General features: G+C 38.9%; 42 protein-coding genes and 1 riboswitch. Of the genes, 36 read left to right on the top strand and 6 right to left on the bottom strand.

Going from position 1 to position 44,116, the window contains the following annotated elements; translation table 11 throughout:
• The first annotated feature begins 71 nt into the window (after positions 1-71).
• From V7112_RS16735 to V7112_RS16680, 12 genes are all read left to right on the top strand, one after another.
• Complete coding sequence (locus tag V7112_RS16735) at positions 72-788, top strand: GntR family transcriptional regulator (protein ID WP_335421854.1); 717 nt, start codon at positions 72-74, stop codon at positions 786-788.
• Positions 789-998: 210 nt separating this feature from the next.
• Entirely contained in the window at positions 999-2,090 is a 1,092-nt protein-coding gene (locus V7112_RS16730; RefSeq protein WP_335421851.1) for an ABC transporter substrate-binding protein, read from the top strand.
• A 14-nt stretch (positions 2,091-2,104) separates the two neighbouring features.
• Positions 2,105-3,163, top strand: a complete 1,059-nt coding sequence (locus V7112_RS16725; RefSeq protein WP_335421849.1) for an ABC transporter ATP-binding protein — start codon at positions 2,105-2,107, stop codon at positions 3,161-3,163.
• Between the two features lie 13 nt (positions 3,164-3,176).
• Entirely contained in the window at positions 3,177-4,097 is a 921-nt protein-coding gene (locus tag V7112_RS16720) for an ABC transporter permease (RefSeq protein WP_335421848.1), read from the top strand.
• Positions 4,094-4,894 (top strand): ABC transporter permease, encoded by an 801-nt coding sequence (locus V7112_RS16715; protein WP_335421846.1) that lies wholly within the window; start codon positions 4,094-4,096, stop codon positions 4,892-4,894. The genes V7112_RS16720 and V7112_RS16715 overlap by 4 nt, the downstream gene beginning before the upstream one ends.
• Positions 4,895-4,964: 70 nt before the next feature.
• Positions 4,965-6,167, top strand: a complete 1,203-nt coding sequence (locus V7112_RS16710) for a PLP-dependent aminotransferase family protein (protein ID WP_335421843.1) — start codon at positions 4,965-4,967, stop codon at positions 6,165-6,167.
• Positions 6,164-7,291, top strand: coding sequence for an NAD(P)/FAD-dependent oxidoreductase (locus tag V7112_RS16705; RefSeq protein WP_335421842.1), 1,128 nt, complete (start codon positions 6,164-6,166; stop codon positions 7,289-7,291). The genes V7112_RS16710 and V7112_RS16705 overlap by 4 nt, the downstream gene beginning before the upstream one ends.
• A gap of 492 nt (positions 7,292-7,783) precedes the next feature.
• Positions 7,784-8,689 (top strand): pyrroloquinoline quinone biosynthesis protein PqqB, encoded by a 906-nt coding sequence (gene pqqB, locus V7112_RS16700; RefSeq protein ID WP_335421891.1) that lies wholly within the window; start codon positions 7,784-7,786, stop codon positions 8,687-8,689.
• Between the two features lie 2 nt (positions 8,690-8,691).
• Complete coding sequence (gene pqqC, locus V7112_RS16695; RefSeq protein ID WP_335421840.1) at positions 8,692-9,417, top strand: pyrroloquinoline-quinone synthase PqqC; 726 nt, start codon at positions 8,692-8,694, stop codon at positions 9,415-9,417.
• Between the two features lie 23 nt (positions 9,418-9,440).
• On the top strand, positions 9,441-9,746 hold the full coding sequence (pqqD, locus tag V7112_RS16690; RefSeq protein WP_335421838.1) for a pyrroloquinoline quinone biosynthesis peptide chaperone PqqD: 306 nt from the start codon (positions 9,441-9,443) through the stop codon (positions 9,744-9,746).
• The gene (gene pqqE, locus V7112_RS16685) at positions 9,724-10,845 is read left to right on the top strand and encodes a pyrroloquinoline quinone biosynthesis protein PqqE (protein WP_335421836.1); all 1,122 of its coding nucleotides are present in this window, start codon (positions 9,724-9,726) and stop codon (positions 10,843-10,845) included. The genes pqqD and pqqE overlap by 23 nt, the downstream gene beginning before the upstream one ends.
• 532 nt (positions 10,846-11,377) lie before the next feature.
• Complete coding sequence (locus V7112_RS16680) at positions 11,378-12,634, top strand: MFS transporter (RefSeq protein ID WP_335421834.1); 1,257 nt, start codon at positions 11,378-11,380, stop codon at positions 12,632-12,634.
• Between the two features lie 36 nt (positions 12,635-12,670).
• Here V7112_RS16680 and V7112_RS16675 read toward each other — a convergent pair whose 3' ends face one another.
• Together V7112_RS16675 and V7112_RS16670 are read right to left on the bottom strand one after the other, a co-directional pair.
• Positions 12,671-13,762 (bottom strand): DUF1648 domain-containing protein, encoded by a 1,092-nt coding sequence (locus tag V7112_RS16675; protein ID WP_335421832.1) that lies wholly within the window; start codon positions 13,760-13,762, stop codon positions 12,671-12,673.
• Positions 13,763-13,764: 2 nt separating this feature from the next.
• A complete protein-coding gene (locus V7112_RS16670) occupies positions 13,765-14,157 on the bottom strand; it encodes a GntR family transcriptional regulator (protein WP_335421830.1) in 393 nt (130 codons plus the stop codon).
• A gap of 145 nt (positions 14,158-14,302) precedes the next feature.
• On the opposite strand from V7112_RS16670, the gene V7112_RS16665 reads away from it, so the two are divergent.
• Positions 14,303-15,595: an NCS2 family permease gene (locus tag V7112_RS16665; protein ID WP_335421828.1), complete on the top strand. Its 1,293-nt coding sequence runs from the start codon at positions 14,303-14,305 to the stop codon at positions 15,593-15,595.
• 154 nt (positions 15,596-15,749) lie between these two features.
• Positions 15,750-17,021, top strand: coding sequence for a mechanosensitive ion channel family protein (locus V7112_RS16660; RefSeq protein ID WP_335421827.1), 1,272 nt, complete (start codon positions 15,750-15,752; stop codon positions 17,019-17,021).
• Between the two features lie 49 nt (positions 17,022-17,070).
• Here V7112_RS16660 and V7112_RS16655 read toward each other — a convergent pair whose 3' ends face one another.
• Positions 17,071-17,577, bottom strand: a complete 507-nt coding sequence (locus V7112_RS16655; protein ID WP_335421825.1) for a DUF3189 family protein — start codon at positions 17,575-17,577, stop codon at positions 17,071-17,073.
• A 324-nt stretch (positions 17,578-17,901) separates the two neighbouring features.
• Here V7112_RS16655 and V7112_RS16650 point away from each other — a divergent pair, with 324 nt between their 5' ends.
• The 5 genes from V7112_RS16650 (at position 17,902) to V7112_RS16630 (ending at position 23,671) form a co-directional block, all read left to right on the top strand.
• The gene (locus tag V7112_RS16650) at positions 17,902-18,936 is read left to right on the top strand and encodes a type I phosphomannose isomerase catalytic subunit (RefSeq protein ID WP_335421823.1); all 1,035 of its coding nucleotides are present in this window, start codon (positions 17,902-17,904) and stop codon (positions 18,934-18,936) included.
• A gap of 23 nt (positions 18,937-18,959) precedes the next feature.
• Positions 18,960-20,486 (top strand): sodium:solute symporter family protein, encoded by a 1,527-nt coding sequence (locus V7112_RS16645; protein WP_335421821.1) that lies wholly within the window; start codon positions 18,960-18,962, stop codon positions 20,484-20,486.
• A gap of 99 nt (positions 20,487-20,585) precedes the next feature.
• Positions 20,586-21,464 carry a DMT family transporter gene (locus tag V7112_RS16640; RefSeq protein ID WP_335421819.1) on the top strand — a complete coding sequence of 293 codons (879 nt, stop codon included), beginning with the start codon at positions 20,586-20,588 and terminating at the stop codon, positions 21,462-21,464.
• 79 nt (positions 21,465-21,543) lie between these two features.
• Positions 21,544-21,644, top strand: a riboswitch (SAM riboswitch).
• 89 nt (positions 21,645-21,733) lie between these two features.
• Positions 21,734-22,486, top strand: a complete 753-nt coding sequence (locus tag V7112_RS16635; RefSeq protein ID WP_335421818.1) for a cyclase family protein — start codon at positions 21,734-21,736, stop codon at positions 22,484-22,486.
• A gap of 78 nt (positions 22,487-22,564) precedes the next feature.
• Complete coding sequence (locus V7112_RS16630) at positions 22,565-23,671, top strand: 5-methyltetrahydropteroyltriglutamate--homocysteine S-methyltransferase (RefSeq protein WP_335421816.1); 1,107 nt, start codon at positions 22,565-22,567, stop codon at positions 23,669-23,671.
• 53 nt (positions 23,672-23,724) lie between these two features.
• Here the strand turns inward: V7112_RS16630 and clpP are convergent, their stop codons facing one another.
• Both clpP and V7112_RS16620 read right to left on the bottom strand, forming a co-directional pair.
• Positions 23,725-24,327 (bottom strand): ATP-dependent Clp endopeptidase proteolytic subunit ClpP, encoded by a 603-nt coding sequence (clpP, locus tag V7112_RS16625; protein WP_335421814.1) that lies wholly within the window; start codon positions 24,325-24,327, stop codon positions 23,725-23,727.
• Positions 24,328-24,331: 4 nt separating this feature from the next.
• A complete protein-coding gene (locus tag V7112_RS16620) occupies positions 24,332-25,042 on the bottom strand; it encodes a sigma-70 family RNA polymerase sigma factor (protein WP_335421812.1) in 711 nt (236 codons plus the stop codon).
• 456 nt (positions 25,043-25,498) lie between these two features.
• Here V7112_RS16620 and V7112_RS16615 point away from each other — a divergent pair, with 456 nt between their 5' ends.
• The 12 genes from V7112_RS16615 (at position 25,499) to V7112_RS16560 (ending at position 38,994) form a co-directional block, all read left to right on the top strand.
• Positions 25,499-26,356 (top strand): 3-hydroxyacyl-CoA dehydrogenase family protein, encoded by an 858-nt coding sequence (locus V7112_RS16615; protein ID WP_335421810.1) that lies wholly within the window; start codon positions 25,499-25,501, stop codon positions 26,354-26,356.
• Positions 26,357-26,392: 36 nt separating this feature from the next.
• On the top strand, positions 26,393-27,169 hold the full coding sequence (locus V7112_RS16610) for an enoyl-CoA hydratase/isomerase family protein (protein ID WP_335421808.1): 777 nt from the start codon (positions 26,393-26,395) through the stop codon (positions 27,167-27,169).
• An 11-nt stretch (positions 27,170-27,180) separates the two neighbouring features.
• Positions 27,181-28,359: an acetyl-CoA C-acetyltransferase gene (locus V7112_RS16605; RefSeq protein ID WP_335421806.1), complete on the top strand. Its 1,179-nt coding sequence runs from the start codon at positions 27,181-27,183 to the stop codon at positions 28,357-28,359.
• Positions 28,360-28,457: 98 nt separating this feature from the next.
• On the top strand, positions 28,458-30,041 hold the full coding sequence (locus V7112_RS16600; protein ID WP_335421804.1) for an AMP-binding protein: 1,584 nt from the start codon (positions 28,458-28,460) through the stop codon (positions 30,039-30,041).
• On the top strand, positions 30,038-31,225 hold the full coding sequence (locus tag V7112_RS16595; protein WP_335421802.1) for an ABC transporter substrate-binding protein: 1,188 nt from the start codon (positions 30,038-30,040) through the stop codon (positions 31,223-31,225). The genes V7112_RS16600 and V7112_RS16595 overlap by 4 nt, the downstream gene beginning before the upstream one ends.
• A gap of 71 nt (positions 31,226-31,296) precedes the next feature.
• A complete protein-coding gene (locus tag V7112_RS16590; protein ID WP_335421800.1) occupies positions 31,297-32,169 on the top strand; it encodes a branched-chain amino acid ABC transporter permease in 873 nt (290 codons plus the stop codon).
• Between the two features lie 18 nt (positions 32,170-32,187).
• Positions 32,188-33,216, top strand: coding sequence for a branched-chain amino acid ABC transporter permease (locus tag V7112_RS16585; protein WP_335421798.1), 1,029 nt, complete (start codon positions 32,188-32,190; stop codon positions 33,214-33,216).
• On the top strand, positions 33,191-33,961 hold the full coding sequence (locus V7112_RS16580) for an ABC transporter ATP-binding protein (protein ID WP_335421796.1): 771 nt from the start codon (positions 33,191-33,193) through the stop codon (positions 33,959-33,961). The genes V7112_RS16585 and V7112_RS16580 overlap by 26 nt, the downstream gene beginning before the upstream one ends.
• Positions 33,958-34,689: an ABC transporter ATP-binding protein gene (locus tag V7112_RS16575; protein ID WP_335421795.1), complete on the top strand. Its 732-nt coding sequence runs from the start codon at positions 33,958-33,960 to the stop codon at positions 34,687-34,689. Before V7112_RS16580 ends, V7112_RS16575 begins: the two co-directional genes overlap by 4 nt.
• 13 nt (positions 34,690-34,702) lie before the next feature.
• Complete coding sequence (locus V7112_RS16570) at positions 34,703-35,827, top strand: acyl-CoA dehydrogenase family protein (protein ID WP_335421793.1); 1,125 nt, start codon at positions 34,703-34,705, stop codon at positions 35,825-35,827.
• A gap of 82 nt (positions 35,828-35,909) precedes the next feature.
• Positions 35,910-38,114, top strand: a complete 2,205-nt coding sequence (locus tag V7112_RS16565) for a helix-turn-helix domain-containing protein (RefSeq protein WP_335421791.1) — start codon at positions 35,910-35,912, stop codon at positions 38,112-38,114.
• Positions 38,115-38,244: 130 nt separating this feature from the next.
• Complete coding sequence (locus tag V7112_RS16560) at positions 38,245-38,994, top strand: pirin family protein (protein WP_335421788.1); 750 nt, start codon at positions 38,245-38,247, stop codon at positions 38,992-38,994.
• A gap of 37 nt (positions 38,995-39,031) precedes the next feature.
• Here V7112_RS16560 and V7112_RS16555 read toward each other — a convergent pair whose 3' ends face one another.
• Positions 39,032-39,949: a DsbA family protein gene (locus tag V7112_RS16555; RefSeq protein ID WP_335421787.1), complete on the bottom strand. Its 918-nt coding sequence runs from the start codon at positions 39,947-39,949 to the stop codon at positions 39,032-39,034.
• A gap of 154 nt (positions 39,950-40,103) precedes the next feature.
• Between V7112_RS16555 and V7112_RS16550 the strand changes: the two genes are divergently transcribed.
• From V7112_RS16550 to V7112_RS16530, 5 genes are all read left to right on the top strand, one after another.
• Positions 40,104-40,679 (top strand): TetR/AcrR family transcriptional regulator, encoded by a 576-nt coding sequence (locus tag V7112_RS16550; RefSeq protein ID WP_335421786.1) that lies wholly within the window; start codon positions 40,104-40,106, stop codon positions 40,677-40,679.
• Positions 40,680-40,747: 68 nt separating this feature from the next.
• Positions 40,748-40,972 (top strand): DUF378 domain-containing protein, encoded by a 225-nt coding sequence (locus V7112_RS16545; RefSeq protein ID WP_335421785.1) that lies wholly within the window; start codon positions 40,748-40,750, stop codon positions 40,970-40,972.
• Between the two features lie 190 nt (positions 40,973-41,162).
• Entirely contained in the window at positions 41,163-42,218 is a 1,056-nt protein-coding gene (locus V7112_RS16540) for a C45 family peptidase (protein WP_335421784.1), read from the top strand.
• Positions 42,219-42,384: 166 nt separating this feature from the next.
• Positions 42,385-42,933 carry an NADPH-dependent FMN reductase gene (locus tag V7112_RS16535; RefSeq protein WP_335421783.1) on the top strand — a complete coding sequence of 183 codons (549 nt, stop codon included), beginning with the start codon at positions 42,385-42,387 and terminating at the stop codon, positions 42,931-42,933.
• 146 nt (positions 42,934-43,079) lie between these two features.
• A complete protein-coding gene (locus V7112_RS16530) occupies positions 43,080-44,075 on the top strand; it encodes an MsnO8 family LLM class oxidoreductase (RefSeq protein WP_335421782.1) in 996 nt (331 codons plus the stop codon).
• The last annotated feature ends 41 nt before the right edge of the window (positions 44,076-44,116 follow it).

The following is a 44,116-nucleotide window of genomic DNA, read 5'->3' as shown; positions in this document are numbered from 1 at the left end:
GTAATAATATTAGAAATATATCAATAATATTAAAATATAAACTTATAATATTATAAATTAGGTGAGATGTTATGAAGATTGATAAAAATAGCCATGTACCTTTATATCGTCAAGTAGAAGAGGTATTAGAAGAAAAAATCACTTCCAAGCAGTGGGAATACGGCTATCAGCTACCAACCGAACAGGAATTAGCTGACCACTTTGGGGTAAGCACAATTACCGTTAAACGAGCCGTTCTTGAGTTGGTCAACAAGGGGTACCTTTACCGTAGAAGTGGGAAGGGGACTTTTGTAGCTGGAACCACCAGTGAAAAAGATATTAATAAATTGTTGGCATTAACGGGTATAGAAGAGGAGCATCCTCATGAATTAATTAGTTTTTCAATAGAAAGTGCGGAGGAAGAAGTGGCGGGCAAATTTAAGTTGAAGCCTGATGAGAAAGTTTTTAAAATCAAGCGTTTAAAAATTGAAAAGGGCATCCCAGTGGCTGTTGAGTATTCATTTCTGCCCTTTGATAAATTCCCTGATCTGACAGCTAACGATATAAATAATGAGTTAATCTACAATATCTTAAAGAATAAATTTCAGGTTTCATTAGGCAAGGCAAAAGCGTTTGTTAAGCCTTATATTGCTACTGGCGAAATGGCTGAGAGACTTCAAATTGAGCCAGGAACGCCAGTGTTTGAGTGGGAGAGGTTTGCTTATACCAAGCAGGGAGAAATAATCGAATACTCAAAGTTTTATTTTCGTCCAGACAAAGTAACTTATTATACAGAGATTGTTTTTTAGTTTAATTTAGTAAGCGTTTTCAGGTAATGAAAATTTTATAATATTATAACATTATACCTTAATAGGTTATAATGTTATATTTTTAGAATTATTTATCTGAAAATTCGAATATTATATTCGAATAAAAAAGCGAAAAAATTGAAGGAGGAATGTAAGCCATCGTTTTAGTTTTGTCCATATTAGAAAACTTTTTTATTAGGAGGAATAATATTGAAAAGAAGAAGAGCGTCTTTAATCCTATTTATTTGTCTAATGCTTGGATTCATGACTGCATGTAACAGCGAGACGGGGAATTCTTCATCACCCGAAAAGTCAAAAGATGAAGGCGACAAAACATTAGTAGTGGCAGGTTATGGTGGAAGCTTTGAAAAGAAGATGAAAGAAACCCTCATCCCAATGTTCGAAGAGGAGTATGGAGCAAAAGTAACATATATTACGGGAAGTTCCGTTGATACCGTAGCAAAGCTTCAGGCACAAAAGGACAAACCACAAATAGACGTTGCTTTCTTGGATGATGGACCGCAAGCGCAGGCAAAGGCTTTTGGTTTACTAGCACAATTAGATGAAAGCATTGTGACAAATCTGAAGGATGTATATGATCTTGCAAAGGATAAGGACAATATTGGGGTTGGTACCTCGATCCTTTCAACAGGCTTAGCTTATAACAAAGAAACCTTTGAACAAAATGGTTGGGAGCCAATTAAATCATGGAATGACCTAGCAGATCCGAAGTATAAAGGACAATTAGTATTACCATCCATTGCCAATACGTTTGGAGTCCATATGCTGATCATGGCTGCAGTTTCAAATGGGGGAAGTGAAGAAGATATTGAACCTGGGTTTGAAAAAATGAAGGAAATTGCTAAAAATGCGGTGACATTTGATAAAACTGCTGATGTTTCTAACTATTTCTTACAAGGTCAAACTGTTGCAAGCGCTTGGAGTAGCAGTAGGGTCTTCCTTTTACAAGATAGTGATTTTCCAATCGAGTTTGTGATTCCTGAGGAAGGAGCACCTGCTCTACTTGGAACGACGAGTGTCATAAAAGGGGCACCGCATGAAGAACTTGCGCAACAATTTATTAATTTTATGTTAAGTGAAGATGTCCAGGTTGAATTTGCAAACGCATTATTTACTGGGCCAGTAAACAAGAACTCCAAACTTGAAGGGGATATCATCAATAAAGTGACGTATGGTGAAGAAGAAATTGCGAAGCTGTATAAAGTGGATTGGGAATATGTCAATGAAAAAAGAGCTGAGTGGACAGAACGAGCCAATAAGGAAATAGAAGTAGCCCACTAAAAGAGGTGAAAGAAATGAGCTATTTATGCCTTGAAAATGTAGTAAAGACCTTTAATAAAACAGAAGTCGTGAAAAAGATGAACCTTGAAATCAAACAGGGAGAGCTTGTTTCTTTCCTTGGCCCATCTGGTTGTGGAAAAACAACGACCCTGAACATGATTGCCGGGTTCCTGGAAGTAGACGGAGGGAAAATTGTGGTGGATGGGAAACCCGTCCACCTGCTTCCCCCGAGTAAAAGAGAGATGGGAATGGTTTTTCAAAACTATGCTCTCTTCCCCCATATGACGGTGTTTGACAATGTCGCCTATGGTTTAAAGCTTCGAAAGGTTCGTAAGAGTGAGATTAACACGCGAGTAGCAGAAGCGTTGGAGATGGTCCGGCTGACAGGCTATGAAAAACGCTATCCAAAGGAACTTTCGGGTGGGCAGCAGCAGCGTGTTTCCTTGGCGAGGGCACTTGTGATTAAACCGAAAGTGTTACTGCTTGATGAACCGTTAAGTAACTTGGATGCGAAGCTTCGTCATGAAATGCGTGAAGAAATTGTGGAAATACAAAAAAAGGTTGGAATCACGACTATTTTTGTTACCCATGATCAGGAAGAGGCACTTGCCATTTCAGATCGGGTAGCCGTAATGTATGAAGGAAGAATTGAGCAGCTTGATACGCCTGTAGCTATCTATAACCATCCTCAGACTGACTTTGTTTCTAGGTTTATTGGAGAAGTAAACCAGATTCAAGGCCAGGTTGTCAGGCCCCTCACCAACAAAGAAAGTGTCGTTTCATTCTATGGATTTGAACAGGTTTTAACAGGCCATTTAATGGAGGCTGAAGTTATAGATTTTTATATTCGTCCTGAAAAAATTCAAATCACTACGGAAACGACAGAAGGTCTTGAAGTTAAGGTCGAAAGGAAAATGTTCTTAGGGGCAAAAACGCGCTACATTTTACAAAATAAAGACAAACATATCATTGCTGATATCTCGAATACGTTTTTAAATCCTGATCAGGTCCGAGAAGGGAAGAATGTATTTATTAAATGGAACCCAGAGGATTTATTAGGAACCAAAAAGTGAGGTGACAACATCCATGCAGGCTGAAACCACATATCAAGAACAGGAATTGCTAATCAAGCAGAGGAAAAAGAATTTAACAAAGAAAAAGCTTGATTATATGCTCTTATTACTTCCGACCCTTGGTATCTTTATCTTTTTCTTTTTGCTTCCGTTGTTTTTCCTTTTTATCACGAGCTTTAAGACATTTGATGCATCAAGTGGGATAGGCAATGACTGGACTCTTCAGAACTATATTAAGTTTCTTTCTGATAAATCTTATCTTGGGGTGATTTGGCGGACAGTAAAAATAGCTTTTTTGACTACCTTGGTTTCCATTATCATTTCGTTCCCAGTTGCCTATCAAATTTCAAGGGCAAATGGCAGAATTAAAAATTATTTGACCATGTTAGTTCTATCGCCACTGTTAATTAGTATGGTTATTCGCTGCTATGGCTGGGTTATCTTGTTAAATAATAATGGTGTTATTAATAATGCATTACTAAACTTTGGCTTAATTGATAAACCTATTACTTTGCTTTACACAGAGTTTAGCGTGGTTATCGGAATGGTACACGTTCTCTTTCCATATATGGTTTTAAGTATCATGGGATCCCTTGAAAGAATTGACTCATCCGTTATTCGAGCTTCACAAAACCTAGGTGCTAGTCCGTTTCGAACATTCTTTTCCATTGTTTTACCGTTAACATTGCCAGGCATTTTTGCAGGTTCCGTTATGGTTTTTAGCTTAGGGGTAAGTTCTTTCGTAACTCCTTCCATTCTCGGGGGGCCACAGGTAAAAGTGATGTCATACCTTACATATGAACAGGTCGCCGTCATGTTGAATTGGCCTTATGGATCTGCGATTGGGTTTCTACTAATCTTAATTGCTACAATTACAATTCTAATTTATAGCAAATTGTTGACGACTTCTAAGAAAGGAGTGGCCATTCAATGAAGAAACGATTACCTAAATTCGGCCTAAATCTCATTTGTCTGATCGTGTACATTTTTTTGGCTGCTCCTATTGTTGTTGTTTTATTATCTTCGTTGACAACCACTGAGTATATCGTGTTTCCTCCTAAGGGCATCACATTAAGGTGGTATACCGAATTAGTCAATCATCCCGAATTTATGCAGTCGTTTATGCTCAGTATTGGGGTTGCATTTGGTGCGGCACTTGTTTCAACTGTTATCGGAACTATGGCGTCCATTGCTGTTGTCAGGTATCAATTTAGGGGGAAAACAGCAATTATGCAGCTAGTCGGCTCACCTCTTTTGATCCCATCCGTTGTTTTTGGAGTAGCGTTGTTGCAGTTTTATTCCTGGATTGGAATGGCCGCGAGCCCAATTGCTTTAGTAATTGGTCATATTATTTTAACAATCCCGTTCGTCATGCGATTGGTGGTTGCTAGTTTAGTAGGCTTTGATCGCACAATCGAACAAGCAGCAATGAATCTCGGGGCGGGAAGCTTAAGGGTGTTTTTTCAAATTACGCTGCCAATTATTAAATCAGGTGTAATTGCCGGAGCGATTTTTGCATTTATTACTTCATTCGATGACTTGACTGTGGCACTTTTTATAGTCAGTACTGATGTCGTTACGCTTCCAGTACGCATTTATACCTACATGCAATACCAGTACGATCCGATCATTACCTCCGTTTCTAGTATTGTGATTCTTTTGACTTTTGTTTTAATGATTGTCATCGAAAGAGTATTAGGGATAGGAAAAGTATTTGGGTCAAAAGATTAGTAATTGTACATTAAACATCATAACCATTAACTTTCTGGATAAATTTAAAACTGAAGGGAGGCTCATTAATATGAGCAATCGCTTTGCTGAACGAACAAAAATGTTTAAGTCTTCCCCTATCCGTGAAATAGCAGGTCTAATTCAAAAAAAGGGAAGTGATGTCATTTCATTTGCTGGAGGAAATCCGTATGAACCTTACTTTCCTTCAGCAGCTATCAAACAAGCATTTGATAACGTTTTTGAATCTGGAAATAAAAGTTTGCAATATGGAATGACTCCGGGGTTTATGCCATTAAGAGAGCTTATAAGCCAACGTGTGTTGACCAAAGGAATACAAGCAAAGCCAGAAGAAATTCTATTAACAACAGGTGCCCAACAAGCGATTGATTTATTTAGTCGGATTATGATCTCTCCAGGTGATGTCGTTCTTACTGAAAATCCAACATTCTTTGCAGCAGTTCAATCATTTGAATCATATGAAGCGAAAGTAGTTGGAGTAAATGGTGATGAAAGTGGAATGCATCTTGATGAGTTAGAATCCAAATTAAAACAATACAATCCGAAATTCATCTATGTTGTCCCTACATTTTCGAATCCAGAGGGAAGAGTGTGGAGTCAAGAACGCCGTAAAGCGTTATTGGAACTCGCATATGAATATAATACGCTCATTTTAGAAGATGATCCGTATGGAGAAATTCAATTCAATGAGAACGATCAATACATTCCTATTGCAGCAATGGATAAACAGAAATCTCATGTCGTATATACAGGCACTTTTTCAAAGACAGTGGTTCCTTCTTTGCGCATTGGCTGGGTAACAGGGCCAGATGATGTTCTTAAATATTTATCACAAATTAAAGAGGCAGCAGATCTTATGTCTAGTCCACTTAACCAGCAAGCTCTTTATTACTTAATGAAAAATATGGACTTGGACGCACATATCCGTATGTTGAGAAAAAATTACGCTCAACATATGAACATTATGCAAGACTATTTAAAAACATTAGATCCTAATTTAGTAACTTGGGTTGAACCGAAAGGCGGAATGTTTATCTGGGTTAAAGTCCATGAGGGTATAAACACACTAGAATTATTATCAGAGGTATTAGAGCATGGTGTCGCATATGTACCTGGGAGTCCATTCTATGTTGAGGATCCACAGCAAAATACGCTACGCCTAAATTTTACCCATTCAAGCCCTGAACAGATTAGTATTGGCATGGAACGATTAGTATCTGTATTTAAACAATCTGTAGAGGGAGTGATTAAATGAAAGTGATTGTAATCGGAACAGGAATTGTAGGTGCAAGCGCAGCCTATCACTTGGCCAAAAATAATCTGGACGTCATCATGATTGATAATAAACAAGAAGGTAAGGCAACTTCTGCTGGAGCGGGGATTGTCTGTCCCTGGCTCAAAGAGATTGAAAATGAGGCTTGGTATAGCCTTGCCAAGAATAGTTTTCGTTTCTATCAAAAACTAATATCTGCCCTGCAAAAAGAAGGTGAAAATGAAGTCGGATATAAAAAAGTGGGGGCATTATGTGTCTCGTCGGACCCTGATAAATTGGATGAAATTGAAAAGAGAGCGAAAAACAAACGGGTAGATGCACCTGAAATAGGAGATATTCTTCGCCTCAATGGAGAACAGGCTCGAGAGCTATTTCCGCCACTTAACAAAAACTTGGAAGCTTTGTTTGTATCAGGCGGGGCAAGGGTAGATGGTGCTTTACTACGTGATGCTCTAAAGCGCGCTGCACAACGTAAAGGTGCAGAGTTTCTGGAAGGTGAAGCAGAATTAGTTCATGAGAACAGGAATGTACTTGGTGTTACAGTTGGAAATAAAACGATTCTAGCTGATAAAGTACTAATAACGACAGGGGCCTGGGCTCCGAAATTATTGGAGCCGTTTGGTATTCATTTAAACGTTCATCCACAGCGTGGTCAAATCGCTCATATTAAATTACCGGATAAGGATACTTCTGATTGGCCGATTATTATACCACAGTCAAGCCATTATATTGTTCCTTTTGATGATGGTAGAATCGTAGCGGGGGCGACAAGAGAAACTGGATCAGGATTTGATTACCGATTGACTGCCGGTGGGGTGAATGAGGTACTTACAGAGGCGCTCGAGGTTGCACCCGGTTTAGAAGTTGGAACGTTGGAAGAGGTTCGAATTGGATTTCGACCAATGGGACCAGATATATTACCAATTCTAGGAGCTGTTGATACACTCGAGGGAGTTATAATTGCTACTGGATTAGGGGCTTCAGGGCTTACATTTGGTCCATATATTGGTAGTTTGGCAGCTTCGATTATTCTGGATGAAGAGATTGAACTGGATCTTACACCATGTACACCCGGCCGTGTGATTGAGATGAAAAAGTATGTTTAAGATCTTGTTGTTTTAAGAAAAAAGTTACGCAAAGACTCGCGTTTTTGAATATGAAAGCAAAAATCCTCACTTCGTGTTTAGTGAGGATTTTTGGGCTTTTTAATAGTTAATTACTTTTGCATCATCATTAATGGGGAGAGTGCAAGAAGAAGGATTTGGTTAGTTCGGGTGCGAGTTTAGGACAATAAAGCAATGCTCATGAGTTTTCTTGGGTATTGTTTTTTATTTTGCCAATTTGGACAACTTTATGTCGAAATTCATGGTTATTTTGAGCCGGCTTTCTACATAAGAATAGCTTGAAAGGGCGAATTTTCATATTCCATATTGTTCATTATAGATTTGCTGATGTTAAAGGGGGTGAATAGCATGTGGGTAATTCCTGAGTATGAAGTGATTAATACGGCTGCTGAGGTGACAATGTACTCCTACATCCGTGAGTAATTTATCTTGCCTTACATGCTTAAAAAATCGGGTTGAAGGGATGGAAGCAAAATTCGAATCAGGGTCTTAGGAGTAGCAGCGGGAGGAGGTTTTCCACAATGGAATTGTGCATGTCCCAATTGCCGCGGAGTTCGCGACGGGGATGCTGCACTACATCCGATGTTACAATCTTCCCTTGCAATCACTGCGAATGAAAAGGACTGGTATCTCATCAATGCGGGCCCGGATGTAAGCAGACAGATTGAAACCTTTACTGCCCTTCATGCGGGTCCTGGAATTAGAGAAACACCGCTTGCCGGTGTGATATTAACCGATGCAGAGCTTGATCACTCTATCGGTTTATTGTCGTTACGGGAAGGCTCCCATTTAACGATTTATGGGACAGAAACGGTGAGAAACTGTTTACACACCTCGTTTCCGGTTATTCCAATGCTGAAAAACTATTGTTCTTGGGAATGGCAGTTACTTGATTCTGTTAGTAAGGAACGAATTGGGGATTCAATCCTAATTGAGACTGTTCCCGTGTCAAGGAAGCCACCGCTTTATGCCCAGTCAAATCATGGCGGTCATGAAGAGGTTTGGGAGGTTGGTTTACTTTTACAAAACGAAAGGTCTGGAAAATGCGTGGCTTATTTTCCGACATTAGATACGATGACTCCGGAAATTGAGTCTGCTTTACATAAAGCAGATATTTTATTGGTAGATGGAACGTTTTGGTCTGAGGATGAATTGGTTTCATTAGGAGCGACAAAGCGAAATGCAAGAGATATGGGACACCTGCCAATTAGTGGGCCGTCAGGCATTATTGAGAAATTAGCTTCATTTTCTGCAGAACGGAAAATTTTGATCCACATTAACAATAGTAATCCGATCTTGAAAAAAGGATCAAAGGAAGCAGAATTCTTAAAACAAAATGGGATTGAAATTGCCTATGAAGGTATGGAATTGGAGGTTTGAATATGCCACGACAAGGAGGGTTAGAAAGGGTATCTCATGAAAAATTATGGTCTCGAGAGGAATTTAAAGAGAGATTAATAGATGTCGGTCGTTCTTCCTATCATGACAAACACCCCTTTCATGTGGCGATGCACGAAGGAACTTTAAGCCGTGAACAAATTCGAGGCTGGGTAGCCAATCGGTATTATTACCAGAAGTCTGTTCCGATTAAAGATGCGGTTATTTTATCTAAACTTCCGACAAGGGAGTTTAGGCGTGAATGGATTCAGCGCATTATTGACCATGACGGTAATCATGAGCAAGAAGGCGGAATCGAAGCTTGGTTGAGGCTAGTAGAAGTTGTGGGGTTATCACGCGATGAGGTATTGAGTGAGGAACATGTGGTGCCGGCTGTACGTTTTTCGGTTGACGCCTATGTGAATTTTGCGAAAGAAAAACCGTGGCTTGAAGCAGTTGCTTCTTCATTAACAGAACTATTTTCACCGATTTTGATTTCAGAGCGGATTAAAATCCTTGAACGGTTGTATCCGTGGATTGACCGTTCTGGACTTGGTTATTTTCGAAATCGTTTAACACAGGCACCGCGTGATACGGAGTTTGCCCTAAATGTCGTGCTTGATTATTGTAAAACCTTAGAAGCGCAACAGCTTGCAGTTGATGCTTTACAGTTTAAATGTGATGTCCTTTGGGCACAGCTTGATGCGATTGAAAAAGCGTTTCCTAATTAGTAAAGGATGGGTGGTGGTGAATTTTGACTAATGGCTTTCCAAAGCTCGCACAAAAGGGGCGACTGAAATTTGATAAGGTAAGAGAAAAGCATCTCCTTTTGTTACCAGAAAAGGTGGTGGTTTTGAATGAAACTGCCGCATCGATTCTTGCTTTTTGTGACGGAAATGAATCCATTCAAACCATCACCGAAAAAATGAGAAGTTCGCTAGAGTCAGAGAAGGAATTACCCGATTTTGAAATCATGCAGGCAGATATCACGGGATTTCTTTTGAAGATGGTGGACGAAGGATGGGTGGTGATGCAAGATGGCAAAGTCAAAGAAACATAAGGTGCAGCCACCATTTTCGTTACTTGCTGAGCTCACACATCGTTGTCCATTACATTGTCCATATTGCTCAAACCCGATTGAAATGACTTTGAAGGAATTGGAATTATCAACGGAGGACTGGTGTCGGGTGTTATCTGAAGCAGCAGACCTTGGGGTGGTCGAGGTCCATTTTTCTGGCGGTGAGCCACTTCTATGGAAAGATCTGGATGGGCTTATCGAGCATGCAAATTCATTAGAAATGTACACGAATCTGATTACGAGTGGGATTGGATTAACTGAGGAGAAGGCTATGCGGATGAAGGAAGCTGGATTAGCCAATGTCCAGATCAGCTTCCAAGCAGGCGAAGAGGAGCTTTCTGATCGAATTGGCAGATTTAAGGCATTTGAAAAGAAACGGAAGGCCGTCGAAGCGGTAAAACGTACGGGAATGCACTTATCTTTAAATGTCGTGTTGCATCGGTTAAATATTGATACATTGGATGAGATTATTACGTTTGCCCATGAATTGGGAGCAGAACGGTTGGAATTAGCCAATACACAATTTTATAATTGGGCTCTACTCAACAGGGAGCGGCTCCTACCGAGTAAAGCGCAGATTGAACGGGCAAGTGAGATTTACGAGTTAGCAAGAGAGCGCATCGGTAAAGAGATGGAAATCATTTGGGTTATTCCTGATTATTATGAGTCAACACCTAAGCCATGTATGGGTGGTTGGGGAGCAATCGCTCTTACAGTGGCACCGAATGGAGATGTTCTTCCATGCCCCACAGCTGGGATGATTGAAGGAATCTCTTTTGAAAATGTGCGAGAGCAATCCCTGAGTGAAATTTGGTATGAATCGAATTCGTTTAATCGATTTCGCGGGGATGAATGGCTGCCAGAAACTTGTCGGTCTTGTGATATGTTGCATCAAGACGGCGGCGGATGCCGATGCCAGGCATTTGCATTAACTGGTGACGCGGAAGCAACAGACCCCGTCTGTTATAAGGCACCAGATCATCATATTGTTGAAAAAGCAGTGCAGAAGGCAAATCGTAAACAGGTTGGAGAACGTACGCCGATGATTTATCGAAAAATTGCTTCAAAAATAAAGCTATGAACAAGATGCTAGGGGTAATTATTAAAATTGCCTTTAGTATCTTTTTTTGTTTAAGAGTGAAAAAAGTTTAATATGGGGATGAAGGGGAAAATAGGGTTTGAACAAACGTGAAATCCTCTTCATCGTGGGTGTGAAGGGGAAAACGTGTAGTGGTTCCCGTGGAAATCCTGTTCATCGGAGGTATGAAGACCGTAACGAGTTCGGATATTAGAGTATACGGTTTTCATCGAGGTTATGAAGACTGGAACGTGTTCAGGGAATAGAGTATACGGTCTTCATCGAGGTTGTGAAGACCGTAACGAGTACGGATATTAGAGAATACGGTTTTCATCGAGGTTATGAAGACTGGAATGAGTTCGGATATTAGAGTATACGGTCTTCATCGAGGTTGTGAAGACCAAAACGCGATCGGATATTAGAGTAAAAGTCCTTCATTAAAATAACATCCCGCCACCCACGCCAACCTGTGAATAATTACCACACCTCTTTGGAACGCTTTTACTATCAAAGTCTATACCAAAGTGGTGAAATAATGCTAATTAGAGAAGACAATCCTCAAAAAATACATCCAGTGGTTAAAAAGCTGATGCTGGTCAACACAATAAGGAGCATTGGCCAAGGCATGATGGTGGTTGTGCTAGCTTTATATCTTGACTCCTTAGGGTGGAACTCTGTGACAATCGGTACTGTGCTAGCAGCGGGGGGATTGCTTGGTGTCTTCCTGGCGCCACTCATCGGTATCTACAGTGACCGCAAAGGCAGAAAATCTTTCATTCTTTTTTCAGAACTGTTAACAGCAGGTTGTGCACTGATTGGGATCATGACAACCAACCTAGCTCTTTTATTTCTTGCGATTACTTTTTCTGGCTTTGGAAAAGCAGATGCCGGCTCCGCAAGTCCATTTGCCCCAGCAGAACAGGCTTGGCTTGCAGCCTTGATTAAACCGTCTGAACGTGGAAAAATCTATAGCTTGAATAATGCGCTTAGTTTTTTCGGAATGGCGACAGGAGCGATGCTCGTTGGAACGATGAGTGCTGGGGAATATTCTCCCGGGGCTTCCTCCTACCAGCTCGCCTTTTACTTTACATTTGCCATATCGCTTGTTACGACCTCGATTATATTAACGATTCAAGGTGATACGCAAGTCAAGCAGGAGCAGACATCGGACAGGCAGTACAGAAATGAAGATATGAAAATTACCAAAGAAGAGAATACGGCAATTTTAAAACTAGCTGGAATCAACGTGTTAAATGGAATTGCAATTGGTTTGACAGGGCCGATGATGGCTTACTGGTTTTCGGTGAAATTTGGGGTTAGCAGTGTTCAAATCGGCAGTACATTAGCACTAACTTTTTTTGCAACTGGGATGACTTCAATTTTTCAGGCAAGAATTTCCCACAAGCATGGGACTGTTCAATCGATTGTTGTAGTCCGTTTCATTGCATGCCTTCTTTTAGTATTAATGCCACTGTTATCCTCATATGCGCTTGTTTCGATTATTTATATCCTTCGAACGGCTTTAAATCGAGGCTCGCAGGGAGCCGGGCAGGCACTGAGTGTGAGTCTAACTCGCGGTCACCGTAGCGGCTTTGCATCAAGCATTAATCTACTTTCAATGCGACTCCCTATGTCGATCGGCCCTTATATAACGGGCTATCTTTTTGGTTTAGGTGCATTGGCTTTACCTTTTTATCTAGCGGCAGGTTTACAAGGCAGTTTTGCTTATTTTTACGGCAAGATTTTCCGAACATACGATACAAAAATGAAACTAAACCCTTCATCGGGATGAAAAAATCGACAAGTGGCGGCTTGTCGATTTTTCTTTCTATAGAAAACTAAACAGGAGGATGATGGCTAGTGGGACTAAGACAATAAAATAACCAATCGGGTTACCGAAGTTAATTGTCCACCCAACACCAAAGCGTTTTTCAACAAAGATGGATGGGTCATGTCTATTGAAATAAAAGAGTCCACCGACCCAATGTGCATCATCGTCAAAATCCCTAATCCCTGAATTGGTTTCAGTCATATTTGTTTTATCGGAACGCCCAACTTTTATCGCAAAAGCAATTGTAGAAGCTAAAGTCACAAATAGGAAAATGATTGGTACGGCCATGACAATGGTTCCATCTACGATATCAGGGTGAATTGTTCTTAATTGAAAGAAACTAAACATCCCTGTTAATAAAATAGTCGTTAAAAACATGAGCCAGCTTGTATATTTACGTAAGGAGAGCTGTCTTAATCGTGAGGCATCGGTTGCGGTTGCACTTATTTTTATTCCAGATGCTTTTGTGCCGACAATAATTGCTAGAAACATAGCCTGCATCACTAAAAGCATAAGTGGTGATGAAATGGCAGAGACTGGTGTTTTTTCTGTAAAGGCATCGGCTTCTCCATTAACTCCCCAGTGAGTTGGAATCTGGTCTGGAAGAAGGTCGTATTGTGCAATTGTATAACCAATCAAACCAACTGTGATGAGCATCGGTACTAGGAACACGTACCATGGAAGCATTTCATCTTTAGCACGAGCAGACAAGTCTGCGATTTGTACTTGCTTCGTCTTTTCCCACCATTTCATCTTCTTTTTTAACTGAAATGTTTTACCATGAAAATAAAAATAAAGAGTAAAACTGAAAAGAATAATCGCAAATTGTATAATTGTTCCGATTAGGACAATTTGTTCCTCAGAAGGACTACTAGTAAGTGCCCATATTGCATACCAGGTCAAAGCCACAATTGATAAAAGAGATACGAGTAGGGCGTATTTCTTTTTATAAGAAGAAAGTGTTGCGTCGTTGATATTTTTTTCCGGAACCGTAATCCCAAAGATAATCGTGCGCTTCACAAGAAAAGGAACTGCGGTTTGAATTCCAGCTAGAATGATTGCGATCAAGAGAAAGATAGCTAATGTCATAATTAAACCTCCTTATTAGGTGAGCTTTTAAAATTAATAATAATAGAAGAAACTAATTCTTGAATTTGTTCATTAGTCATACCGACAACTAGTGATTCCGCAATGAGTAATTTATAATGGTCCTTCAACCGTTTAAAGGATGATTCGTTAAAATCTTGCGGGGATGAGATTACCGCTCCAGACTTTGGGACGATTCGGATAATTCCTTTTTCCTCTAACTGATGATAGCTTTTATTGACTGTGTGCATGTTGATGCCAAGGTCTGCAGCAAAATTTCTCACGGAAGGTAGTGACTCACCAGGCTGAATCGAGCCTCTAACGATTCCTTCGATGATTTGATTGGTTATTTGATGATAAATGGGAATATCGGATTCAGGTTCAATTCGAATCATCATTTTCGATCACTCCAATACTCTAGGACAAGGAAACTGTCCCTCTGTCCTATTAATCTGTTCTACTTATATTATAACAAATCTGTTATATGAGGTCTATAACAAAAAGTGAATGTTAAAATTAATAAAGAATGGGAAGCATACAAATATGAAAAATTATTTTGATTTTAGTAAACGCCAAACCACATATAAGCAGGAATTCATTGGTGGACTAACCACATTTCTATCAATGGCCTACATCCTAGTGGTTAATCCAATCGTTTTAAGTGAATCTGGGATGGACAAGGGTGCCGTTTTTACCGCAACCGCAATAACCATTATTATTGGTTCATTGCTTATCGGTATACTTTCTAATTATCCAATTGGAATCGCCCCTAGCATGGGGCTAAATTCATTTTTTACGTATTCAGTTGTGATTGGAATGGGGATTCCTTGGCAGACGGCATTAACAGGTGTTTTTGTCGCAGGTATTTTATTTGTGATTTTAAGTGTGTTAAAAGTGCGGGAAAAAATTATCAATGTGATTCCACAGGATTTGAAGTATGCAATCGCGGGTGGAATTGGTTTTTTTGTCGCTTTTATTGGTTTAAAAAATGCGAAAATTATTGTAGGGAATGAGGCGACATTTGTATCATTGGGAGATTTCACATCTGGTGCGACCGTGCTGGCTTTATTCGGATTCATCATAACCTCCATTATGCTAGTTCGAGGGATTCGTGGCGGGATTTTTTACGGAATGGTTATTTCTTCAATTGTAGGTATGGTCTTTGGAATCATTGACAAGCCTGCAGGTATCATCGGTAATATTCCAAGTCTCGAACCAACATTTGGAGTTGTTTTTTCTGAGCTTCCTTATGTGTTTACACCCAATTTAATTATTGTCATATTTACATTTCTATTTGTTGGATTTTTCGATACTGCTGGTACATTGATTGCAGTGGCGAGTCAAGCAGGAATCTTGAAGGAAAATAAAATTCCAAATGCGGGGCCAGCATTATTATCGGATGCTTCCGCGACTGTCATTGGTTCCGTACTGGGGACTTCTCCGACGGCTTCTCTTATAGAATCAACTGCAGGTATTGCTGCCGGTGCACGAACAGGTTTTTCTTCGATAGTCATATCAGGATTTTTCTTTTTGGCACTTTTTTTCTCGCCATTGTTATCAGTAGTTACGTCGGAAATAACAGCTCCAGCCCTGATTATCGTCGGTGCAATGATGGCAGCAGAGGTTCGACATATCGATTGGACAAAGCTTGGTATTGCAATACCGGCATTTACAACGATTATTATGATGCCACTCACTTTTAGTGTCGCAACAGGAATTGCGTTAGGGTTCATCATGTATCCTATTACGATGCTTGCATTGGGAAGAAATCGTGAGGTACACCCAATTATGTATTTCCTTTTCGTCACGTTCATTCTTTATTTTATTTATTTGTAAAGTTGTACCCCCTGTAGATGAAGAAACACATTTCCAGGGGTTTTTATTTTTGAACAATCATATAATTTGTTAGAATAAACCTATGAGAATTGTGGGACGAGGGACCTGTCCCTGTGTCCAGGACAAGGAAGGAGTCCCAATCTGGAGGGGAAATATGAAGTTTATAGAGAAACAACTTTTAAATTATGATATGGATCCAACTTTGGCGCATTATCTTGCTGTCGTTTTGATGATTCTTTTTATCGCGCTGATTTGTATAGTGGCCAATTTTATCACTAAAAAAGTGATTATTAATATTATCACTCGGATTGTGACAAAAACCAAGTATCAATGGGACAATATGCTTTTAGAGAGAAAGGTATTTAGAAGGCTTTCTCATATTGTACCTGCGATCATCATTCATCGATTTTCCACAACTTTTCCAAACTATGAACACCTAATTCAAATAGGTGCGAATACATATATCATCATCGTGGGATTACTGGTTATTAGTAGCATATTAAATGCGGCAAATGATATTTATCAAACCTATGAGGTATCTAAGACTCGACCGATTAAAGGGTATATCCAGGTTGTGAAGATTGTTGTTATTACACTCGGTGTCATTTTAGTGATTGCAAACTTTATGGGAAAGAGTCCACTATTACTCCTGAGTGGGGTCGGTGCTTTATCCGCTGTCCTTATGCTGATATTTAAAGATTCATTATTAGGTCTTGTGGCAGGTGTTCAGTTGACCACCAATGATATGGTTCGGGTTGGTGACTGGATTGAAATGCCTAAGTATGGGGCAGACGGAGATGTTATTGATATCTCTTTAGTTACCGTTAAAGTGCAAAATTGGGATAAAACGATAACATCGATTCCAAGCTATGCCCTCATTTCCGATTTCTTTATTAATTGGAGAGGGATGCAAACCTCGGGTGGTCGAAGGATCAAACGTCCCTTATTTATCGACACAAATAGTATTACATTTTGTACGGAAGAAATGATTGAGAAATTTAAACAAATCCAGCTTCTTTCGGATTATATTACGCGTAGGGAACAAGAAATTGAAGAATATAATATCGAGCATGACATTAATCGGAGCAATCCAGTGAATGGAAGAGCTCTTACGAATATCGGTGTATTTCGAGCATATATCAGCAACTACATTCACCAGCACCCTGGTATTAATCAAGAAATGACCATGATGGTTCGCCAGCTAGCACCAACTGAGCATGGGTTACCACTTGAAATATATGCATTCTCGAATGATGTAAGATGGGCCGTGTATGAAACGACCCAGTCCGATATTTTTGACCATCTGTTTGCAGTTGCACAGGAATTTGGACTGCGCTTATTCCAAAATCCATCTGGACATGATTTGAAAACAATGATGGTAGAAGAAAAAGAGAGAGAAAAGGTTCGGGGATTAGAAAGTGAATGAAGGTGGAACACTCACATTGGCTGTTTGCTACAGCTTTTGTGAGTGTTTTTTATTTGAAATTTTTATTATCCAGCACCACGACATTCTCATGAGAAGATTTTGCTGTTTGCTTTGTATGTTCAACTAATTGCTGAATTGTTCCGCAGGCTTGCTTGGAACCTATCACAAGAAGAGGGACCCCAATGAAATCAATATGGATGCCTCTTGAGAAGAAACCACCCATCGTCATGGCAAGCGGAACTGTTGGGGATGTATTTGAGAAAATGATTTTTTCCGTTTGTTTATATCTTTCTTGCAGGATTGTACTAAGTTGTTTAAGAGCGGGAACGACCAGCTTGCTTCTTTTTCGTCCTAGCGAATAGACAGGGTTACCATCTTCATCAATGCCGTGGAAGATAATTTTTCCGAAATCCTTCTTCGTAAGTTTATTAAAATAATCAACATTCAAAATTTCTTCTTTCGTTAGCTTTCGATCAGTAGGTAGTTTATTTAAATGGTAGGCTGCCGCTAATGCTGTACTATGTGTCCCAGCATAGTCATTGTAGATGTAAATCATAGTAGCCCTCCTCATGGTAGTCATTTAATTTATTATCTCCATAAAATAACAACCTAAAACAGGATGCTTATTTTAAAGAGAGTATAATTCCAAAACATTCTTTTGAAATCGTTTTAAAAAAACTATTGCAAAATAAAATTAAAAATGCTAGTATTCTAATATACTAGTATGTTAACGATTGCAAACTAGTAAAAAACGAAAAATATTTTCTACGGTAAATTCGAGTTAAAGAAGGGATTTGCTTTGAATAAGTCCAAGATAAACGGAGATTTTCCTTTGAAATTAGCACCGTCTAGAGCATGGCGGACTTATGTAGGAGGGAAATTGATCGAAGAGCTACACGGGATTGAAAATAAAGAAGATAGTCATTTTCCTGAGGAATGGTTGATGTCAATCGTTTCTGCCAGAAATGTCGGTCGTGAACATATCGTTGATGAAGGCTTAAGTAAATTGGATCTTACAGATTTAGATATATCCTTAAAAAGTCTCATTGATGAAAACGCTGCCGAGTTTTTGGGACAGAGTCATTTTGAGAAATTCGGTAACAATACAGGGGTTCTTGCAAAAATCATCGACTCTGGTGAACGTTTAACAGTTCAGGTCCATCCAAATCGGGAGAAGGCAAAAGAATTTTTCAATTCTGCCTATGGAAAGACAGAGTGCTGGCACATCATTGGAGGCAGGGAAATTGATGGTGAACCTCCATATGTATACCTTGGTTTCAAGCCTGGCGTTACAAAAGAGCAATGGGAAAAGTTGTTTGATGACCAGGATATACAAGGGATGTTAGATTGCCTACACAAATATTATGTAGAGCCTGGAGATACATTTTTAATCGAGGGAGGTACACCTCATGCGATAGGTTCAGGATGTCTGTTAGTTGAAATTCAAGAACCGACTGATTTGACAATCCGCATTGAAAAGGTGTCACCATCAGGACTTGAAATTGATGATTTTATGTGTCACCAAGGAATTGGTTTTAAGAAAATGTTTGATTGCTTCAATTATGATACTTATACAAGTGAAGAAACTCTTGAAAAATGGTTTGTAAAGCCTTCCATTTTAAGAGAGGTCATGAATAATCGTGAAATTGAATTAATCGGTTATCAACAGACACCTTATTTTAAAATGACACAGGTAGAAGTAGAAAATGAAATGGAAATAACCAATGATGGTGTATTTTCTGGTCTGTATATACTTTCTGGAAGCGGTTCAATTGCTTCAAATGGATATCATCAATTATTTAACATCGGTGATCAATACTTTATTCCTGCAAAGGTAAGCGGTTTAACACTTCGAAACGAAGGAAATGAACCTTTAAAGGCGTTAAGATTATTTGGTCCTAGAATAACAGATTAAAAGAGTAGGAGATGAATTAAGTTATGGCAACTTTAGATTGGATTGTTTTAGGAGCGTTTTTCGCTGTTATGATTGGAATCGGTATTTTTAGTTATAGAGCAAATAAAAGCTCGAATGACTTCTTCGTTGGAGGAGGAAAAGTACCTTGGTGGCTTTCCGGGGTTTCTCACCACGTATCAGGCCATAGTGGTGTAGTGTTCGTAGCGTATGCAGCTATTGCCTATTCATATGGGATTACGATTTACTTTTGGTGGGCAGTTACAATCGGAATTGGGTTAATCATCGGGGCAAAATTTATCGCACCAAGATGGCCTAGACTTCGTCAAAAGTTAGGAATTCAATCACCAACTGAATACATGGCAATTCGTTTTGGTTTACCAGCACAGCAAGTTACAGCATGGACTGGGGTATTAATTAAGCTTCTTGATATCGGTGCAAAATGGGCATCTATGGGTATTTTATTAAGTGGTTTCACTGGACTTCCAATTTGGTTAGGTATCATTTTATCAGGTGCAGTTTCCTTAATTTATGTTACAATTGGCGGACTTTGGGCTGATTTAATAACTGACTTTGTTCAATTTATTGTACAATTAATCGCTGGTATTGTTATTTTTGTGGGTGTTTTCAGCCACCTTGGAGGGTTAGGCTCGGTATTCACAATGTGGGGAGACCTACCAGAAGGTCATGCAAGTCCATTTAATGGTTCTTATACTCCACTATGGGTATTCCTGTTCTTATTCGTTAAATTCTTTGACTACAACGGTGGTAACTGGAACCTTGCAGCAAGATTTATCTCAACACCAGATGGCGAAAATTCAAGAAAAGCAGCAAGACTTTCAGCTATCCTTTACTTTGTATGGCCATTATTAATTTTCTTACCAATGGTAGCAGCACCACTTGTTTTTAGCGATTTAAGTGACCCAGCTTCACAATTATATCCATTATTAACTACAACATTCTTACCAGCTGGTTTAGTTGGATTAGTTTTAGCATCTATGTTTGCAAGTACAATGGGTATGACAGTATCAGATATCAACGCTTTAACAGCAGTTGTTCAACGTGATATCTTACCAGTTCTAAATAAGAAATTTAAAGAAATGAAAGAAAATGTTGATAAAAGATCTCTTTGGATTGCACGTGGTTTAACAATTATGTTTACCATCATTACAATTATTGTTGGTCTAAAACAAGAACAATTCGGTGGCGTTCTTGGACTAGTTATCACATGGTTCTCTGCATTAGTTGGACCAATGGCAGTACCTTTGATTTTCGGTTTATTCTCTAAATTTAAACACAGCACTGGAGCAGTAGCAATTTATTCAATCGTAGCGGGTGTAGTTGGGTTTGCAATCACACAATTAACCGATATTATCCCTACTGATGTTAAGGTGGCTTTCCCATTAATCGTAACTTCAATCGTGTTCTTTGGTGGAGGCTATATCAACAAGCGTAGAGGTGTTACTGTATCACCTGAAGTTGAGGAGTTACTACAATTCTTAGACACAGGCAAAGACGAAAAAAAGACTGATGATGTAAAAAAAGCAATCTAATATGATGAAAACAGAAGACCTCGTTATTGAGGTCTTCTGTTTTTTGCATTAAAATGGGACGGAGGGACATTGTCCCCATGACCCACTAGGAGAAGGATAATGAAGGCAAAGATTATTTTTATTATTGTGATGTTGATTTTTGGTAGCATTGGTTTGTTTGTGAAGAATATTGATCTATCCTCTAGTGAAATTGCTTTGTTCAGAGGAGCATTTGGCAGTTTGTTTTTAATTGTTGCTAGTTTTCTAGTAAAGAAGAAGTTTTCTTTCAAAACGTTCAAGAAGAATCTTATCTTTCTGCTTTTATCAGGGGCAGCATTGGGCTTTAACTGGATTTTTTTATTCGAATCTTTCCGCTATACAACCATTGCTAACGCCACTCTTAGCTATTATTTTGCACCAGTGTTTGTGATGATTTTGGCACCTTTTTTACTGAAGGAAAAATGGACATGGATGAAGGGGATAGGTATTACTCTTGCCTTTTTAGGATTACTTTTGGTTGTCAATCCTGGGGCCGAAGCGGCTGTTGGAGCTTATAACCACTCTGTTGGCATTATGTATGGTTTATTGGCTGCCGCTTTTTATACAAGTGTGATTCTCCTGAATAAATTTATTAAAAGTCTATCCGATTTTGAAACAACTATTATGCAGCTTTTAACTGCTTCGATAGTATTGTTCCCTTATGTCCTGGCATCGCAAAATATGAATTACTCCGATTTAGGTTTACAATCAATCATTCTACTATTTATTGTGGGAATTATTCATACAGGGGTCGCGTACTTATTATATTTTTCAGTGTTGAAAAAATTAAAGGCGCAAACCATCGCAGTATTTAGCTATATCGATCCCATTTCCGCCGTGATCATGGCTGCGATTATTTTGAATGAAAGTATGGGTTTTGTACAAATTGTAGGTGGAGTCTTCATATTAGGATCTTCTTTTGTTAGTGAGATTAATTGGAAAAGATTACTAAAATCATAGAAGTTTATTTATAACATTGTTGTTGACAATACATTTTTTTTGGTCTAATGTTTAATATATAATTTAATATTTCGAAATTTTCTTATCCAGAGAGGTGGAGGGACTGGCCCTACGATACCTCGGCAACAGACTTTTAAAGTACTGTGCCAATTCCAGTAGCATGATGCTAGAAGATAAGAAGAGCGGATTTTTCATTTGCCTATCCAACCCTCTTCTTATTTTCAAGAAGAGGGTTTTTTACATTTCAAATAAGTTAATGAGGTGATTGTATGTCAACGGTACGAACAGAAAATGAATTATTAAAAGCATTTGAAATTCTGAAAAGTAAAGAGTGGGTTGATCTTACACATACATTTGGACCAGACTCTCCCCATTTTTCAGCGTTTAACGATGCTGAATTTAAGACACTTTTTACCCATGAGGACGGCTTTTTTGCACAAAGCTTTACATTCCCAGGTCAGTACGGAACCCATATTGATGCGCCAATCCATTTCGTTCCTAACCAACGATATTTGGATGAACTAGAGTTAAAGGAACTCGTTCTACCCCTTGCTGTGATTGATAAGTCAAAGGAAGCAGAAGAAAATCATGATTTCATTTTAAGTGTTGATGATATTCTAAAATTTGAAGAAGAACATGGTGAAATTGAAGCCGGTACATTTGTGGCATTAAGAACGGACTGGAGCAAGCGTTGGCCAAACAAAGCAGCATTTGAAAATAAGGATTCTGATGGGAATAGTCATGCTCCAGGTTGGGGAATTGAGGCCTTAAAATTTTTATTTGAGGAAAGAAAGATTAAAGCTGTTGGCCATGAAACATTTGATACAGACGCAGCGATTGATTATCGAAAAAATGGGTCACTAATTGGAGAGTACTACGTTCTAGAGCAGGATACATTTCAAGTCGAATTATTAACTAACCTTGATAAGGTACCAGCAAAAGGAGCTGTTATTTTTAATATCTGTCCAAAACCCGAAAAAGGATCCGGATTCCCAGTACGCTCATTTGCCATTTTGCCATAGGTGGGACAGGGAGACAGGTCCCTTGTCCCAAAAACAAATTTTGAAAGTAAGATAATAATAGACGGGAGATACAATAAAATGACAACAAAAACAATAGTTAAAGCACCATTTCGTGCAGACCATGTAGGAAGTTTATTACGTCCAGAGAGAATTCATCAAGCAAGAAAGGATTTTCAAGCAGGAGCAATTACTGCACAGGAACTTCATTCAATTGAAACAGAAGAAATTAAAAAGGTTGTTGATAAACAAATCGAAGTTGGCTTACAAGCGGTCACAGATGGTGAGTTTCGTCGTAGATTTTGGCATACAGATTTCTTAGAGCATTTAAATGGAGTTGAGGGCTACGTTCCGGATCATGGCTTTAAATTCAAGGGTGAGGAAACAGAACGCTATGATGTGCGAGTTATTGGGAAAATTTCATTTAACCAAGACCATCCACATATTAAAGATTTCATTGAATTTAAAGAAATTGTAGGTGACCGTGCCGTTGCGAAACAAACAATTCCAAGTCCAAACCAACTATTTAATGCGGGTATTCGCAACAAGGATATCTATCCGGACCTTGAGGAGTATGCAAATGATATTATTCAAACATATCGCGATGCCATAACAGCATTTTACGAAGCAGGCTGTCGTTACCTACAACTAGACGATGTGTACATAGCAGGTCTGAATGCACCAGAAATCCCATTTAATGATAGTGGTTCTACTCGTGAGGAATTAATTGAATTAGCATTGAAGGTTGCAAATGGAGTGCTAGAAGGGAAACCAGAGGATTTAACCATCACAACACATCTTTGCCGTGGAAACTATCGCTCTAACTGGGCATTCGAAGGCAGCTATGCAAAAATTGCCCCTACCCTTTTTGCGAAAGAAAAAGTTAATGGGTTTTTCCTAGAATATGATGACGATCGTTCAGGAGATTTTACGCCACTTGAGTATGTTCCAAATGAAGGTCCTCGAGTTGTTCTTGGTGTATTTACATCAAAGCGTGGAGAATTAGAATCGAAAGAAAACATTATCGCACGCATAAAAGAAGCATCACAATTTGTACCACTTGAAAACTTATGTATCAGTCCACAATGTGGCTTTGCTTCAACTCATCATGGCAATATTTTAACGGAAGAAGAGCAATGGGCGAAATTGAAGTATATTGTTGATATTTCAAAAGAAATTTGGGGATAAGAAGGAAAGCGAACACTACTTGATGGGTGTTCGCTTTTTTTGATAGAAATGATCTATTTAATTATTTCATCAATAATCCCATATTCCTTTGCCTCTTCCGCACTCATGTAATAGTCACGATCGGAATCTTTTGCTACCTTTTCAACTGGTTGGCCAGTACGTTCTGAAATGATTTGATTGATATGTTCTCGAAGCTTAAGGATTCGTTTTGCAGAAATTTCGATTTCAGTTGCTTGACCCCGCGCCCCACCTAAGGGTTGATGTATCATAATTTCACTGTTTGGGAGGGCGAGTCTTTTTCCTTTTGTTCCGGCAAGCAAAAGCATAGCACCAAAGGATGCAGCCATTCCTGTACAAATGGTCCTAACATCCGGTTTAATATATTGCATCGTATCAAAAATGGCAAAACCAGCAGATGTTGAGCCACCAGGACTGTTGATATAAAGAGAAATATCTTTATCAGGGTCATCCGCAGCTAAAAATAATAGCTGAGCAACTATACTATTGGCAACAGCATCATTTATTTCATCACCGATCATGATAATCCGATCTTTTAATAACCTCGAGTAAATATCATATGAGCGTTCCCCTCGACTTGATTGTTCGATAACATATGGGACTGTATTCATTTTGTTATCCTCCTTATTCGCTTGCATTTTATTATGCAGCCATAGAGACAGTGCTTGAAGGAAGCTTATAGAGACGTGATTTTTGCATAGAACATGTCGGATTTGTATTTTTCGATAATGAGTGGATAGAAGGTATAGTCCTGATTAATATAGATGGATCTTGAGTGTTAAAAGATTCATGAAGTGCTTTTTGGATTTGCTCGCGATCTTCCTCTGACCAATATTGCTCAATAAGTGGGTTTCTTTCTTTCTTCTCCATTCTCTGTTTTGCACGATAAATGGCGGCTTTAACAGCAGTCTCATTTGTATTTAATAGTTCAGCTATTTCAGATATTTGAAATTGAAACCCTTCTTTTAAGACAAATATCACAGCTTGCTTTGGTGTCAACTTATTTATAAGCAGTTGTACAGCCTCAAAGCGCTCTTCAATTTGTCCGAATTCATCATATCCATCATCAGGAATAGCTTCAAGAGACTCTTTGCTTCGTTTTCGAACCGTGTCTATCCATTCATTTCGTGCAATTTTATTCAATAAAGCTGTAGAGATTGTAGGCTGGTGCTTATAATGTTTCCAAGCCTTAATTAAAGATTCCTGCACGAGATCTTCTCCATCCCAGCTGTTTTGGGATATAAACTGGCAATATCGTCGAAGCATCGGATAGAGTTCATGAAGATGTTCTTCATTAAAAAGTTCGTGCTGTTCTTTAAAATCCTCTAATCCATTACAAAGCTTACTATGCAAATCAATCACTCCTTCAGCGCGTCTCTACTTAATAAACGAATATATGGTATGAAAAGATACGGGGTAAAATATTTATTTTTATTATATGTATGGAAAAAGTATTGAACAAGTAACGATTAGTTTGTTTTGATATTTAATCAATAGCATTGTATGAAGAATTATTTTGTTTTAAGTACAAAAATAACGAAGTAAGATGAGGTTTTTAAAATCACTTACAAATAAATAGACGAAATACTAAAAAGATTAAAGACTAAACCCACAATTTATTGCCCCTGAATGATCTACTCTCAGTCTCTAAGACCAATACAAGCCTTCCTTTCCTCCAATTTACGGAATGAGAGCCTTTCGATTCCTCAAATTTCAGGTGAAAATTTCACACTAAAAACACTATAATTAGTGTGAAAATTGTAAAAATTGTGATTTTTATATAAAAAATGACATAATGGAGGGTATACGATGGAATTTAACCAAATTGGTGTTATTGGGTCGGGAACGATGGGTGGTGCAATTGCCCATCAAGCTGCAATATGTGGATTTGATGTCGTGCTCGTAGATGTCGACCAAAGATTTCTAGATAATGCGCAAGCACGCATGGAAAAATTAATGGATCGATCAATAAGCAAAGGAAAATTAACCGAGGATGATAAATCAGCGATTCTTACTAGAATAAAATTAACAACTAGCATGTCAGATGTAAGAGATTGTGATGCCGTCATCGAAGCAATCATTGAAGATTTGGATGCAAAAAAAGAAATCTTTAAACAGTTGGATGAGATTTTAAAACCTGAAGCCTTAATCGCATCTAATACATCATCAATGTCAATCACAGTGCTTGCAAGTGCAACAAACAGACCAGAACAAGTCGCAGGCATGCACTTTTTCAATCCGCCCCAAGTAATGAAATTAGTAGAAGTGATTAGAGGTTACAAAACTAGCGACGAAACTGTAAGCGCATTCAAGGGATTGGCAATTGGGATGAAGAAAGAGCCAATAGAAGTAAAGAAAGATGTTCCAGGATTTATTGTCAATCGAATTATGATTCCTCAATTCATCGAAGCCATTCGATTGGTGGAAGAAGGAGTGGCTTCACCAGAAGATATCGATAAGGCAGTTACTTTAGGACTGAACTATCCGATGGGACCATTTACTTTACAAGACTATGCGGGAGTTGATATCGGACTCCATGTGATGGATTATTTTTACGAAGAATTCAAGGACCAACGTTTTGCCGCACCACTGACATTACGTAATTTAGTTCGTGCTGGTCGAGTTGGAAAGAAGGCAGGGGCAGGCTGGTACGACTACGACAATTAAAAAATATAGAAAAGCAGAAAGGTTGTGTTACGAAACATGGATACTATCCAATATATTTCTAATGACCATCATATTGGAATCGTCTATTTAAATCGACCTCCATATAACCCATTAAGTACTCAAGTATATAAAGAGTTATCTAACCTTTTTGATGAACTTGAGAAAGATCCAGAGGTTCGCGCCATTATTCTTACAGGAAAAGGGGATCGCGCATTTGCAGCAGGTGCTGATATTAATGAGATGGTCAATCTAGATGGAGTTGACATGATGGAAATGTCGAGAATCTCTCGATTGGCTTATGACAAAGTTGAATCTATTTCGAAGCCAGTGATTGCTGCGGTAAACGGGCTTGCATTAGGTGGGGGCTGTGAATTAGCACTTGCGTGTGATTTTCGAATTGGCTCACCAACGACAAAATTCGGATTACCTGAAATCAATTTAGGGATTATCCCTGGAGGCGGCGGAACACAACGTCTACCACGTTTAATAGGCCAAGCAAAAGCGAAGGAATTGCTCTATTTTGGCGAAATGATTGATGCTGAAAGAGCGCTTGAAGTGGGCTTAGTCAATAAGGTGGTAGAGTCAGATCAAGTATTAGATGAAGCGATTGCCTGGGCCGAAAAACTTGCACAAAAGCCACGTGTCGCTATGAAAATGTTAAAAACATCGATTAACCGTGGGACAGAGGTTGATTTACAAGCTGCCTTGGATCTAGAAACTGCTTGTTTCGGAGTTGCATTTTCAAGTAAGGATCGTGTTGAAGGAATGAGGTCATTTGTAGAAAAGAGAAAACCACAATTTGTTGGAAGGTAGGGTGAATCAAATTGACTAAAGAAATTGTAGTGATTGATGGCGCAAGGACTGCTTTTACAGAATTCGGAGGATCATTTCGTGATGTATCTGCGATTGATCTTGCCGTACATACAACAAAGGAAGCAATGCGTCGTTCGCAGGTCGAGCCCGAAGAAGTAGATCAGGTCGTGATTGGTAATGTCATACAATCCAGCACTGATGCTATTTATATGGCGAGACATGTTGGATTAAAATCAGGAGTTCCTGAGCATGTACCTGGATTAACAGTCAATCGTTTATGTGGTTCAGGCTTACAAGCCATCGTAAACGCTGCACAATCTATTAAACTCGGAGAATCAAATGTTAGCATTGCTGGCGGTTCAGAAAATATGAGCCAGGTTCCACATGTAATTCGTGGTGCTAGATGGGGCTTGCCTCTTGGAAAATCACCTATGGAAGATTACTTGTGGGAAGCACTTTATGACCCTTATGGTAAATGCTCAATGGCAATTACTGCCGAAAATTTAGCGGAAAAGTATGAGATTTCTAGAGATCAAATTGATAAGTTTGCCTCACAAAGTCACAAGCGTGCATTAGCAGCACAAGAAAATGGCTTTTTTGCAAAGGAAATTTTACCTATAACTGTGAGAAACCGAAAAAGTGAGAAGGTAATCGAGCTAGATGAACATCCACGAGAAACCCCAATTGATGTGTTAAATCGATTACCAGCTAGATTCAAAGAAAATGGTGTGGTTACAGCTGGGAATGCAAGTGGGATAAATGACGGAGCAGCGACGATGGTTGTTACATCTGATGAGTATGCTCAAAAACGTAATTTAAAACCATTAGCAAGATTGGTATCTTGGGGAATTGTTGGTGTGGAGCCAAAATACATGGGTATCGGACCTGCCCCTGCGATTCGACAGGCATTAGAGCGCGCCAATATGAAAGTAGAGGATTTAGATTTAATCGAAATCAATGAAGCTTTTGCTGCCCAGTACCTTGCCTGCCAAAAAGAGCTAGGCTTTGACCCGAATATCGGGAATGTCAATGGTGGTGCAGTTGCGTTGGGTCATCCACTTGGAGCAAGTGGTGCGAGAATCAGCCTATCATTAATCTATGAGCTCAAGAGAAGGAATAAAAAATATGGTGCATCCGCATTATGTATCGGTGGAGGCCAAGGTATCGCGGCAATTTGGGAAGTCTTGTAATTTTGATTAGTCGGGGTTCATCCCCGGCTGAACGAAATTACTTCCTCCAGTGAAAGACATGCAATATCCAAAGAAATTTTAGTTATGGGGTGAATTACATGAAAAAAGAATTAAGTAAACTTAGTATTTCAGAGCTTTTGGAAAATGTTTACAAAAAAGATCCTCATCATGAAGTTTCATTCGATGGTTATACAAGAATGTCCTATCAAGAATTATGGGAGAAATCTCTTAATCTCGCAGCCTCTTTAAAAGAAATTGGTATAAATAAGGGAGATAAAATTGCAGTATGTCTACCAAACTGGAATGAATTTGTCGTGATTTATATGGCTGTCTCTCATCTTGGAGCAGTGATTGTCCCTTTCAATACACGATACCGACAAGATGAGGTTGAGTATATTTTACGTAATTCTGAGGCTAAGATTGTCTTTTTTACCGAGGAATTCGGTGGGGTTAACCATTATGAACAATTCACTCAGGCTATCCAACGTGTTGATAGCCTTGAAAGACTGATTACTGTTCGATGTGTAAAAGATAGGCATATGAGCTATGAGCAATTACTTGAAAGAGTTGATAATCATCCTTTCTCGCCTGTCACAATTGATTCTGAGATTGATGTTTTCTGTATCTTGTATACTTCTGGTTCAACAGGTGTTCCAAAAGGCGGGATGCTTACTCATAGTAATTTTGTTAACACCGCAATCATTACCGATGAAGAGATGAAATGTATGAAAGATGATGTCTTTTTTGTTGCAGTCCCTTTATTTCATGTTTTTGGTATGGTACCAAGCATTCTAAGTACGATAGCGGTTGGGGCTCGGATGGTTTTGGTGGAGAAATATAATGCCAAGGCAGCATTGGAAATCACACAAAACGAAAAAATTACGGTCAAGCATGGTGTACCAACAATGTTTATTTTAGAACTAAATCATGCTGAGTTTCATCATTATGACCTTTCCTCCCTTCGAACTGGGATTATTGCGGCAGCTCCATGCCCAGTTGAAATTGTGAAACGAATCCGTACAGATATGGGCTGTGATATCGTCGTTTGTTATGGAACAAGTGAAACATCCTCAACCCTGACAATGACTGCTTTTGAGGATGACGACCAAATTCGCGCAGAAACAGTTGGAAAGGCAGTACCAGGTGCAGAAGTAAAAATTGTCAATGAATTTAAAGAAGAAGTTGCGGTAAATGAAGTTGGAGAAGTAGCATGTCGTGGTTTTGGTATCATGAAAGGCTACTACAATATGCCAGAGAAAACGAGGGAATCATTAGATGACGATGGCTGGTTTTATTCTGGAGACCTCGGCACATTAGATGAACAAGGAAATTTAAGAATTGTTGGCCGTAAAAAAGAACTTATCATTCGAGGCGGCTACAATATTTACCCAAAGGAAATAGAAGAAGTTCTATACACACATCCTGATGTAATGGAAGTAGCAATAGTTGGGCTGCCTGACACTGTACTAGGGGAAATCTCTTGTGCATGTGTAAGAATAAAGCCAAATACCTCACCAAGTGTCGAAGATCTTTTAGAGTTTGTGAGACCCAAAGTGGCTGACTATAAAGTCCCGGATAAGCTCCTGATTATGGATGAGTTTCCGATGACCGCAAGTGGGAAAATTAGAAAAATATCACTTCAGGAACAATTAAAAGAAAAATTGGGGGCTGAGTTAAGATGATAAAAAAATCTAGGGTCTGGTCATTTCTGGTCATTTGTTTAAGTGTATTTGTTATAGCGGGCTGTAGTGGAAGTTCACAACAAACAGAAGGTGAATCAGATGGTCGAGATGCGAAGCCAAGTGGTGAATCCTCAGATACAATTAAAATTGGTGTCATTGTTGCGGATACTGGTCCAGCATCTGCACTAGGAAAACCTGAAGCTGACGTTGCTCGTTTACTCAAAAAACAACTTGAAGGCAAAGACTTTAATGGGAAAAAGGTGGAGCTCATCCTCGAGGATTATGAAACAGATGACACAAACGCAGTTGTACTTATGAAAAAAATGATTTCCGAACATAATGTTACAGCTGTTGTTGGGGGGACTCAAACAAGTACAAGTGTTGCTCTTATGGGTGTTGCAGCAGAAAATAAAGTGCCACTTGTTGCACTGGGTGTATTGAATGATGACCAGTTTAATGAATACACGGTTCAAGCGCCTCAAAGCAACGAAACAGTTCTTCAAAATGTCATTGATTATTTAAAAGATAACAATATTGATAGTGTTGCATGGATTAATGCAAGAGATGGTTTCGGTCAGACTGGACTTCCTGTTTTTGAAGGAATGGCAAAAGATAATGGTATTGAAATTGTAGCAACTGAAGACTTTGATGCTGAAGCTACCGATATGACTGTTCAGTTAACAAAAATAAAGCCTAAAAACCCTGGTGCTATCATTATTTGGTCGCGTCCTCCAGGAGCAGGAATTATAGCAAAAAACTATTCTCAATTAGGCATTGATGTTCCAATGATTCAAAGCCATGCCGTAAGTAATCAAGGATTCATAGACCAAGTTGGAGCAGATGGGGTAGGAGTTTTGGTTCTTGGTAGTAAATTAAATGTTCTTGATTCATTAGACGACAACGAACAAACAAAGCTTTTTAAAGAATTTGCTGAACCATTTATCGAAGAGTACGGTTATAACCCAGGTCCATTTGGTGGCTATGCGTATGACGGCATTCAAATGGTGCTACAAGCCATTTCTGAAGGAAATACTGATTCTGAATCTATTAGGGAATATTTAGAAACCATCTCCTATAAGGGAGTTACAGGAACGTATAATCTAGCACCAGATAATCGTAATGGTGTTGAAGGTGACGGTATGGCGATCCTGAGAGTTGGGGAGAACGGCTGGGAACTAGAATAATAAACAATTGAAGCATGTATGATGCAAGTCGTACATGCTTTCCACTTTCTTTCGTAAAAGGAGGGTTAAAAATGGATGCAGTTATTCAATATCTCATCACCGGCTTAACAACCGGGAGTATATATGCATTGATTGCGATTGGATTTGTGACAATTTATAATGTGACCGGTATTATTAACTTCGCTCAAGGCGAATTTGCGATGCTTGGTGCGATGTTTTGCATCACATTTTCAAGTCTTGGGTTACCGATTTATGTGGCTATTTTACTAGCGGTGTTGTGTACTGCTTTGATTGGGTTTGGCGTTGAGAAACTCGCAATTGCACCAACGAAAAATGCAAGCTTTATCAACTTAATTATTATTACAGTAGGTTTATCGATGGTTCTTAAAGCGATTGGGTTATTTGCTTGGGGAACGTACCCTAAGTCACTTCCGGCTTTTTCAGCCAATAATCCGATTCAAATGATGGGTGCAGTGTTAATGCCACAAAGTATTTGGGTCATTTGTACATTACTATTCTTACTCGCTCTTCTTTATTTCTTTTTTGAAAAAACAATTACAGGTGCTGCCTTAAAAGCATGTGTTGTAAATCCAGTAGCTGCTAGACTGATGGGCATCAATACCTCATCAATGTCTACATTGGCTTTTGTATTAAGTGCCGCTGTCGGCGCTATTGCTGGAATTGTGATTGCACCCGTAACAGGTGCAACCTATGATATGGGATTAATGCTTGGATTAAAGGGCTTTATGGCAATGATCATCGGTGGGATGACAAAGGTTCCAGCTGTAGTAATTGCAGGCTTTTTAATAGGAATTCTTGAATCATTTTCAGCAGGCTATATATCCACTTCATACAGCGATGCAATTAGTTTTGGAATTCTATTAATTGTTCTGTTTATTGCACCAAATGGAATTATGTCGAAAGTAATTGGGAATCGCGTGTGAGGAAAGGGGTAAAGGAACATGTTGTATCCTAGTCGGAAAAAACCACTAATTGTCATGTTGATCACAATCATTCTTCTTCCTTTATTATTCAATAACTCCTATATATTAAGTTTGTTTATCCTGATTGGAATCTATAGCTTGGTCACAATCGGATTAAGTCTATTGATGGGGTATGCTGGCCAAATATCACTTGGGCATGCTGCTTTCTTTGGGATGGGTGCTTATATTACAGGGGTATTAACGACAAGTTATGAAATCTCTTCATGGATAGCACTCATTGTTGGGGTACTTGTAACTGGACTTCTAGCCTATGTAATCGGAATTCCGATTTTAAAATTAAAGGAACATTTTTTAGCATTTGCAACAATTGGTGTCAATGTGATTGTATTCGTTTTATTACTTGGACTTACCGATATTACCAAAGGTGCTGCTGGTTTATCAGGAATCCCAAAATTAAATCTTTTTGGGTTTGTTTTGCAACAAGAGTTGAGCTTCTATTATTTTATCTGGGGAATTGTATTTTTAGCTGTACTCATTTCCCTTAATATTGTTCATTCACATGTTGGAAGAGTGTTAAGGGGGATTCATGATAGTGAAATTGCAACAAGGTCATTAGGAATCAATGTTGCAAAGTTTAAACTTCATATTTTTGTATTAAATGCAATTTTTGCTGGAGTTGCAGGAAGCATGTACGCTCATTTCATGAACTTTATTACACCATCTACCTTTCATATTCTCGTATCGATTCAATTTTTAGTAATGGTGGTTGTAGGTGGTTCTCAATCAATTTGGGGGGCGATCGCGGGTGCCTTTTTGATGACTATGCTCGGTGAATGGGTAAAAGATTATCTCCCATTGCTATTTGATGTAAGTGGAGAAGTCGAAATTATTGTGTATGGTCTCGTTCTCATCCTAGTCGTCATGTTTATGCCGAAAGGATTGATCCCAACAGGAGCCACACTTTATGAACGGACTAAAGTTAAAGTTCGCCCTGGTACAAGAAAGGAGGACGTTGTTGCAAATGAAAACAACCATCCTGCAGATTAATCATTTGACGAAGCGATTCGGGGGAATTGTAGCAGTCAACGATGTCTCTTTTACAATGAAACAAGGAGAAATCCTAGCTGTTATCGGTCCGAATGGTGCTGGTAAGACGACGTTATTTAATATGATTTCGTCCGTTCTACCTTGTACGAGTGGAGAGGTTTGGTTTATGGGGGAGAAACTAAATGGATCCCCTGTTCATAGTTTGGCATCAAAAGGAATCACTCGGACTTTTCAAAATCTACAAATCTTTGACAATATGACTGTCCTTGAAAATGTAATGCTCGGGGTTCATCCGCAATTGAAAACAAATGTATTCCTGGCTGCACTCAGGTCGAAAGCTGTTAAACAAGATGATGAAATGGCAAAAAGTTTAGCAGAAGCCGCACTAGATAGGGTAGGAATTCTAGATCAAGCAGTAGAAATCGCAGGAAATCTACCATATGGCTTACAGAAACTATTAGAAATTGCACGGGCAATTGTTTCTAAGCCAAAGCTTGTTTTACTAGACGAGCCAATGGCAGGGTTAAATGATGGAGAAGCTGCAAAGGTTGCAGATATCCTACTTGACATGAGAGAAGAAGGATATTCATTTCTATTTGTTGAACATGACATGAATACAGTCATGAAAATTGCGGATAAAATTGTCGTAATCGACTTTGGAAACAAGATTGCAGAAGGGACACCGGACGAAATCAAAAAGGATCCGAAAGTCATTGCTGCGTATTTAGGGGAGGAAGTACTATGACACTCCGCACAACGAATTTAACAACCTATCATGGAAGGGTTAGGGGAATCGACGGGATTAACCTTGTTGTGAATCCAGGTGAAATTATTTCAATTATTGGTGCAAATGGTGCAGGGAAAAGCACATTATTAGGAACCATTTCAGGTATTTATAAGCCTTCAGAAGGTGATGTGTTTTATGAGGAAGTTGCCATTTCAAAATTGAAAGCCCATAAAGTAATCGAAAGCGGCATTGCATTAGTTCCTGAAGGAAGACAAATCTTTTCAAATTTGACCGTCAAAGAAAACCTAATGCTAGGTATGTATTTCAAATACCGAAAAGAAAAACAGTTGGTTGCCACAAAAATAGACCGAATGATTGAGATGTTTCCAGGTTTAAACAAGCATATAAATAGTGTCGCAGGGACTTTAAGTGGTGGGGAGCAACAAATGTTAGCCATTGCTAGGGCATTGATGTCTGATCCAAAAGTGATTCTTCTAGACGAGCCATCAATGGGGCTTGCACCATTAATCGTCAAAGAAATACTCGATATTATGAAGAAAATTAGGGATGAGTTTGGGGCAATGGTCATTTTGGTCGAACAGAATGTGAAAGCAGCCCTAAGTGTTGCCGATCGGGCATACGTGATGGACCGAGGCAAATTTGTCCTTGAAGGCAAAGCAGATGAATTAATCCAAAATCCATTGGTACAATCCACATATTTAGGATATACAGAGAATGTAATATAAAAGGGTGATATAAGTGAGCTTAATGATAACAGACGAACAACAAACAATAGCCAGTTTCGCACGTGACATCGCCAAAAATGAAATTGCTCCTTTTGCACGACAGTATGATGAAAAAGAAGAATTTCCATTGGAGATTTTGAAAAAGCTACATGAGTTAGGTTTATCAAACCTAGCTATACCAGAAGAGTATGGAGGACCCGGCATCGATAAGCTTTCTCACGCACTCATTGTTGAGAAAATAGCGAAGGCTTGTGCGAGTGTTGCAACAAGTATTGAGGCAAACTCACTTTCAGCATATCCAATCCTTGTTGGCGGAAGTGAAGAGCTTAAGAAAAAGTATCTGCCCCAACTGACTAGAGAAGGAAAGCTAGCTTCGTTTGCTCTGACCGAGCCAGGTGCTGGCAGTGATGTTAGTTCATTGAAAACAACCGCCATTAGAAGTGGTGACGAGTACATTTTAAATGGGGAAAAATGCTTTATTACGAATGCGAGCTATGCTGACTTTTTCGTAGTCCTTGCAAAAGTAAAAGACAATGGTTTTACTGCCTTCGTTGTAGAGCGAGATTCAGAAGGGTTGCAAGTTGGTGTAAAAGAGAAAAAGCTTGGGTTACGTGCCTCCAATACAGCCTCAATTATTTTTGAAGATGTTCGTGTACCTGTCTCAAACCGAATCGGTGATGAGGGTGCAGGCTTAAAAATCTTTTTACAAGGACTGATGAATGCACGACCGATGGTAGGGGCTCAAGCTGTGGGGATTGCCCAAGCAGCATATGAGGATGCACTTGCTTATTCAAAGGAAAGAATACAGTTTGGTAAACCAATCTCAAATCTTCAAGCCATTCAATTCATGCTTGCCGACATGGCTATGAATATTGAAGCAGCAAGGCTCCTTGTTCATCAAGCCGTTCACTTTTTACAGTCGGGTACTCCTTCTATTAAACATGCATCATTTGCAAAATGTTTTGCCTCTGATACCGCAATGAAGGTAGCAACGGATGCAGTCCAAATTTTTGGAGGATATGGATTTATCCGTGATTACCCTGTAGAGAAGTATTTTAGAGATGCAAAAATAATGCAAATTTACGAAGGAACCAATCAGGTTCAACGAGTTGTAATTGCCAAAGAAATCCTTAAATAGTTCTTTTTATGCATGATGAAGAAGGATTTTAAAGCAAAGAGTTGAATTAATATAGAAAACAATTGATAAGGTGGCGATTCATTTGGAATTAACTCAAAAACGAGAAAAGTTAATGAAGAAAATTGACAATCATTTACGAACAATGGCCCGCCACCTTGTTACATTTGACACAATAGAAGAGACACTAGATTACTTGTTAAATGGATTTTATAAGGAATATGCATGTGATTTAGTGGGAGTGGTCCTTTATGAAAAAGGAAGACTCGTTCCCAAGGTTTGGAAGGGTGAACAGTTCACAATCGATCAAACGCTACACTTAGATGTAAGCGACTGCTCTCCTAAACTTCTGAAAAATGCAATTTGGTGGCAGAAGGATAAACGTGAAGAAACGAATTGTGCTTTTCATACTGCGATAAAAAATGAAAATCTATCAACCTGGTTTACAGTCCCCCTACATAATCTTAACGAAAGCTTTGGACTTTGCGTAATTGGCTTTCGTGAATTTATTCCATTAATTATTGAAGCTGAGCAAATATTTACAGAGTTCGGGCACGATGTAGCATCATCATTGGTCCTTGCTCGAGAAAAGGAAAGTCAAAAAAGAAAAATGAAGGGGATTGAGTGGATTAAAGAAAATATCCTCCCGAACTCTTCAATTGATCATATCATCGAAAAGGTCGTCGAAAGAGCATGTAAAGGAACTCAAGCAAGTGGTGCATGTGTCTACTTATATGATGAAGAAAATACTTGCTTTGATCTCCATCCCCCGTGGTATGGGCCAGTTGGACATCCTATCAAAATAAAAATCAACTCAAATAAATCACTAGATTCCTACTTTCCTTTTGTGGAAATACCAGGAGGAACTGAACTAACGGTTCCGTTACTTGTAAATTTAAAGACAATTGGAGTTATTTATGTCACGACAGGTGGGGAAGGCAATTTTACGGAAGAAGACCTAGAATTTTTGAAATTTGTTTCGGACTTCGTTTCAATGCAAATCGAAAACGCAAGACTTTATAAGTTTGAATATGAAAGTAAAAAAAGTCTTGAAACCATTCTAGAGCATCAACAGGAATTAGTAAAAAAGACAGTAAAAGGTGCAGATTTGGTTGAGATTACAACTACGATTAGCCCCATGATAGATAGTACTGTATTCTTGTATGACAGGTTTATGAACCCGATTACCTCAAAGATAAAAGGAGAGGAAAAGCACCTCCAAAACGAATACCAAAATGAAATCATGAAAATGAAAAACAAAATAACAAAGCTATGTACCGAAGACCTGCAAATAACATTAAATAATACGGTCTTGCATGTACTTCCTATTTTACAGGGAAATAAAGCTCTAGGATATTTGATCGTAAGTCTTTACCAGAAAAAAATGCATCGTCTCATTCGCCTTACGATTGATTATGTTATAAATGTGTACGCAATTGAGTTTATTAAACAAAAACTCGTTTTGGATACAAAAGAACAAATTCAAGAAGGTTTCGTCAATCAATTGTTTACTAAGTCGATTGAAAATCCAGAGAAAATTATCCAATATGCGACATTAACCAATTGGAATATACTTGAACCTCATACAGTTGTAGTAGGCTCCTTTTTTATAGAGGATGATTCTGGAGAAAATGTAGTGGCGATAGAGGCAAAAAAATCAAGGATATGGGAGCAAGTTAAGTCTGATTTATCCTTTCATTTTAAGAACATCATTTTTAGCCGTAAAAGTGATGACTTTATCATTATTGTTCAAACACCGAATGAGCAGAACTTTTGGAAACGACTATATTCATTTATGTTTGAAGTTACTAAAAAAGAGAAATCTACGCTCAATCTTTTTGTCGGAATTGGCGGCAATACAACAAAACTAGAAGACTACTACGATAGTTATATAAAAGCCACAAAAGCAAAAAATGTCATTATGAATCGCAATCCCAATGGTGGCTATGCATTATATGATAACCTCGGGGCCTATACCATTTTAAGTAATACAAGTGATGTGCAGTCAGCTAGAATATTTATCAAGAAAAATCTAGGGGTATTAGTACAGTATTCTGAAAAAAATAACGTTGATCTTTTCGGGACATTAAGGGTTTTCCTACTTAATAATGGAAACGTGAGGGAGGCTTCTAATGCATTATATATTCACCGAAGCACGCTCGAATATCGGATTGACCGTATCGCCGAGCTATTGGATGTAGATTTAAATGACGCAGAAGTACGTTTTGAGCTCTTAATAGCATATAAACTATACAATCTTTTTGGCTTTAATTCTTCTGAGTTGATGTAGATGGTGGTACCTGTCCTCTTTCTCGAAAAAAATGAAGATCATATAAAGTATAGTAATCATGTAGACTACAAGAACACGAAAAAAGGTTATAATATGTAGAATGTTATAGTATCAAAAAAGGTGGTACTTTATGTTACAAAAACTTTTTGCAGATTTGCATAAACAACCATTTCGGGGACCATTCACAATTACACGAATTCAGCCGGGAGATATTTTAGAGGGGAGCGAGGATTTTTCATTCGGCCCATTAAGCATTATCGACCATGCTGTTATGAAAAAAGGATTAATCATCAAAATGCATGAGCATGTGAATGATGAAATTTTGAGCTATGTGTGGCATGGTACGATGCATCATAAGGATTCAACAGGTTTGGAGGTACCCATAACTCCAGGTAACTTAATGATGATGAATGCCGGAAAAAGCTTTTGGCATGAGGAAAAAGTGAAAAATGATCAAGTCGAGATGCTTCAAATTTTTGTGCGTCCACAAAAAACAGATCTAGAACCAACTATTCAATTCCATGAAAAACCAATTCGAAATCGGGATTGGTATCTCATGGTGGGCCCAGAAGAGAGTCAGGCGCCACTCAAAGTGAGACAAAATGTTTATATTCTTGATGCACATCCTAAACAGGGGGAACAACTAGAAATTCCTGTTTATCAAGGCTTACAACCATTTTTATATGTCTTAGATGGAGAGCTTACTGTCGGCGACCTTCAGATTAAAAAAATGGAGGCTGTTACGAACTTAGAGGAGACGCTCCCCTCAATAACAGCCGTCGAAGATACAACTGTCGTACTATTCTTTGTCGACATGAATGCGCCAATGTCGATGATGGGGACGATTAGTGGGAAAAGGTATAAGCAAAAAAATCTGTAAACCCGGCTGTAGGGTTTACAGATTTTTTCGATTAACTTTATTTTTTCACAAAATATTTTTCGCCGAGAAGTTCTTTTTTCTCATATGTTTCTGGATTTAATTGATTTTCAACGAAAGCTTGAAGTTCAGATGGTTCCAAATCGTACATGACTTCAATTTCCTTTGCGAAAAGAATTTCTTTTTCAAGCAACTCAGATAATGCAGGTTGCAGCTTGGCTTGTGGTTCTTCTTCACCAGTAATTTTTGAAAGTCCGGCAACGTAATTGTCCAATGAACGGCTGCCAACAATTTTGACGCCTTTATTTTCTTCATTCACCATAATAATGGTTGGAAAGCCTCTTGCACCAAGCTTTGCTGCAAGAGCAAAGTCTTCGTTTAATAGTTGCTGCCCGATTTCAGATTCTGCTTCATTTACGATAGCTTCTCCGTCTAGCCCTACATGATTTACATTTTCAATCATCACGGATTTTTCTGCGATATTTTTATTGAATGCAAATAGTTCTTCCCTTGCATGGCGTAAGTATTCATTTGCTTTTTCGTCACCATGATTTTTTTGAATCACTTTGTACACACGTGATGGAGGGAAGGAAGATTGAACAGGATTGTCAACCATCAATGATCCATCGATTGGCATACGTGAATATTCGCCAACTTCTCTCCAGTGGCCTGCTACATCTGCTGGTCCAAAAATTCCATTTGCCGGATCAACAGGTCCACCATGCCATTTTTCAAGTAATCCACCTAAGACAGTGTGGAAATTAAAATAATGTCCATATTGTTCTTTGAACCGGCGGAAAGTAGGTTCAAGTGCCCAACAATGGGAGCAAATGGGGTCTGTTACATAATATAAATCAATCGTCTTTGTAGGTTCGTTAAAATCAATTACTTCCATTTCTTCGTCTCCTCCTACTCCACATACACCTGTTTCTAAATCACACATTAAATTGTTTGTCATTTGAATTCCCTCACTTTTTTATTTTTAATGCTACTTGTTTGCTTTGTACTTTCATTTTAGTAGATAATGAAAAGCATAGACACCAATAGATTACTTGAAATGTTGGATATCCAACACATTTAAAAAAATGTTGAAAAAGTAGGAGGGATACAAAATGCCTGAAGTAAAAACAGACCCCCGAGTACTAAGGACACGAAAGTTAATTATGGATTCTTTCATTGACCTTTCAGGAAAAAAGGAATTTAAAGACATTACGATAAAAGACATCACGACTGAAGCGATGATTAATCGGGCGACGTTTTATTATCATTTTGAGGATATTTATGATTTGCTTGAAAAGGTTTTATCTGAGGTTCTGCTAATTAATTTGGATAGTGAGTCCTTTAAACAAAGTGAATTAAATGAAGAAACGTTTGTAGGCATCTTTAAGGCCATTACGAATTTTCAGCTTTCCTTATCGAATCGATGCCATCGCGGGTATGAGGATACAATTGCGCGGATTATTCGAGACCAAATCGAAGTCATTTTTTATAAAATGTTAAAAAGACAACATCCTACATATGATGAAAATTCTCTAAAAGTAACAGCTATCATGCTTAGTTGGGGAATGTACGGGGCTTCCGTCGAATGGAGGAGAAGTCCGGATACCATTAGCCCAGAGGATATGATAAAGTCAGCCATTCCTTATATTAAGAACGGGATTGATTTTGGGGCAAAGAGGCAGGGCTAAGCTCTTGTATGTATATTTTAAAAAACTTTTGTAAAACCTAAAATTACTAAATAAAAGGAGCGATAATTATGAGTGGATTACAACGTTTTGCGCTTGCTTTAGTGATTATTGGGGCAATTAATTGGGGGCTGATTGGATTCTTCCAATTTGATCTAGTAGCTGCTATATTTGGCGGCCAGGATTCCTTTTTATCCAGGATTATTTATGGTTTAGTGGGCTTAAGTGGTTTATACAGTCTTAGTCTTCTATTTAAACCTAGTCGAGAAGTTGTTCCTGAAACCAGCAGAACCTAAGATTATAATGATAAAGAGCATTCCAATAATAGATCAAGCCTTATGGTTTGGTCTATTTTATTTTTAGATAATGAACTAAAATTGTAACATTGTAACTGATTAATGAAAAAATTGGATGGTTTCTGTTAGTAATTTAATTATTACCGGGACATTGAACCTGTCCCTGTGTCCCATTTAGGAGGGTTCGTTTATGAAGAGGATTTTTGCGGATGTGATTCAGTTTCGGGGGAGTCATTTTGATTTCGGTCATATGCAGGGAAGGCTTCTTAAGGATTCTTTTTTGGTGAGGAATCGGGAGCAGCAATGGAAAGTAAGAAAGCCGCTATTTCGAATTGATTCAATTGAGACGAAACAGGTATTTGAACGATTGGCTCCATTTATGTGGGAAGAGTTTTTGGGACTACAGGATGCCTTGGATTGGTCGATGGAAAAGGTATTGATGGAATTTGGTGGGTATAGGGTTAATATTAGACCCTCAGGTTGTTCGATATTGGTTGGCGACAATTACATGATCCGGAACTATGATTATCATCCGAAGACCTATGATGGCCGCCTAGTTGTATTTCAACCAACCGATGGTGGGCATGCAACCCTCGGTTTAACCCAAAAAATTACCGGTCGATCTGATGGGATGAACGATAAGGGATTATCAATGGGGTATACCTTTATGAACCGAAGACGTCCTAGAGACGGATTTGTTTGTTATATGATTGGAAGACTTATTCTCGAACTATGTGCAAATGTAGAAGAAGCAGTCCGGTTATTAAAGGAAATTCCGCATCGAGGTTCTTTTAGCTATGTTTTATTTGATTCTAGCTGTGAGATGCCTTTTATCGTAGAAACGTCACCAAGAAGAGTAGAGGTAAGGCGAGGATATACTTGTACCAATCATTTTCATGTCTTAACCGAAGAAAATCGCCGTGTCCTAGATGATTCGAATAAGAGGCTGCAGGCAATAGAAGAAAAAGAGAACTTAAACGGGATTGAGGCTTTTCGACTTTTAAATGATACGGATAAAGAGGTTTTTTCTAAGCTTTATGGAAGCTGGGCGGGAACTATTCATACTTCTGCCTATTTTCCTGAAAAACTAGAAGCCTGGTGTGCACTTGGCGGGGACCAAGAACCTACCGTATTTGATTTTGCACAATGGCTAAAAGGAGTAGACTTTGAGGAAAATCAAATTGTGGGGGAAGTAGATACAGAGATCCCATTTGTAAATATGGAAAAAGCGGATTGGTTTAAATGAGGGACAGAGGGACAGGTTCCTCGTCCCATGAGATAAACATCGACAAGTAATAAAAGCTTGTCGATGTTTTTTTATCCAGAGGTATTCAAGCACTCTGTTTGAAAAATGGAACAAATTACTATAATGTGGAGTTATTAATGATTTTTACAACTTGGGAGGTAAAAGGATGAACATCGTAACACTTGTTGGAAGTTTAAGAAAAAATTCGTTTAATATGCAAGTCGCTAAGACCATGCAGGAACGATACAAGGAAAAATTGAATATGCAAATCGCTGATATTGGGGCTTTACCTCATTTTAATCAAGATGATGAATTGGACCCGCCACAGGTCGTAAAGGAATTTAAGGCATCGATTGCTAAAGCAGATGGTGTGGTCATAATTACACCTGAATATAACTGGTCAGTTCCTGGTGTTTTAAAAAATGCCTTGGATTGGACATCACGCGTGGAGCAAGTATTTATTGGCAAGCCTGTCATGACACTTGGTGCAACTCCTGGAATGATGGGAACGCTTCGTGCCCAATTGCATTTGCGTGATATTTTAGTAGCTCCTGGTATTCAGGCAAATATTCTACCTCCAGGCGCAAACGAAATATTAATTAACTTTGCGAGTCAAAAAATTGATGAACAAACAGGTCAATTGGTTGACGAAACAACACTTGGTTTCTTAGATAGCAAAGTTGAAGCATTTGTTGATTTTGTAAAGAAAGCATAAATCAGAATATAAAAAGGTGTCAGCCCAAAACGGGAGCTGGCACCTTATTTTTAGGGACAGAGGGGCAGGTCCCACTGTCCCACCATATTTTTACAGGGACAAGGGACCTGTCCCTGTGTCCCACAGAGAAAGGGGAGTACCGGAAAATGAGATTAAGTGTACTGGACCAAGCGCCAATTACGATAGGAAATTCACCTGCGGGTGCATTAAAAAAAGCAGAGGAGCTCGCAATCTTAGCAGATGATTTAGGGTACCACCGGATGTGGATGGCTGAGCATCATGGAACGGGTTCATATGCAAGCTCAGCTCCTGAGATTTCAGTGGCACATTTGGCAGCGAAAACAAAGCGGATTCGAATCGGAACTGGCGGAATCATGATGATGCATTACTCGCCATTGAAGCTTGCAGAGGTGTTCAAAACATTAAGTTCATATTCTCCAGGGAGAATTGATTTTGGAGTCGGCCGTGCACCGGGCGGGGACCAATATGCGATCTATGCACTATCGGAAGGCCGCCAGCCAATGGTGAATAATATGTACGAAAAATTCGATCTTGCCTTACAAATGCTAAAGGACGAGGTACCCGAGCATCCTCTTTATAAACATACAATTGCAACTCCTTCCCAAGTTGTTTTGCCAGAAGCATGGCTGCTTGGTTCAACTGGAAACAGCGCAGTAATGGCAGGAAGGATGGGAGTTGGCTATTCCTTTGCACAATTTTTCAACGGAGAAATGACGAAGGATATTTTAGGATTATATAGAGAAGAATTTAAACCAACTGTCTTTATGGAAAAGCCAGAGATTACTGTTTCCTATATGGTTACCGTTGCGGAAACAGAAGAGGAAGCTGAGTTTGAGGCATTGCCACATGACATTGCGCGTCTATGGTTAATGAAAGGGAAGCTTGGACAGGTGTTAACTCCAGAGGAAGCACAAAACTATCCATTAACCGAAGTAGAACGAGCGACCATTCAAGAAAATCGGAAAAAGCTTCACTTAGTTGGATCAGTTAAAGCAATTGCAGAAAAACTGCGTCAGGAGCAAGAAGAGTATGGTTACGATGAAGCGATGATTTGCAGCATCCCACATTCTCAGGAAAAACGATTGAATGTATATCGATTGTTGGCAAAGGAATTATTTTAAAAAGAAAGAAGCGTCTGCCCTGTTGAACTGCACCCCAATTG

It is taken from the genome of Bacillus sp. JJ1566 (genome assembly GCF_036962685.1).
In the GTDB taxonomy this organism is placed as follows: Bacteria; Bacillota; Bacilli; order Bacillales; family Bacillaceae_L; genus Ferdinandcohnia.
Note: the sequence above shows the minus strand (reverse complement) of the source record. Positions and strands in the feature narration are given on the sequence as shown.

What these genes read in the sequence shown, in the direction of transcription:
- V7112_RS16675 (WP_335421832.1), bottom strand. Translation starts at nt 13,762, where the DNA reads ATGACATTAGCTATCTTTCTCTTGATCGCAATCATTCTAGCTGGAATT.
- V7112_RS16635 (WP_335421818.1), top strand. Translation starts at nt 21,734, where the DNA reads ATGTCAACGGTACGAACAGAAAATGAATTATTAAAAGCATTTGAAATT.
- V7112_RS16555 (WP_335421787.1), bottom strand. Translation starts at nt 39,949, where the DNA reads ATGACAAACAATTTAATGTGTGATTTAGAAACAGGTGTATGTGGAGTA.
- V7112_RS16670 (WP_335421830.1), bottom strand. Translation starts at nt 14,157, where the DNA reads ATGATGATTCGAATTGAACCTGAATCCGATATTCCCATTTATCATCAA.
- V7112_RS16585 (WP_335421798.1), top strand. Translation starts at nt 32,188, where the DNA reads ATGTTGTATCCTAGTCGGAAAAAACCACTAATTGTCATGTTGATCACA.
- clpP (WP_335421814.1), bottom strand. Translation starts at nt 24,327, where the DNA reads ATGCAAGCGAATAAGGAGGATAACAAAATGAATACAGTCCCATATGTT.
- V7112_RS16645 (WP_335421821.1), top strand. Translation starts at nt 18,960, where the DNA reads ATGGCAACTTTAGATTGGATTGTTTTAGGAGCGTTTTTCGCTGTTATG.
- V7112_RS16725 (WP_335421849.1), top strand. Translation starts at nt 2,105, where the DNA reads ATGAGCTATTTATGCCTTGAAAATGTAGTAAAGACCTTTAATAAAACA.
- V7112_RS16710 (WP_335421843.1), top strand. Translation starts at nt 4,965, where the DNA reads ATGAGCAATCGCTTTGCTGAACGAACAAAAATGTTTAAGTCTTCCCCT.
- pqqC (WP_335421840.1), top strand. Translation starts at nt 8,692, where the DNA reads ATGCCACGACAAGGAGGGTTAGAAAGGGTATCTCATGAAAAATTATGG.
- V7112_RS16530 (WP_335421782.1), top strand. Translation starts at nt 43,080, where the DNA reads ATGAGATTAAGTGTACTGGACCAAGCGCCAATTACGATAGGAAATTCA.
- V7112_RS16735 (WP_335421854.1), top strand. Translation starts at nt 72, where the DNA reads ATGAAGATTGATAAAAATAGCCATGTACCTTTATATCGTCAAGTAGAA.
- V7112_RS16680 (WP_335421834.1), top strand. Translation starts at nt 11,378, where the DNA reads ATGCTAATTAGAGAAGACAATCCTCAAAAAATACATCCAGTGGTTAAA.
- V7112_RS16600 (WP_335421804.1), top strand. Translation starts at nt 28,458, where the DNA reads ATGAAAAAAGAATTAAGTAAACTTAGTATTTCAGAGCTTTTGGAAAAT.
- V7112_RS16665 (WP_335421828.1), top strand. Translation starts at nt 14,303, where the DNA reads ATGAAAAATTATTTTGATTTTAGTAAACGCCAAACCACATATAAGCAG.
- pqqE (WP_335421836.1), top strand. Translation starts at nt 9,724, where the DNA reads ATGGCAAAGTCAAAGAAACATAAGGTGCAGCCACCATTTTCGTTACTT.
- V7112_RS16615 (WP_335421810.1), top strand. Translation starts at nt 25,499, where the DNA reads ATGGAATTTAACCAAATTGGTGTTATTGGGTCGGGAACGATGGGTGGT.
- V7112_RS16705 (WP_335421842.1), top strand. Translation starts at nt 6,164, where the DNA reads ATGAAAGTGATTGTAATCGGAACAGGAATTGTAGGTGCAAGCGCAGCC.
- V7112_RS16580 (WP_335421796.1), top strand. Translation starts at nt 33,191, where the DNA reads ATGAAAACAACCATCCTGCAGATTAATCATTTGACGAAGCGATTCGGG.
- V7112_RS16610 (WP_335421808.1), top strand. Translation starts at nt 26,393, where the DNA reads ATGGATACTATCCAATATATTTCTAATGACCATCATATTGGAATCGTC.
- V7112_RS16595 (WP_335421802.1), top strand. Translation starts at nt 30,038, where the DNA reads ATGATAAAAAAATCTAGGGTCTGGTCATTTCTGGTCATTTGTTTAAGT.
- V7112_RS16575 (WP_335421795.1), top strand. Translation starts at nt 33,958, where the DNA reads ATGACACTCCGCACAACGAATTTAACAACCTATCATGGAAGGGTTAGG.
- V7112_RS16660 (WP_335421827.1), top strand. Translation starts at nt 15,750, where the DNA reads ATGAAGTTTATAGAGAAACAACTTTTAAATTATGATATGGATCCAACT.
- V7112_RS16630 (WP_335421816.1), top strand. Translation starts at nt 22,565, where the DNA reads ATGACAACAAAAACAATAGTTAAAGCACCATTTCGTGCAGACCATGTA.
- V7112_RS16545 (WP_335421785.1), top strand. Translation starts at nt 40,748, where the DNA reads ATGAGTGGATTACAACGTTTTGCGCTTGCTTTAGTGATTATTGGGGCA.
- V7112_RS16715 (WP_335421846.1), top strand. Translation starts at nt 4,094, where the DNA reads ATGAAGAAACGATTACCTAAATTCGGCCTAAATCTCATTTGTCTGATC.
- V7112_RS16540 (WP_335421784.1), top strand. Translation starts at nt 41,163, where the DNA reads ATGAAGAGGATTTTTGCGGATGTGATTCAGTTTCGGGGGAGTCATTTT.
- V7112_RS16655 (WP_335421825.1), bottom strand. Translation starts at nt 17,577, where the DNA reads ATGATTTACATCTACAATGACTATGCTGGGACACATAGTACAGCATTA.
- V7112_RS16560 (WP_335421788.1), top strand. Translation starts at nt 38,245, where the DNA reads ATGTTACAAAAACTTTTTGCAGATTTGCATAAACAACCATTTCGGGGA.
- V7112_RS16640 (WP_335421819.1), top strand. Translation starts at nt 20,586, where the DNA reads ATGAAGGCAAAGATTATTTTTATTATTGTGATGTTGATTTTTGGTAGC.
- V7112_RS16535 (WP_335421783.1), top strand. Translation starts at nt 42,385, where the DNA reads ATGAACATCGTAACACTTGTTGGAAGTTTAAGAAAAAATTCGTTTAAT.
- V7112_RS16550 (WP_335421786.1), top strand. Translation starts at nt 40,104, where the DNA reads ATGCCTGAAGTAAAAACAGACCCCCGAGTACTAAGGACACGAAAGTTA.
- V7112_RS16720 (WP_335421848.1), top strand. Translation starts at nt 3,177, where the DNA reads ATGCAGGCTGAAACCACATATCAAGAACAGGAATTGCTAATCAAGCAG.
- V7112_RS16590 (WP_335421800.1), top strand. Translation starts at nt 31,297, where the DNA reads ATGGATGCAGTTATTCAATATCTCATCACCGGCTTAACAACCGGGAGT.